At 59.0% G+C, this 49,096-nt stretch carries 43 protein-coding genes and 2 pseudogenes; 21 read left to right on the top strand and 24 right to left on the bottom strand.

The window, feature by feature from the left end:
- Positions 1–1,221: IS701 family transposase (locus JJB74_RS29570; protein ID WP_200598153.1), on the top strand; the 1,221-nt coding region annotated here is incomplete at its 5' end.
- Positions 1,222–1,543: 322 nt separating this feature from the next.
- Here the strand turns inward: JJB74_RS29570 and JJB74_RS29565 are convergent.
- The gene (locus JJB74_RS29565; RefSeq protein WP_200598152.1) at positions 1,544–2,557 is read right to left on the bottom strand and encodes an IS110 family RNA-guided transposase; all 1,014 of its coding nucleotides are present in this window, start codon (positions 2,555–2,557) and stop codon (positions 1,544–1,546) included.
- Positions 2,558–2,659: 102 nt separating this feature from the next.
- Between JJB74_RS29565 and JJB74_RS29560 the strand changes: the two genes are divergently transcribed.
- The gene (locus tag JJB74_RS29560; protein WP_200598151.1) at positions 2,660–2,866 is read left to right on the top strand and encodes a hypothetical protein; all 207 of its coding nucleotides are present in this window, start codon (positions 2,660–2,662) and stop codon (positions 2,864–2,866) included.
- Complete coding sequence (locus JJB74_RS29555; protein WP_200598150.1) at positions 2,867–2,974, top strand: cytochrome b/b6 domain-containing protein; 108 nt, start codon at positions 2,867–2,869, stop codon at positions 2,972–2,974.
- 301 nt (positions 2,975–3,275) lie between these two features.
- Here JJB74_RS29555 and JJB74_RS29550 read toward each other — a convergent pair whose 3' ends face one another.
- Positions 3,276–4,295, bottom strand: coding sequence for an IS110 family RNA-guided transposase (locus tag JJB74_RS29550; RefSeq protein WP_200598149.1), 1,020 nt, complete (start codon positions 4,293–4,295; stop codon positions 3,276–3,278).
- 185 nt (positions 4,296–4,480) lie between these two features.
- Between JJB74_RS29550 and JJB74_RS29545 the strand changes: the two are divergent.
- From JJB74_RS29545 to JJB74_RS29535, 3 genes and pseudogenes are all read left to right on the top strand, one after another.
- Positions 4,481–4,927: pseudogene (locus JJB74_RS29545) on the top strand (transposase); the annotation flags it as partial.
- A 724-nt stretch (positions 4,928–5,651) separates the two neighbouring features.
- Positions 5,652–7,319, top strand: a complete 1,668-nt coding sequence (gene ltrA / locus JJB74_RS29540) for a group II intron reverse transcriptase/maturase (RefSeq protein WP_325170197.1) — start codon at positions 5,652–5,654, stop codon at positions 7,317–7,319.
- A 22-nt stretch (positions 7,320–7,341) separates the two neighbouring features.
- Positions 7,342–7,770, top strand: a pseudogene (locus tag JJB74_RS29535) (IS982 family transposase); the annotation flags it as partial.
- 38 nt (positions 7,771–7,808) lie between these two features.
- On the opposite strand, the gene JJB74_RS29530 reads toward JJB74_RS29535, so the two are convergent.
- Positions 7,809–10,529 carry a PAS domain-containing hybrid sensor histidine kinase/response regulator gene (locus JJB74_RS29530; protein WP_200598146.1) on the bottom strand — a complete coding sequence of 907 codons (2,721 nt, stop codon included), beginning with the start codon at positions 10,527–10,529 and terminating at the stop codon, positions 7,809–7,811.
- A 546-nt stretch (positions 10,530–11,075) separates the two neighbouring features.
- On the opposite strand from JJB74_RS29530, the gene JJB74_RS29525 reads away from it, so the two are divergent.
- Positions 11,076–11,333 (top strand): DUF3562 domain-containing protein, encoded by a 258-nt coding sequence (locus JJB74_RS29525; RefSeq protein WP_200598145.1) that lies wholly within the window; start codon positions 11,076–11,078, stop codon positions 11,331–11,333.
- A gap of 10 nt (positions 11,334–11,343) precedes the next feature.
- On the opposite strand, the gene JJB74_RS29520 is transcribed toward JJB74_RS29525, so the two are convergent.
- The gene (locus JJB74_RS29520) at positions 11,344–12,009 is read right to left on the bottom strand and encodes a response regulator transcription factor (protein ID WP_200598144.1); all 666 of its coding nucleotides are present in this window, start codon (positions 12,007–12,009) and stop codon (positions 11,344–11,346) included.
- Positions 12,010–12,333: 324 nt separating this feature from the next.
- On the opposite strand from JJB74_RS29520, the gene JJB74_RS29515 reads away from it, so the two are divergent.
- Both JJB74_RS29515 and JJB74_RS29510 read left to right on the top strand, forming a co-directional pair.
- On the top strand, positions 12,334–12,654 hold the full coding sequence (locus JJB74_RS29515) for a hypothetical protein (RefSeq protein WP_200598143.1): 321 nt from the start codon (positions 12,334–12,336) through the stop codon (positions 12,652–12,654).
- 44 nt (positions 12,655–12,698) lie between these two features.
- Positions 12,699–14,675, top strand: coding sequence for a phage integrase family protein (locus JJB74_RS29510; protein ID WP_200598142.1), 1,977 nt, complete (start codon positions 12,699–12,701; stop codon positions 14,673–14,675).
- 38 nt (positions 14,676–14,713) lie between these two features.
- On the opposite strand, the gene JJB74_RS29505 is transcribed toward JJB74_RS29510, so the two are convergent.
- Both JJB74_RS29505 and JJB74_RS29500 read right to left on the bottom strand, forming a co-directional pair.
- A complete protein-coding gene (locus JJB74_RS29505) occupies positions 14,714–14,971 on the bottom strand; it encodes a hypothetical protein (RefSeq protein ID WP_200598141.1) in 258 nt (85 codons plus the stop codon).
- A 76-nt stretch (positions 14,972–15,047) separates the two neighbouring features.
- A complete protein-coding gene (locus tag JJB74_RS29500; RefSeq protein WP_200598140.1) occupies positions 15,048–15,317 on the bottom strand; it encodes a hypothetical protein in 270 nt (89 codons plus the stop codon).
- A 202-nt stretch (positions 15,318–15,519) separates the two neighbouring features.
- On the opposite strand from JJB74_RS29500, the gene JJB74_RS29495 reads away from it, so the two are divergent.
- Positions 15,520–15,936, top strand: coding sequence for a hypothetical protein (locus JJB74_RS29495; RefSeq protein ID WP_200598139.1), 417 nt, complete (start codon positions 15,520–15,522; stop codon positions 15,934–15,936).
- A gap of 1 nt (position 15,937) precedes the next feature.
- Here the strand turns inward: JJB74_RS29495 and JJB74_RS29490 are convergent, their stop codons facing one another.
- Both JJB74_RS29490 and JJB74_RS29485 read right to left on the bottom strand, forming a co-directional pair.
- Positions 15,938–16,735, bottom strand: coding sequence for an ATP-binding protein (locus JJB74_RS29490; protein WP_200598138.1), 798 nt, complete (start codon positions 16,733–16,735; stop codon positions 15,938–15,940).
- Positions 16,736–16,744: 9 nt separating this feature from the next.
- Positions 16,745–17,833 carry a protein-glutamate methylesterase/protein-glutamine glutaminase gene (locus JJB74_RS29485; RefSeq protein ID WP_200598137.1) on the bottom strand — a complete coding sequence of 363 codons (1,089 nt, stop codon included), beginning with the start codon at positions 17,831–17,833 and terminating at the stop codon, positions 16,745–16,747.
- 811 nt (positions 17,834–18,644) lie between these two features.
- Here JJB74_RS29485 and JJB74_RS29480 point away from each other — a divergent pair.
- From JJB74_RS29480 to JJB74_RS29465, 4 genes are all read left to right on the top strand, one after another.
- Positions 18,645–19,820, top strand: coding sequence for a ParA family protein (locus tag JJB74_RS29480; protein ID WP_200598136.1), 1,176 nt, complete (start codon positions 18,645–18,647; stop codon positions 19,818–19,820).
- Positions 19,817–20,764: a ParB/RepB/Spo0J family partition protein gene (locus JJB74_RS29475; protein WP_200598135.1), complete on the top strand. Its 948-nt coding sequence runs from the start codon at positions 19,817–19,819 to the stop codon at positions 20,762–20,764. The genes JJB74_RS29480 and JJB74_RS29475 overlap by 4 nt, the downstream gene beginning before the upstream one ends.
- Positions 20,761–21,144 (top strand): hypothetical protein, encoded by a 384-nt coding sequence (locus JJB74_RS29470; protein WP_200598134.1) that lies wholly within the window; start codon positions 20,761–20,763, stop codon positions 21,142–21,144. The genes JJB74_RS29475 and JJB74_RS29470 overlap by 4 nt, the downstream gene beginning before the upstream one ends.
- A gap of 495 nt (positions 21,145–21,639) precedes the next feature.
- Complete coding sequence (locus tag JJB74_RS29465; RefSeq protein WP_200598133.1) at positions 21,640–22,899, top strand: helix-turn-helix domain-containing protein; 1,260 nt, start codon at positions 21,640–21,642, stop codon at positions 22,897–22,899.
- 1,289 nt (positions 22,900–24,188) lie between these two features.
- On the opposite strand, the gene JJB74_RS29460 is transcribed toward JJB74_RS29465, so the two are convergent.
- The 16 genes from JJB74_RS29460 to JJB74_RS29385 form a co-directional block, all read right to left on the bottom strand.
- Complete coding sequence (locus JJB74_RS29460) at positions 24,189–26,429, bottom strand: GspE/PulE family protein (RefSeq protein WP_200598132.1); 2,241 nt, start codon at positions 26,427–26,429, stop codon at positions 24,189–24,191.
- Positions 26,430–26,765: 336 nt separating this feature from the next.
- The gene (locus tag JJB74_RS33550; protein WP_200598131.1) at positions 26,766–28,646 is read right to left on the bottom strand and encodes a hybrid sensor histidine kinase/response regulator; all 1,881 of its coding nucleotides are present in this window, start codon (positions 28,644–28,646) and stop codon (positions 26,766–26,768) included.
- 343 nt (positions 28,647–28,989) lie between these two features.
- Entirely contained in the window at positions 28,990–30,126 is a 1,137-nt protein-coding gene (locus JJB74_RS29450) for a DNA-binding transcriptional response regulator (protein ID WP_200598130.1), read from the bottom strand.
- A 73-nt stretch (positions 30,127–30,199) separates the two neighbouring features.
- Entirely contained in the window at positions 30,200–31,402 is a 1,203-nt protein-coding gene (locus JJB74_RS29445) for a sensor histidine kinase (RefSeq protein WP_200598129.1), read from the bottom strand.
- Between the two features lie 680 nt (positions 31,403–32,082).
- On the bottom strand, positions 32,083–32,607 hold the full coding sequence (locus JJB74_RS29440) for a hypothetical protein (RefSeq protein WP_200598128.1): 525 nt from the start codon (positions 32,605–32,607) through the stop codon (positions 32,083–32,085).
- A gap of 3 nt (positions 32,608–32,610) precedes the next feature.
- Positions 32,611–33,111, bottom strand: a complete 501-nt coding sequence (locus JJB74_RS29435; RefSeq protein WP_200598127.1) for a hypothetical protein — start codon at positions 33,109–33,111, stop codon at positions 32,611–32,613.
- The gene (locus JJB74_RS29430; RefSeq protein ID WP_200598126.1) at positions 33,108–34,391 is read right to left on the bottom strand and encodes a hypothetical protein; all 1,284 of its coding nucleotides are present in this window, start codon (positions 34,389–34,391) and stop codon (positions 33,108–33,110) included. The genes JJB74_RS29435 and JJB74_RS29430 overlap by 4 nt, the downstream gene beginning before the upstream one ends.
- A gap of 3 nt (positions 34,392–34,394) precedes the next feature.
- Positions 34,395–35,423, bottom strand: coding sequence for a type II secretion system F family protein (locus tag JJB74_RS29425; protein ID WP_200598125.1), 1,029 nt, complete (start codon positions 35,421–35,423; stop codon positions 34,395–34,397).
- Positions 35,424–35,439: 16 nt separating this feature from the next.
- Complete coding sequence (locus JJB74_RS29420; RefSeq protein WP_200598124.1) at positions 35,440–37,311, bottom strand: GspE/PulE family protein; 1,872 nt, start codon at positions 37,309–37,311, stop codon at positions 35,440–35,442.
- A complete protein-coding gene (locus JJB74_RS29415; RefSeq protein ID WP_200598123.1) occupies positions 37,311–38,114 on the bottom strand; it encodes a hypothetical protein in 804 nt (267 codons plus the stop codon). Before JJB74_RS29415 ends, JJB74_RS29420 begins: the two co-directional genes overlap by 1 nt.
- Before the next feature lie 16 nt (positions 38,115–38,130).
- Complete coding sequence (locus tag JJB74_RS29410) at positions 38,131–38,469, bottom strand: hypothetical protein (protein ID WP_200598122.1); 339 nt, start codon at positions 38,467–38,469, stop codon at positions 38,131–38,133.
- A gap of 11 nt (positions 38,470–38,480) precedes the next feature.
- Positions 38,481–38,840, bottom strand: a complete 360-nt coding sequence (locus JJB74_RS29405; RefSeq protein WP_200598121.1) for a type II secretion system protein — start codon at positions 38,838–38,840, stop codon at positions 38,481–38,483.
- A 61-nt stretch (positions 38,841–38,901) separates the two neighbouring features.
- Complete coding sequence (locus tag JJB74_RS29400; protein WP_200598120.1) at positions 38,902–39,504, bottom strand: prepilin-type N-terminal cleavage/methylation domain-containing protein; 603 nt, start codon at positions 39,502–39,504, stop codon at positions 38,902–38,904.
- Between the two features lie 14 nt (positions 39,505–39,518).
- Positions 39,519–40,505 carry a type II secretion system protein gene (locus JJB74_RS29395; RefSeq protein WP_200598119.1) on the bottom strand — a complete coding sequence of 329 codons (987 nt, stop codon included), beginning with the start codon at positions 40,503–40,505 and terminating at the stop codon, positions 39,519–39,521.
- The gene (locus JJB74_RS29390) at positions 40,502–42,463 is read right to left on the bottom strand and encodes a hypothetical protein (protein ID WP_200598118.1); all 1,962 of its coding nucleotides are present in this window, start codon (positions 42,461–42,463) and stop codon (positions 40,502–40,504) included. Before JJB74_RS29390 ends, JJB74_RS29395 begins: the two co-directional genes overlap by 4 nt.
- Positions 42,447–42,896, bottom strand: a complete 450-nt coding sequence (locus tag JJB74_RS29385; protein ID WP_200598117.1) for a hypothetical protein — start codon at positions 42,894–42,896, stop codon at positions 42,447–42,449. Before JJB74_RS29385 ends, JJB74_RS29390 begins: the two co-directional genes overlap by 17 nt.
- Positions 42,897–43,172: 276 nt before the next feature.
- Here JJB74_RS29385 and JJB74_RS29380 point away from each other — a divergent pair, with 276 nt between their 5' ends.
- The 7 genes from JJB74_RS29380 to JJB74_RS29350 all read left to right on the top strand — a co-directional run bounded on the left by JJB74_RS29380 (position 43,173) and on the right by JJB74_RS29350 (position 48,855).
- Positions 43,173–43,613 carry a hypothetical protein gene (locus JJB74_RS29380; RefSeq protein WP_200598116.1) on the top strand — a complete coding sequence of 147 codons (441 nt, stop codon included), beginning with the start codon at positions 43,173–43,175 and terminating at the stop codon, positions 43,611–43,613.
- Between the two features lie 665 nt (positions 43,614–44,278).
- Entirely contained in the window at positions 44,279–44,584 is a 306-nt protein-coding gene (locus tag JJB74_RS29375) for a hypothetical protein (protein WP_200598115.1), read from the top strand.
- Positions 44,585–44,662: 78 nt separating this feature from the next.
- Positions 44,663–45,943 carry a hypothetical protein gene (locus JJB74_RS29370; protein ID WP_200598114.1) on the top strand — a complete coding sequence of 427 codons (1,281 nt, stop codon included), beginning with the start codon at positions 44,663–44,665 and terminating at the stop codon, positions 45,941–45,943.
- A gap of 8 nt (positions 45,944–45,951) precedes the next feature.
- Complete coding sequence (locus JJB74_RS29365; protein ID WP_200598113.1) at positions 45,952–46,605, top strand: DUF6884 domain-containing protein; 654 nt, start codon at positions 45,952–45,954, stop codon at positions 46,603–46,605.
- A gap of 231 nt (positions 46,606–46,836) precedes the next feature.
- The gene (locus JJB74_RS29360; protein ID WP_234484965.1) at positions 46,837–47,622 is read left to right on the top strand and encodes a hypothetical protein; all 786 of its coding nucleotides are present in this window, start codon (positions 46,837–46,839) and stop codon (positions 47,620–47,622) included.
- 395 nt (positions 47,623–48,017) lie between these two features.
- Positions 48,018–48,230 (top strand): hypothetical protein, encoded by a 213-nt coding sequence (locus JJB74_RS29355; protein WP_200598111.1) that lies wholly within the window; start codon positions 48,018–48,020, stop codon positions 48,228–48,230.
- A 49-nt stretch (positions 48,231–48,279) separates the two neighbouring features.
- On the top strand, positions 48,280–48,855 hold the full coding sequence (locus JJB74_RS29350; protein WP_200598110.1) for a hypothetical protein: 576 nt from the start codon (positions 48,280–48,282) through the stop codon (positions 48,853–48,855).
- Positions 48,856–49,096: the final 241 nt, after the last annotated feature.

Raw genomic sequence — 49,096 nt, 5'->3', positions numbered from 1 at the left:
TATCTTGCCGGTCTTCTGGCGCCGCGTGACCGGCCCAAGACGCTCACGGCATTAGCCGGTGCGGAGCCGCTGGTCCAGGCGCAAACCGCGCCCGTGCAGCAACTGCAATTCTTCCTGTCCGAATCGGGCTGGGATGCCGATGCCGTGACCGCGCGCACGCTGCAATTGCTGGGTGGGGATCCACTGACGGCCAGCGATCCCGATGGCGTGCTCGTCGTTGATGACACGGGCGACCGCAAGGATGGCTGTGCCACCGAGCATGTGGCACGCCAGTACCTGGGCTCGGTGGGCAAGATCGACAACGGCATCGTGGCAGTAACGACCTTGTGGGCCAATGAACAACGGTATTACCCGTTGCATGTGGCGCCCTACACCCCGGAGAGCCGTCTGCCCGAAGGTAAGAAGGACCCGGCCTTCCATAGCAAACCGCAACTTGCCATGACGTTGATTGAACGGGCGCTGGCAGCCGGCATTGCGTTCAAGGCCATCGTGGCGGATTGCTTTTATGGCGATCATCGCGAATTGGTGGCGACGCTGCGTCGGCGCCATCTGCCCTTCGTGCTGTCGCATCGCGGCTCGGTCGGACGCGGCTGGACACCAGAGGACGTGGCGCACTCCTTCCACGAAGCGCTGGAAGAAGTACGGCCGCGTGACTGGCACAAGGTGACACGTCACTTCCGTGACGGGCATACCGAACGCTGGTGGGCAACCGAACTCACCTTCCTGAACTATGGTCCCGACAAACCCGTGCGGGCCATCTGCGCAACGACGGACCGGCAGACATTGCCGGAGTTGTCGACCTGGTACCTGACAACCAATCTGCCGCGGGAAGCGGCTTCTCTGGAAGAGGTGGTACGCCTGTACGGACTGCGACATTGGGTGGAGCAAGGCTACAAGCAGATGAAGGATGAATTGGGCTGGGCTGACTTCATGGTGCGTAGCGATCAGGCAATCCGCCGGCATTGGCAACTGGTGTGCTGTGCCTTCGCTTTTTGCTGGTGGCAGGAGGCACGACAGGCACGCCAACATGTTCCGGCCGATTCGCCGGCTCGAAAAAAAAAGTCAGCCAGTGCGTGGCCCGATGCGATGTCGCTGGCCGCGTCTGTTACGGTCCGTGCGGGCGTGGCTGACACCGCTGAACTGGCTCATGCGCTGTTGGCGTCTCTTGTCCCCCAAGCCCCCACCCACCGAATTCGCCACGCTCACCCGCTACCTTATTGAAGCGGCCGGGGGCGGAATCAACCTCTATCTCCGTTTATAACAAACTATTTATGAACTCCCTCCGTTTTGCAAGCCATGCTGTTTTGATGTTGAACTGAGGTTCGACTGCACAAATTTATCCGGCCTACTGTGGCACCCGTCGGTGCCGGCCCTGATGTCTTCCGCTCGCAGACTGCCTCTTTACCGCTACGGTCTCGTTTCGACCAAGTTTGTTATCAGGCTCTTGTCTGCGTGAGTCCGAACTCATTTCTCCATCAATCCATCTTGCTCGCAATCGTTGGCGGGATATTTCCTGTTGATCGTCAGTTCTCTTTGCTATCGCCTATGCAGCGCTTCTGTATTCCGTTCCACGAGCCAGCATGGCCCAAATGATCCTGGCGATCCTCGCTGCCAAAGCGACTGCTGCCACATTGTTGCAGGACCGCTTTTGTAACGCGACTACCCACTTACTCTTGCTATCAAACTTATCCGCCATTGAGCGCAGCGCGCTGCGGGTTCCATGAATGAGCAAGGTTCGCAATCTGGCGTCGCCACGTTTGGTAATACCGCCGAGCCGAGTCTTGCCGCCGCTCGAATACTGCCTTGGCGTGAGCCCCAACCATGCTGCAAATTCTCTTCCATTGCGAAATAGCTTGGCATCGCTTACGCTGGCCACTAACGCGGTGGCTGTAATCGGCCCAACCCCTTCAATCTTCATCAGGCGCTTGGCGGCCTCGCTTTGCCTGGCCAGCAAGGTAATCTTGCGTTCATATTCGGCCGCCTTGCCGTCGAGATTTAGCAAACGCTCGTACAACTCGGCGATCGTCTCTCTCGCCAGCAAGGGCAAGTTGGATGCGCCTGTTTGCACTTCCATCATGGCGCGGCGCAACCTTGCCATGCCAGTGGCGACCACAATACCGAACTCGCCCAGCAGACCACGAATCTGGTTGGACAATGCAGTGCGCTCCGATACCAGCAAGTCCCGTGCTCGGTGCAACGTCAGTATTGCTTGCGCTTCTTCCGTCTTGACCGGAACAAAGCGCATGTTGGGCCGCCCGACAGCCTCGCAGATCGCTTCGGCATCATTGGCGTCGTTCTTGCCACTCTTGCGGTATGGCGTCACAAATTGGGCAGCCATTAGCCGCACGTCATGGCCTTGGCGGCGCAGTTCCCTGGCCCAATAGTGGGCTCCGGCACAGGCCTCCAAACCAATCAGGCATACCGGCAGTTTGGCAAAGTAAGTCAGCATCTCCGAACGCGACAGCGTCTTCTTCAGCACCGCTTTGCCGTGCCCATCCACGCCATGTATTTGGAACACCGACTTTGCAATGTCCAGCCCGATTCTTACGATTGCCATGCCTGCCTCCCATTCTTGGATGCGACGCCCATGCCTCGCTTGCTTACACTTTAGCCCGCTTCGGAGGTGGAGGGAGTTCATGACATTACCACTAGGCCACCAGTGAACCGCATCCCATCCCCTTATAGCAATAGCGCCCGCCTCACGCACCGCCTGTTCTATTTCATTTTGCTGGTCGGCCCGTTTCCCGGTTGGGCGTCGGCATCCGCTCACTGGCTTCCCGTTTCCCTGTTCGGCATCATTCCCCTGCCCGCTCTCGCGGCGCCCCGCGCGCGTTGGGCGCTGCAGGCCGGCGATGTGCACGCCTGAATGATGTGGGCGCTGCTGGTGCTGATTGGCCTGCATGTGGCCGCAGCGTTGTATCACCATTTCATCCGGCATGACACTATCCTGCGCCGCATGCTGCCGGGCCGCTAAAGTAACCTCAGTTCGTACATGGACGCCCCGGTTTGCTCAAGCTCTTAATTCATGATGACGCGGTGGTAAAGATTGCATTCGTACATTCGGACTTGAGCTGTGGCGCTAGCCACTGTCCCTGATGGAATGTGCTGGTTGGGGCCTCATCGGGTTAACGCACTTTGCGTGCGACGAACTCATCAGGTTTGCCCAACCACGGTCTTACCAACGTTGCCATCACTTCATGATTGCCTGCGCAATCGGTGGAATCAACTGCCGGTCGTTACGCTGCCTTCCTTCTTGCTGTTATTAGCCGGTCTGATTACGCCGTGGCGTAATCAGACCGGAAATCCCGCTCGTGAGCGAGTAATGCCCAGACGATCCGCGCCGTCTTGTTTGCCAACGCAACGGCTGCGACATTCTTGTGGCGCCGCTCCAGTAAGCGAGCGAGCCAGCCTGTAGTGAGCTTGCGCTCGGCAGCCAGGATGACGGCCCTGGCGCCATGGATTAGCAACGTCCGCAAATAGGTATCGCCTCGCTTGCTGATGCCCAGCAAATTGGCTTTGCCGCCTGTGGAATGCTGCTTGGGAACCAAGCCCAGCCATGCCGCTAGCTGCCGGCCATTGGCAAACTGCTTGGCGTCGCCAATCGAGGCTACCAGCGCTGTGGCTGTGATCGGGCCAATCCCCGGTACCTTCTCCAGCTTGCACGACAACGCATTGGAACGGTGCCATAGCCGGATTTGTGTTTCCAGTTCCCCGACCTGCTGGTCCAGGTTCTTGAGGTGGTCCAGCATACGCTGCACCAGTTCATGGAATGCGCCAGGCACGTCGTCGCCAGCGTTATCGAGTAGCTCTGGGACCCGCTTGCTGATGTGAGCAATCCCTTGAGGGAGGATAAGCCCGAATTCACTTAACAGCCCGCGGATTTGGTTGGCTTGCGCCGTGCGTGCCTTGACCAGCGCTTGCCGCACTCGATGTACAGCCAGTACCGCCTGCTGCTCGACATGCTTAACAGGAACAAAACGCATGGTCGGCCGTGTGACTGCCTCACAGATTGCCTCGGCATCGGCGGCATCGTTCTTATTCGTCTTCACGTAAGGTTTGACAAATTGCGGCGCCATGAGACGTACCGTGTGCCCCAACGCCTGTAGCTTGCGCGCCCAGTAATGCGCGCTACCACATGCCTCCATGCCAATCAGGCAAGGCGATAGGTTGGCAAAGAATTCGACTACCTGCGGCCGTTTGAGCTGCTTCTTCAGGACCGTTTTTCCTTGCGCGTTCACACCATGAACCTGAAAGACAGCTTTTGCCAGATCGATGCCAATTGTCGTAATCTGCATGATGACGCTCCGCTCGGTTAAGTGGTCGGTGACACTTCCACTTTGGCACATTCGATGCCGTTACGGGTGGGGCGTCCATTCCATTGGGTTAAGGGAAGATACGCGTAGGTCAAAGGGAAGCGCCTCACAGCTTCGTACGATTGGGTTTCCGAACCAGTCAACCGATACGCAGCAGGAGGCGCCTGATGGACAGCCTAACGGAGCTGTTTTGCCTGATTGATGATTTTTGCCAAACGTTCGAGCCGGAATGGGAGCGGCGTCTACTCACGGAAGGCCAGAAGAAGCGGCGGCGTCCCGCCTCGCTGAGCCTGTCGGAACTGATTACGCTGGCCGTGTTGTTCCACCAGCTGCGTTACCGGCAGTTCAAGAGCTTTTATCTTTCCTGTGCGGTACGCTTTCTGCGCACCGAGTTTCCCGGGCTGCCAAGTTATCAGCGCTGTGTGGAGCTCATGCCGCGGTGTGTGGTGCCGCTGAGCGCTTTGTTCGCGCAGCTCAAAGGCCGTTGCACCGGCATCACCATTGTCGATTCCAGTCCGCTCGCTGTGTGCGACAACTTGCGCATTTCCCGGCATCGCGTTTTTGCCAAGGTCGCTGCACGCGGCAAGAGTTCGACAGGATGGTTTTATGGATTCGTGCGACGTGCAAAGTCGCACTTGTTATTGTCTCGACCGAAAGGAGTGTGAGACTTGTTGTTCCCTCAACGGTAGCCTACCGGTGCGGGCGAAGCTGGTAACGGCTTGGTTCGAAGCCACCGGGACAATGTAGCCCCTCGTTAGAGAAAGAAGTGCCGCGAGACACTTTCCAGTGCTGCCAGCATCGGCGCGGCACGGGCACTAGGCTAGGTAGTATGGCTAATGTAGATGAACTGCTGATAAACCTCGTCAAGAACGACCAGCCAAAGATGCTGACAGGCTGGAACCAAAATGGTACGTGACAGGCTGTCCGATGAAACCTGCGGACACAGGGACACAACGTCACCGGGGAATAGGCAGAGCCTAACCTACTTTGGTAACAAGTGTGAAACACGGTAAGCCCGTAGCGTTGCCCTCGTGGCAAGTGGACCGCAAGGAACACCGTTTACGCTGCGTGTAAAGGATGGCGGAGCAAGCGAAGGCCATCCCGTAATGGGATGGATAGGAGGTGCGTCAATGAGTGAACGACAACATCCCTCCACGCGAAAGCGGGCAGACTTCCGCCGCGTTTTTCTTGACGAGATAGCTTGAGTAACTTCCGCAGAAGGAAAAGCAGATGACGGCGCAAACAGCACGCGCTGGTGCATTCTTCAGCGATCCTGGTCATTGGCACGGCATTGTCTGGTCCAAGTGTCATCGGGAAGTCAGGAGGCTGTAGGCACGCATCGTCAAGGCGACGAAGGAAGGCCGCTGGGGCAAGGTGAAAGCCTTGCAATGGCTGCTGACCCACTCATTCTTCGGCAAGGCACTTGCCGTGAAGCGGGTGACGGAAAACCAAGGTAAGAAGACACCGGGGATCGACAACGTCACATGGTCAACCCCGGAAGTAAAGTATCAGGCGATCAAGACACTGAACCGACATGGCTATCAGCCACGACCATTGCGAAGAATATATATCCCTAAAAGCAATGGTAAGAAGCGGGCGTTAGGTATCCCCTGTATGGCAGACCGAGCCCAGCAAGCATTACATCTGCTGGCGCTGGAACCCATCGCGGAAACCAAAGCTGATCCACACTCATATGGGTTCAGAACTGGGCGCTCAACCGCCGATGCCATTAAACACTGTTTCTACGCACTCTCAGTCAAAGATGCCGCACAGTGGGTGCTCGAAGGCGACATCCAAAGCTGTTTCGATGAAATCGCGCACGAGTGGTTGATAAGCCATATTCCCATGGACAAAGGGATCTTGCGGAAATGGTTGAAGGCGGGGTATTTGGAAAATCGATGCTACTTCCCAACCGAAACGGGGGTTCCCCAAGGGGGAATTGCCTCACCGGTTTTAGCTAACCTGGCGTTGGACGGCTTGCAACAACAACTAGAGGAGGCCTTTGGACGTCCAAAACAAGTGAAGGGCAAACGGCTCAACGTTAAGGTCAACTACATAAGGTACGCTGATGACTGGCTGATTACCGGATACACGCAAGAATTTCTGGAAAACGAAGTCAAACCGCTAGTGGCAGCATTCCTACAGGAGCGTGGTCTTCAGCTTTCGCCGGAGAAAACGCGAGTCACGCATATTGCGGAAGGGTTCGACTTTCTGGGACAGAACATTCGCTCCTATAAAGGCAAAGTACTGATCAAGCCGGCGAAAAAGAATGTGCAGCGGTTTCTGACAAAGGTCCGTGCCATCATCAAGGATAACAAAACGGCGACACAATATTTCTTGATCAAGAAGCTCAATCCCGTCATCAAAGGGTGGGCAGACTACCATCGGCATGTTGTCTCGAAACAGACGTACCGAAAAGTCGATCAGGGCATCTGGAAAGCCCTGTGGCAATGGTGTTGCCGTCGGCATCCGAATAAAGGAAAAAGCTGGATCAAGGCCCGCTACTTCCAACACATTGGAACACGGGACTGGATCTTCGCAACAGCCACGGATGAACGGTGGCCAGACGGCACCTGCAAGTACACGACACTGCGCACCGCCTCGGACACCCCGATCCGAAGGCATATAAAAATCCGGGCTGAGGCTAACCCTTTTGATCCGGAATGGGAAAGCTATTTCGAAACCCGATGTGGCTTTACAATGCTATCCACCCTGAAGGGGCGCAAGAAGCTAATTCGACTATGGGTGGATCAGCGAGGTCTTTGCCCCATCTGCGATCAGCGGATAACGCAGGAAAGCGGATGGCATGTGCATCACATCCTCCGACGCGTCGACGGCGGGAGTAATACACCGGGTAACCTGATACTGGTTCATCCGAATTGCCACAGCCAGATTCATCATCTTGGTTTGAACGTAACGAAGCCGGCTCCTTCACGGGGCTTGGAAAGACGTGAGCCGTGTGCGTCGAAAGGACGCCTGCACGGTTCTTGGGGGGCGGCGATGTAGCAATACATCGCTGCTACCCGACAAGCTCCATGTGGCCATCAATCACCAGGGCGAGCTACTGAGCATCAAAGTCACGCCAGGCAACGTCGATGACCGCAAGCCAGTCGCATTTCTGTGCCGCGGGCTATTTGGCCGGGTCTATGCCGACAAAGGTTATGTCGCCCGGTGGCTGGTGGACTTGCTACGTGCGCGGCAGTTGGAGCTGATTACCAAAGTTCGAAAGAACATGAAACCGGTCCAGCACACGCCCTTCGACCAAGCCCTGCTCAAGCGCAGATCCCTGATTGAAACCGTCTTCGATGAGCTGAAAAACCTTTGCCAGGTCGAGCATACGCGGCATCGCTCGCATGCCAACTTCATGGTCAATTTGATGAGCGGTATCGTCGCTTATTGCCTCATGCCGAATAAGCCGCGCCTTCCTCTCATGTCCTCTGCTCCGGCTTGCCAGTAATCGCTTATCCCGAACTGAGGTTAAAGTAGCCCCTTTTCTCAGGTCGCCTTTTTGCGCGCGAACTCGGACAGCAGCTTTTCGATCATCGGCAGGGGCGCCGGCTTGACTAGATGGTGGTCGAAACCGGCTTCCGTCGTTTTAATCCGGTCGACCTTCGCGCCCCACCCCGTCAGCGCTGCGACAGGCAGCTTTTTGCCGTACGGTAGCTGCCGGATTTTGCCGACCACCGCATAGCCGTCCATATCCGGCAAGCCAATATCGAGGAAAACGATATCGGGCCGGAATTCTTCCACCATCTCCATTCCCTGCTGGCCGGTATGCGCGAGCCGGACTTCATGCCCGCCGAGTTCAATCAGCGCACCCAGGCTTGTCGCGCCATCCTCGTTGTCATCCACGATAAGCACTCGCAGACGCGTGTTAAAGGGCGCAGCGGTCTCAGGTTGCGATTCGCTACCTACGTGTCTTGTACTCTCCACCGTCTTGTTCAGCGGCAGACGGATGGTGAACGTGCTTCCCTGCCCGCTTCCTGCGCTCGATACCGCAACTCTCCCACCATGCATATAGACCAGGCTCTGCACCAGCGCCAGCCCGATGCCAAGACCGCCGTGGGCATAGTTCATGTTCGCCTTTACCTGCGCGAACATATCGAACACCGTGGACTGCGCTTCGGCCGGAATACCGATGCCGTTGTCGGTAACCTGCAGCACTGCGCCGTCTCCCTCCCGATGCAGCGTCAACTCGATACGCCCCCCTTCGGGGGTATATTTCGCCGCGTTGCTCAGCAGGTTGCCGATGACTTGGGCGATGCGGGTTGGGTCAGCGGACAACGGGAATGGTTCTTCCGGCACCACGACGTTCAAGTCATGGTGTCTGAACTGGATCGCCGGCAGGCTCGCCTCGATCGCCGTTGCCACGATGTTCTTCAGGTCGACGTCGGTCTTCTTCAGTTCGACCTTGCCGCTGCTAATGCGGGCAATGTCGAGCAGATCGTTCACCAGGTGGACCATTTGCGTGACCTGCCGCTCCATCATCTCGCGCACGCGCGCCACAGTCTCCTGGTCATTACCCGCCAAGCGGAGCAGCTGCAGACCATTGCGTATCGGCGCAAGCGGATTACGCAACTCATGGGCCAGCGTGGCAAGAAACTCCGTCTTGCGCTGATCGGTTTCAGCCAGGCTGAAGGCAAGCCGGCGCAGATCGTTTTCGTTCTGTCGCCGCTCGGTGATATCGGAGAAGAGCACGGCAACGAGACTGCTGCCAGTTCCACCGACGCGTACCGCATGAATATCAAACCAGCGGTTCAGCGCCGTCACCTGGTCCTGCGTCCTTACCGGGCGCCCGGTGCGGGCGACTTCCGCGTACAGATGAATCCAGCGCCGCTCAAGGTCCGGGAAGATTTCCAGAACCGTCTTCTCCGGTGTAGCTTCGTATCCGCCTTGAATCAGAAATGCCGAGTTGCTCTCCTTGAAGCGATAGTCCGCAGGCTGGCCGTCGGCGTCGTACAGGATCTCGATGATGCAAAAGCCTTCATCGATGGACTCGAACAAGGCCCGGTAGCGCTCTTCGCTGGCGTGCAGCTTTTCTTCGGCCTCCTTCTGCAGCGTGACATCGAGCACGACACCGGGTAGCTGAAGCGGCACACCCATTTCATCGTACTCGACGCGGCCGCGCGCAGTGACCCAGTGGTACTTGCCGTCTCTCGCCAGGACACGGTAGGTCTCCTGATAGAAGGCGCGATCGCTGATCGCCTGCTGGATGCGTGCCGACACACGCTCAATATCATCGGGATGGATCGCCTTGAGGAATGTCTCGATGGGTGTGTTCGCTGCCACCTCTTCCGGAAGTGAAAACAGATAGGCGATGTTACGGTCGCCGCTGAGGTGATTCGCTTGTATATCCCACGTCCATGTCGCCACCTCGCCGGCATCCAGCGTCGCAGCGAGACGAACCTGTGCGTTATGCAGATTCTCTTCGACGGTCTTCCGGTCGGTGACGTCCGCAACGGTGCCGAGCAGGTATAGCGGCGAGTCATCGGCCGGACGATGCACGCGGCCAAACATCTCCATCCAGCGAACCGTGCTGTCCGGCAGGCGTATGCGCCCCTGGAACCGCATTTGCCCGCTCTCGGCGCAAGCAGCGTGCAAGGCGGCTTGCAAGCGTTCTTGGTCTTCCGGGTGGATGTGCTCGTGCAGCGTCTGCTGCGCTGTCAGCGTCGTGCAGGACGGCGCCAGTCCGAAGATGTCGAGCGCCAGGTTATTCTGAAAGTCGAATTGGGCAAGATGCGGGGTATAGCGCCACAGGCCCAGTCCCGCTGCCTGCGTGGCGAGGCGCATGATTTCCTTTTCCGCCTGCAGCTCGGTGTGCGCCTGCTGCAGGTCGGTGATGTCGCGCGAGACAACGAGGAAGTGATCCACGCTGCCGTCTGCCGCTTTCACCGGGTGGACTTTCACGTCCCACCATTTGGCTGTGCCCTTGGCCGTCGGACAGGCTGCGCGAAAACAGGCAATCGTCCCTGTCGCCGCTTCGCGCAGGGCCGCGAGGACCGCCGAACGGCTTGCTTCCGGCCAGAGTCTGCTCCACTGGCTTCCCAGGACACTTCCCGCACTGTCGACCTCCAGCGCTCTCAACCCGGGCGTGTTCATGTGAACGATATTGCCGCCGAGGTCGATGACTTTGATGCAGTCCGAGCTGTTTTCAGAAAACCATTCGGGCAGGTTCAGGCCTACAACAGGCGCCTGGGCGTATTCAAGAGAAGTCATTGGAAAGCACGACGGCGCTTCGCGCTGCTCGCGAAGACCCGACCGTCAATAGGGGAAAAGCTTGATTATCAAGCAAAATCCCGGCGCAGGCAGGCATACAGACAAGCATTCTGCTCGTCAAGAACAAGTATCAGAAGCGCCTGCCCACTAGACTTGACCGTGCCACGTCTGCCCAAGCGGATGCCCATCGGTACGCGGAATTCTTTTCCGAAACACTGTTGGCGCAAACTGCGCGCTCGATTGCCAGCGTGAACCTGAACATGGCCACCTGCCGGCGTCGATAAATGGTGCGACGCATCCTGTCCTCACGTTGGATTGACGAAGCAAAAATGATAACAAAGCGCCGACCTCACCCTGCATCGGTATGCCAACACCTTCCCGGCGGTTCGCTCCAATTTTTGGCCCACCCGGGTTCCCTGCTGAACTCATGCAATTTTGCCCAGTCCTAAGCGAACTGCTGCGTTATCCCGCGTGGACCGCTGTTGTCACATACCCAACGTTTCCAAATCATTGTTCTAAATTTCTATTTTGTCAACGGAGCGAGGAATGGAAATCGAGGTTGTTAACGACGTGCGTAAGTTGACTGTTCACCACGCGGATGCCTTTCGGGACGATGCCGATCGCAAAAGACATTTGGTCGCAATCGCGGAATTGGCTGAAGAAATGCGTCTACCAGTTGAACAAGTATGTTCCTGCTACGAAGCGGTCCTAACCGAGATGCGGAAGGAGGCCCGCATCGAGGATTTTCTGGATATTTTCGTGGCGCGACGGGTTCGGGAACAGCTTCGCATACGCGCGCACTGACGGCTTGCCCTCAGGTACCTGCATCCAACATGTAGCCGAAACCGCGTACGGTGCGAATTGCCACGCCGGCGTCAGCGAGCTTGCTGCGGATGCGGGAAAGGTAGACCTCGACCGCGTTGACCGTCACCTCCTCTCCCCACGGAAGAATCGCATCAATAATCTGCTGCTTCGACACCACCCGGCCAGTATTGCGAAGCAAATATTCGAGAATGGCACATTCCCGCGCCGATAGATCAATCGGCATTCCATGGACGGTTGCGCGGCGCGCAGTGGCATCCAGCTTCAGGGCGCCGATCTCAATCGACGCGTCGCGCCCACTGCCGCGGCGCACGAGCGCCTTCACCCGGGCGACAAGTTCAGCCGTAGCGAACGGCTTGACCACGTAATCATCCGCGCCGATCCCCAGGCCAAACACGCGATCCGCCACCGCGTCTCGCGCGGTCAGCAATAGCACCGGCGTGTGGTTGCCCCGCGCGCGCATACGGCGCACGACCTCGAATCCATCGAGGCCCGGGATACCGATATCCATCACGACCGCAGAAATTTCCCGGCGCTGCAACAGCGCATCCGCATCGCTGCCGTTGCGCACGACATCAACCTCGTAGCCTTGGGCACTGAGATTGCGGGCGATACCGTCCGCCAGCACCGCGTCATCTTCTACCAGCAGCAACTGCATCTAATCTTCGTTGGATCGGGCCACTTAACCGGCGACAGGATACAGGAGCGCCCTCCTCTCCTATAAACAGTGCGGCAGTAGATGAAACGCAGCGCTGCGTAACAACTTTACTTTCCCTGGCAAGGAAAACGATGCGGCACGGGCAACGTCACAAATCATACACAGATAACACGCATTATCCTTGCATAAACTTTATTCGTGTAAAATGGCCTTCCGGAATTGTAGCTCGCGGATAATTGTACATAGTTTCCTTTTGGCATTTTTTGGGGTACGTGCTGGTTCCATGGTTTAGACTGAGCGCCTTCTGTTTTTGAAGGACTTTTCATGGAGCACCAAGGATCGGCATGTCTGCAGTGCGGCGCCGACGATCATCGTTGGGATGCGCACAGCGGCAACTGCACCGAATGCGGTTTCGATGAGGTTCAAGGGTTCTCTCCCGTGCCGGAGATTTATGAGCACTTCCTGCACCGCGTGCTCAGCGCCAGCCCGCAGAGAATCGAACCATCGACGCCGAAGCGCCTGATGGCGGAATTTCGCCGGGTCTTCCCGACGCCCGAAGAACTGGCCGACGGCTGGAACTTCCTCAGGGAACACCCGGAACTCACCATCGATGTGCTGCGCAGCGCCGAAAATCACCTCCACTGACTCTTCATGCCATAGGAATGTCGCCCTCTGTTCTTATTGCATAAATGCCATCTGCCTGGACTGAACGCGGCACCGTACTGATTCAACTCGGACGCCATCACTTCGCGTACTACCGCGGCTATCTTGACGGTCTGGACTTACGAACACTGTCCAGGCGCTATCTGGAAACCACCGAAGATCCTGATTCGGAAGGCACCGAGCTGGATCTGCGCGTGGCGAGGTCCATGCTCAGATGGGTGCGCGACCAGCTGATGGTTGCCGCACGCCGCACGGGCAATGCGTCCGGCAGCAGGCTGATTCGCCTTCCTCCCGAGGCGCTGCGCGTCACGTATGGCGCCCATGTGCCGACGCTGGAAGAATTCCGGGAAGAGCGCGACCCCTACGAGACCTACACCGAGCAGGAACTGATCGAGCTGTTCCAGGAGGAATACGGGACCAGCACGCCGGGCCTGGACCGCAAAACAGAACGCAACAACCGGCTCCGCAGCAAGCAGCTCGCGATTCTGCGCACCATCGAGGAATTGACCGGCGCGGATCCGCGCCTGTCCGATGGCGTGGGCGGCTGGATTGATCCGGTCATCGCCAAGCGCCTGACTGCCGCCGGCCTGCACACGATCGAGCAGCTCATTGTGGCGATCAATTCGCGCGGCTACCGCTGGTACACCAAGGTGCCGCGGGTTGGGGAAAAGGCGGCGCGGCAGATCATGGACTGGCTGATGCTGCCCGAAACAGAACAAGCCCTCGTCGTGAAGCTCGCCGCGCGCGGCATCGTGCCCCGGGCCGAATGGACCGGAAAAATGCTCGCGCCGCAGCCGGCGCGCACCGACATCGCACCGCTGGAGAGCTTCCTCGTGCCGCACGAGCTCGACGGCGCCTTCGGCAGCAACCGCGGCGACCGTCCCGGCATTTCGGCTCGCAACGATCTCGAAGCAATCTACACCTGGCTGGCGCGGCATCCCGCCGGCAGCCACACTCAGCGCGCGTATCGCAAGGAAGCCGAACGCTTCCTGCTGTGGTCAGTTCTCGAGGCGGGCAAGCCGCTCAGCTCGCTAACCGTGGAGGACTGCATTTCGTACCGCAACTTCCTGTGGTATCTGGGTCGCCAAAGCGACGAAGTCTGGGCACAGTATTACCGTATTCCCCAGGGGCGCTGGCTTGGGCCACGTGGCATCGAGCGTCTGTCGCCACTGTGGCGCCCTTTTGAGGGTCCGCTTTCGGAACGGTCACAGAAACATGCGCTCGGGATCGTGCAGAACCTGATGCAGTGGCTGGTCGACCAGCGCTACCTGTCGCACAATCCACTGCGCGCCCTGCCGCACCTCGCCAAACCGCAAACCCAGGGCATTGAAGTGTCGCGTTCGCTGTCGATCGCGGAGTGGAAGATGGTCAAGGACTATCTGTCGCAGATGCCGCAGGACGTTCGCTATCATCGCCTGCGCTTCATTCTCGCGCTGGCGTACAGCAGCGGGTGCCGAATTTCCGAACTGGTGGCGCTCAGGCGCGAAAATCTGAAAAGCTTCACCCGCAAGGGCGAAGACACGCTGCGATGGGAGATCGGCGTGAACGGCAAAGGCGGCAAGTACCGCACGGTGCAGTTGAATGGCCATGTCGTGAACGAGATCCGGGCCTATTTCCGCCACCGCGGATTTGAGTCGCTGGGCGAGGTGCCGCCGGAAACGCCATTGATCGCCGCCATCCCGTCGCCGAACCTGCCGAAAATCAAGCCGAACGATCCGCTTTCCGCGGTGCGCCTTTACCTCGTGTTGAAGTCATTTTTCCAGGAAGTCGCAAAGGCCGTCCTTGCGGAGGATCTGGATACGGCGGTGAAGCTGCGGCGCGCTTCGACGCACTGGCTGCGCCATACCTTTGCAACCCACGGCATTCACAACGGCATGGCGCTCGAAACCATGCGCGACCTGCTCGGGCACAGCTCGCTCAGTACCACGTCGGTGTATGTAACCACCGAGAAGGACAACCGGAGCCGCGAGGTCGAAAAGTTGGGCGACCTCGCGGCGTTCTAGGGCCGGCTCATCGTAATGATCGCCGTTTCCGTTTTCTGTTAGTGGCTCGCACTTGCGGCCGGTGCAGAGTTCGGTTGTGCCTGCGATTGTGCCTGATCGGCCTGCTTCGCGTCCTTCGACGCTTTGTGGTGTCCGACGACGCACCCGGCAGCGGCACCAGCCTTGCCGTGTTTGCCTGCGACGTGGCCCGCCGCACCACCCACGGCTGCACCCTTCAGGCATCCGGCGGCGCTTGCCATGCCAGACGACAGGGCCAGGATGGAAGCGACGGCGGCTGTTCCGATTACGGTTTTCATGCATGTCTCCTTGGAGAAAAAGCCTAAAGATGCCGCCATAGCTCAACCGTGTCGGTACGGCAGACCACGTTCCTAATTAGCGCGCCGGAGTGGTTGCTGGCGCGTAGGTCTGCTGGGCAGTTGGAGCAGGTTGCTGCGCCGGGTGAGCGACTTGCTTGGCCTGTTTGGATGCGCGATGGTGTCCGATCGCGCATCCGGCCGCCGCGCCCAGCAACCCGTGGTGGCCTGCCACGTGCCCTGCTACGCCACCTACTGCGGCTCCCTTCAGGCAGCCTGCTGCGCTGGCAGCACCGGAGGACAGCGCAAGTACCGATACAATAACAATTGTTGCAATTTTCGTTTTCATCGAAGCCTCTCCTTTTGTACCCAAAACCTAATCATTCACTCCTTGTCGTAGGGGGTCGGTTCGCCAGTTCACCTAAGGCGCCGTGGGGGCCAGTCTGCGAATCCTCACGAAATCAGTGCATTCCTTGCTACAACTTTACATGGATGTTTCCCTATCCTTTCGCAACGCCTGAACTTTCAGCGCGCCCGACCAGGATGGGGTTATGCCTTGCGACCCAGGCGATGACGGCCGTGACTTCCTCTCCCGCCTGCGCGAGGATGCGGTAATGCGTTTCCGGGACAAGATCACCCGTGGCGAACTTCTGAGTGCGCCGGAGCTGCGGGCTCGGCTCGGCTTCAGTTTTGCCAGATTTTCGGTCGCGCTGGCCACCGGCCGCATCTTTGCTGTGATCAGCCCGTCAGGCGCTCTCGGTTTTCCGGCATTTCTTGCCGATCCTCGCTATGACGCGAACAAGCTCCACGCGGTGGTCGAGACATTAGCGCCGTTGTCCGGTGCAGAAAAATATGCCTTCTTGACCGAGCCGGCACATTCGCTTAATGGCAGAACGCCGCTCGAGGCGCTTGAAGCGGGCGAAAGTGACCTGGTGCTGCGCGCGGCAGCGGCCTGCGCCCATCGCTAGATCAGGCACCGCTGCGATATGGCGTTGCCCTTGCAGCCTCGTGCCGGATCGTTATGGTGAGCGCCGCCTCCACGTCTCCGTCGTTGCGCGCCATATAGCAGGCGACGAAATGTCCGAATGCCCCTGGTCTGGCGTGAAGGTGGGTGAAGGCATGCAGCGCGGACTCCAGCGGTAGCGGATGGCTGCCCGACCGCTTGAACGACGACACGACAAACTCGACAAATTCGGGGCCCAGCACGGGAAACTGCTCGGCATACGCCCACTGGAAGAACGGATCGCCGGCCAGCCCGAACCGCCGTGGTTGCGCCTTGTCGGCGGTGCCGGCAAAGAGAGCCTTGACCTCGTTCCTCCGCACATCAAGCAGCGCGCGCAGCGCGTATGCAAGGTTCTCGTGCGCCGGCAGCGATAGCGTCTGCGCTTCGTCGACAAGCAAAAGGATCGGGCAGCTCTGGCGGTTCGCCATGAGCAGCGCATCGGTAAGCGCGATCTTGCCGTCGTGCCGCCACGCCGCCGGCACCGGAAGCCGGTTGGTCAGCCATGCCATGCGTGATCTTTTGACTGCCCCTCGTATGGCTTCGGCCAGGGCATGACCCGGATCGGGAGACTGAGACACGTCGACATAGGCAACGCGGTAACCGGCCTCCTGCGCCGCCGGCGCCAGGTCCTGCAACAGATAGGTCGTTTTCCCCATCTGCCGGCGAGCGAACATGACGCGGGACGAGATAAGGCCGCGGCGAAACGTCGCTATGTGTTGCGCTGCGATCGCGGGCCGTGGGAAATGCCTCTGTCCAGATTCCATGGCGCGCGCTCAGACGCGAAGTGCCCTGCCGGCGTTTGCCGCCAGGTGATCGAGCACCAGCCCCGGCAGGCTGCGCAGCGAGCCCACAGCGTGCGTTGCGCCCGTTGCGATGGCTTCCTTGGGCATGCCAAAGACAACGCATGTTGCTTCGTCCTGCGCGACGTTCCATGCCCCTGCATTACGCATTTCCAGCATCCCGGCCGCCCCATCCTTGCCCATGCCAGTCATGATCACGCCCACGGCGTTCCTGCCCGCGTGTTCGGCGGCCGAGCGGAACAGGACATCGACCGAAGGTCTGTGGCGGTTCACCGGCTCGCCCTGGTCCAGGCGGACGATGTAGTTCGCGCCGCTGCGCCCCAGACGTAAATGCGCGTTTCCCGGCGCGATGTAGGCGTGTCCTGGCAGCACGCGCTGGCCGTCAACTGCCTCTGCCACCGTGATGGCGCACAGGCCATTCAGGCGCTGCGCAAAGGACCGGGTGAAGCCTTCTGGCATATGCTGCACGATCAGAATGCCGGGACAGTCCGATGGCATCTGCATCAGGAACTCCTTAATCGCCTCGGTCCCGCCAGTCGACGCGCCGACGATGATGAGCTTTTCACTGCTCAGGAGGCGGTTTGCCAGTGGTGCCATCGGCCGCAGCGCTCTATCCGCTGCCGCCTCCGACAACGTGCGCTGACGAATGCGCGCCAAAGAGGCGGTGCGGATCTTGTCACCGATCAGATCGGCATATTCTTGCATGCCTTGCTCTATCGAGATTTTCGGCTTGGCGACAAAGTCGACGGCGCCCAGCTCGAGCGCACGCAGCGTAATTTCCGATCCGCGCTCCGTCATGCTGGATACCATCACTACCGGCATCGGCCACAAGCGCATGAGGCGTTCAAGAAAGTCGAGGCCGTCCATCTTTGGCATTTCGACGTCCAGCGTGAGAACGTCAGGCCGGAGACTGCGGATCAATTCCCGCGCGGCGATCGGATCCGGTGCCACACCGACGACTTCCATATCGGGCTGCTGCCCGATGATCTCGCGCATGACCTTTCGAATCAGGGCAGAGTCATCAAGGATAAATACGCCGATTTTCTTCCCGGGCTTCGGCATTTTGGTGCTTCCTTTTCGGTCGGGGACGCAATTTGCGCAAATGATCTGCAGTCGCAAGCCCAGCTTCAGTCCCGAAGCGGTAGCTTACTTTAGAGCAAGAATACGCGGATTTTTTTCCCTTGACCATGCCGACTATGGGCACAATTGTCGCCTGGATTTTCCCCATAGATTCAAATGGGCCGCTCCTGTTATATACCAGCGGACGCTCTAATGCACATTTAGGAACTCATCAAAGCCGCGCCACGTCGTGTTTTCTGGCTATGTTCACTCAGCGGGGATGTGTGAACACACTCGCCCACGAGCGCGATAATTTTTCCCGTGCATATTCGGTCCGATGCGTCCAGAACTTCCTTTTTTCATCCTTTGCAAACCGCATGATAGAGACGGACAAGGCACTCTTCGCGCAACTTTTCATCCAATTTCGGATTGTGGCGACGGTTACGAGCATGCTAGTATTTCGGGCGTCTAAAGATATAACGGCAGCTTTGGTAGGTAAAATATGGAGAATACAGTGGTTTGGTGGGCAACAGTGATCGCATGTGTTGCACCCCTACAAACCCTTATCTCGCGTACGTTACGTACTGGCGGCTAAATAGGTGTGGAGACTTTGATGCGCCGCGACACAGGTGTATTTACACTAGAGTGGGTACGACGGTCTTATGCCCCCTCTTAGTCGTCGGCAGCGGGATAAAAATGACTGGTAGGTTAAATCCTTATTTTTGCACTGTTATCCTACCAATTCGATTGACAAATCGATTTCCCGGCGGCAGACTTCCATCTATTATCAGTATTGTCAGGTTAGGAAACCCTTATGCGTAGCACATTTGCTTTGCTGGATGACTGTCAGTACCGCCTGAAGGCGGCGGCAGCACTTCTTAGCGTTAGTGAGAACACGCTACGCACCTATGTCAAAGACAGCGGCATCGAGATTAAGCGAGCCACTGCAGACAATCCTAATTCCCCGGCCGTGCGGATTTTCACGCTAGACAATATTTTCCAGCTTGCTGCCTGGCGTCGCAAGCAAGGCCTCATCAAACCCCTTTCTGCCACGCCGATATGCATCGCTGTTGAGCTAATCAAAGGCGGGACCGGCAAAAGCACGACAACTGCGGAGATCGGCATTCAGCTGCAGCTTTCGGGCTACCGTGTACTGATGATCGATTTGGACGTCCAGGCGAACCTGACGCAGCTAATGGGCTATGAATCGGACTTGGAAGACGGTGAGGCTGCGACTAACGATTTGAATTCGGATGCAATCGTCCACGGTACGTTCGCAGAAGTGGTGAAGCCGTATCTGGAAAATTCCCGCCCCGGTGCGAACAAGATGGACGATATTTCGCACTACATTAAATGGCCGTTTGGTGCGGATGGCCCTGCGTTAATCCCAAGCGACACGTTCCTTGGCGATCTTGAGCATGCGATCGTCGCGACTCGGGATACGCGCGAGCTGGTCTTCAGATCTTTCTTCCGTGCGTCAACTGAGGGCAAAATCCCAGGCCTGAACGTGAAGGATTTCGACTTCGTCTTGTTTGACTGCCCGCCCTCGATCAGCTTTGTCGCATCCAACGCGATTGCGGTTTCTGACTACATCATCGCGCCGGTGAAGATGGACTCGTTTGGGGTTAAGGGCGTGTCGCGGTTAGTGGGTGAAATTAACTATATCCAAAGCAAGTCGGGGCAGCAGCCAGAACTGATCATCCTGCCTACCCACTACAGCAGCAACGTGTCGCGGGTAGCACGCATGTCGCAGAAGCTTCAAACCTATAAAGATAATCTTCCTGATATGTCGATCAGTTCCAGCGAGCTATTCCCGAAGTCTCAGGAATATTACATGCCGTTGACGCTACAGCAGCCCACTTCGGCTCCTGTGAAGGAATACCGAAAATTCACGGATTTCCTGCTTCAGAAAATAGGAGCGAAGGAATATGCGGCAGCTAAAGAAGCGGCGGCGAAAGAGGCGGCAGCGGCTAGGAGCGTAGCAGCATGAAAAGTCGGCTCGCTCCTCGCGCTCCGCTGGCGGAGCTTCGCAAGCCCGAAGTCGTGCACCTGACAGATCAGGCTCCGTCTACACCCTTCCCTGGCCCGCAAGCGCCGTCCGAGCAGGTAGATAACGGCGTGCGTGAGACGCTGTGCAAAATCCCGCTTGATCAGCTCCTCGACAGTCCGTATCAGCCTCGCCTCAAATACAACCCGGAAGAAATCGATGAGCTTGCAGCCGGGATGAAGGCTAACGGCCAGCAGGAACCAGTCATGGTAAGACGTCTAGGGACGGCGAGTTACCAGCTCATCAGCGGGCACCGCCGCCGGCGCGCGGCGCAGTCAATTGGCTGGACGGAACTGGAAGCCCGCATCGTAGAAGCAGATAACGATGCTGCGGAATTGCGGACGATGATCCAGAACGAAGGCCGTAAGGATCTCTGCGACTATGAAAAGGGGCGCATGTATCAGCACGCGTTTGCTCGCAACTTTGTGAAGAACCAGGCCGAATGTGCCAGTGTATTCGCTACATCGCAGGCGAACGTCTCCAAACGGATGAATCTCCTGAATCTTCCCTCGCCGATCACGGCACTTTTAGATCAGCAGCCAGATCTGCTGTCTGTGCGCAAGGCGGAAGTTATTTGGGAACTGCTCAAGGCGTACCCGGATGAGCAGGATCTTGTCGTTCGCGCGGTGCAGCGACTGGCGGATGGCGCCGATATCTCGACTCTGCGCGGATGGGTCGCACAAATGTCTGTGAAAAAGGTGCCTGAAAATACTGGCAAAGGCCCAGCGTATATCACGAACGATGAGGGAACTACGCTGTACGAGACGAAGATCAAGAAATCCACGCGCCAGATCCTTCTTACCGTGAAGGATACGGACGAAGACCTCGAATCGCTCGACAAGTCGCTTATAACCTTTCTTCGTCAGCGCAAAGAGGAAAAGCGGTGAACACGGCGTTTCCCATCATTCGAAAGTCATCTGGCGATGGGACAGCGCCGATCATGAAAGCCATCGGTTCTAAGCCGTCGGCTTTCATGATCGATGTGTTTGAGAAGCACGGATGGTCGGGCGGCTCACTTAGCGCCCTCCCCTTCGAATTCGATCAAGGTAAAGATGTTGATGGTTCTTACCGCGGCGTTGTAGATATTGCGTTTTTGGCAACATCGTTGGCAGTCGGCACCCGTACAGACAGTCACGCCGCTGGAACGGCGCGACATTTGTCCGCGGTGCCGATGTTTTACAGGCAGCACCCGGTGTTCATGCCGCTGGAACGGCATGAATTCCTGCAGTGCGAGTTCGCGCCTGGTTCAACTATTCACGGTGAATAATTGGCCGCGTCGGTTCTCCGCTGGAACGGATGGATCGAAACACCAGGAGCGCAATAGTCGCAACGCTAAATATTCACAGTGAATATTTAGTAGTGCAGCCAATAGGCGGGACAGCAAAAGATTGAAATCGAAGACGGCCGAGGCAGCGTATTTGCAGATGATGATTCCTCGGAGCGCCTGAGATACGGAGCAGGAAGTACGGATACACGGAATTATTTATTCACTGTGAATAAATAATCCTCCAAGCAAACCGGTATCGGATGAATAAAGGAAGACGGTAACGAAACGCTGAAAAACGAACATTTTTAACTAGCCTTACAAATGAAAAGAGGCCCGACAGCTGGAACTGTCGGGCCTCTCGTTCAATGTGGCTACCATTCACCCAAAAGCGGTTGTTGTGGGACAACCAGGTACTGGCAAGGTACTGCTAACACGGGTGAATGGTAGTTCGGATTGACTTCGTCTGTCAAGGCTCCCTGCTACACGGAGCTCGAAATGACCATTCGAACTGCGGCGGACGTGCTCGCCCGTCGCTTGCCGCGGCCTATCCAGGCCGCTCAATACCGGCTGTCTATGCATCACTCTTCCTGGGACCTCCCAATTAGGGTGCTTCGGCTCGGCCAAATTTTTATTTCCCATACACCGCTCGACAAACTCGACCAGCCGGTGATCTGTAGCCGTCAAAAGGCCGCGGAAATGCTCGGCACGAGCGAACGCTCCATTACCCGTTACGCGACACAGTTGGAGCGACGCGGCTTGATCCGACGAATCAAGCAAACGTACAAGCATGAGAGTGGTACATGGGACTGCATGCGGTTTGTGTGGACTGAAGGCGCGAAAACGCTTTTTGACGCAAAGCGAAAAGGACAGGCTGCGTTGGATATGGATGCGCAGCAGGCAGCGTCCCCTGCCCCGCTATCGGCGCCACAAGCCACGTTTGAGACCGCACGAGAATCGTTCACGTCGCCGGATACATCCACGACGCTTACCGTCGAAAGCCAGCCTGAAAAAATCCCGGTTCCAATGGCTGACCGTGGGACAAATTTGGCGCACAAATCAGGGGCGTTCTGTAAACAGAAACTCTCTATCGAGAATAAGCCCGAACGGGAATCCCTTCAAAACTCGCCGAAGCGTTCAAGCCGCATGCCTGACGACCTGGTCGAGCCTGCAAAAACGCTCCAACTACAGCGTTCGCAGATCTGCTACCTCTTCAAGATTTGCAAGGATGTAGGCCAACGCCTCCAGGACGCATTGCGGTTCTGCCTGCCCGGAATGGTCAAGCGGGGGATCAAGGGCCGCGACGCAGTTGCATGGCTTAAAACGGCGCTGCAATCCGGTAGAGATTTCCGATGGGCTGTTCGCCAAGAGGAACATCTCGAAATAGCGCAGCAGGCAAACGCCGAACGCCAAGCGAAGGTGAATTCGATTACTGTTGCCTTGCGACGGCCCCATGTTCGTCTGCCTTCCGGCCTCGTAATCAAGGAAGTTACCGGAAATGTCGTGAGCTTTATCGATCCCTCTACCGGCAGGAGCGCTGGGACGCACTCGCTATCTCATCTCGCCGTTTCGTTACTGGACAATGCACCCGACTGGGTATCGCGCCTCCTGAGTGGCGTAAACGACTTGCAGGAAGCTCATACGCCGGCAGGACGTGCGGTTACTCCGCCCGTACCGCCGGCGGCCGTTAGCGATGTTGCGAGAGACGCTCTCGCCGGGTTACGCGAAATGATGAAGCGCAATAGAGTTTTTGCTTAGCGTAGCGTCACGCAATTCCTCGCGAGCGATCGACGCAACGCACTGTCTTGCGCCTTCGCGTGCATGCTGGGCCGACTTCGCCGTCGAGTGCGAGGTTCGCGGTTGCCGGCTATTACGGCGGTAATCGCCAGGGAGTTGATCGTGAAGTTCAGTGAGGGAGATCATGCTGGCATTACGCGAGCAGACGCAATCACGTGTGCTGACCGCGTTTCGCTCTTGCTTTATGCGTCTGCGCCACGGGAATGGGCGGGGCACAACATGAAACCGTGAAGACAGAGGGTGAAACCAATTGTCAAATTTGACCGTTGCGGCGGAATAACATTCGCCGTGCGATAGAGCAGGAGCCCTGCCCTGCCCTACCCTTCTGGTTGTGAATTGGTTCAGCAACTGGATGCGGCATTTACAAGCTCGAACGATGTACGACTTCGTACCATAATTCGCGCTGGGACCGTTGCTCGTTCTCACCTTGCCGGTGTCTAACTCGACTGCCAATCGAGGATGGTGCGCGGAATACCGTGAATATTCACTGTGAATATTTACCCCCTTTCCTCGAACCCACGCATAGAGAGATGACATCTCACAGGTTTTCTCGCTAGACGGGGTTCCTACCGGCCACTGCTCCGCCCGAAATCGCGCCCAGATTATTCACTGCGAATAATGGGCCAGGTGCATGGGCGTCACCTGTGCTATCGCGGAGTATCCCGCAAGCTCAAGCCATTGCTATCGGTTTAGTCGATAACCCCGGCCCCGTGAGACCTTCTCCAAATATTCACAGTGAATAATCGTCGCCGCGTTCTCACACAGCCTTCACGGCAAAGCCGGAGACCGATCATGCAAAGTATCGCGTAGACGGTAGACCGTGGCGACCATAAACACGGCTTCGCCGAGACAAGTCACTGTGAATAGTTTCGGCCTCGCCAGCTTTCAAGTGCGAATGCGGAATTTTCGGGCGGTGAGATGTAACCGATGTACCCTAATGAAGTGGATTGCCGACGCTAGATCACTGCAATTATTCACTGTGAATAATGGACCTCTACCCGCCGAGCTAGGTGCTGTGTCGAAATGACCTGTGTTATTCACTGTGAATAAAGGGGCGTGAGGCAGCAAATCAGCGCTGCTTTTGCAAGATAAAAGCCCGAAATTTGCAAACGACAAGGGCCGAGTGCTTCGCACAGTAGCGTTCGTGCCAGAAAACTTCATCATCGGCAACGTGGAGCCTAACAAAAAGCTAGTCCAGGACACGCCGCCTGGATTATTCACAGTGAATAATCCAGGCTGCTTCGCGATAGTTATATGGTCCGGATCTGCTCCCAGTCTGTGAGCCCTTGCAGAATCTTGCTAATTCCGTCCTGACGTAATGTCGCCATCCCTTCGCCGATCGCGGATCTGGTCAGTTCGGACACATTCGCTTTTCCGAGGATCATACGCTTCAGCTCTGGCGTATTGATGAGCAACTCATGGATGCCGAGGCGTCCTTTATAGCCGGTGCCGTTGCAGTGGGGGCAGCCCTTTGCGCGGTAGAGGATGATCTTACCCACCGCCCCACCGTATTTCGGCCGCCAAGCGGCTACGACCTCGCTCGGGTCAAGGGGCGAGTCGTGACAGTACTCGTGCGAGAGCATCGCGAGGTCCTCGGTGGACGCCGCATACGGTTGCCGACAGGCCGTGCATAGCCGCCTCGCCAGGCGTTGACCAACGACACCGAGCAACGCGTCCGCAAAATTGAAGGGATCCAAACCAAGGTCCAGCAGGCGCACGACGCTCTCAGCCGCGCTGTTGGTATGCATCGTAGAGAAAACGAGGTGACCGGTCAGGGAAGCTTCAATCACGGTGCGAGCCGTCTCCGGGTCGCGGGTTTCGCCCACCATAATGACATCCGGATCGGCGCGTAGAAAACTGCGCAGGATCGCAGCGAATGTCAATTCAATCTTGCTCTGCACCTGAACCTGACGCAGCCCACGCTGGGTGATCTCTATCGGATCTTCTACCGTCCAGATCTTCCTGTCGGGGGTATTGATATGCGAGAGGACAGAATGCAAAGTAGTCGTCTTGCCCGAGCCAGTGGGGCCGCAGACAAACAACAGTCCATGGGGCCGCTCTGCAATTCGTTTGAGGCCAGCCATTGCATAGTCGGACAGGCCCAGCGTCTCCATGGATACCGCCTTAGGGGCCGCCAGGATACGCATGACGACGTCCTCAAGGCCGTCTGTGGTGGGCATGGTGAGTACCCGTAGCTCGATCTTCTGCCCCCCGAATTGCGAGAAATCGATCTTGCCATCCTGCGGCCGGCGACGCTCCGAAATATCGAGGCGGCACATAATTTTCAGCCGGGATACCAGGGCACTCTTCAGCTCCGGCGGGACCTCCGAGTAATCGAACATCACACCGTCCTTGCGAAAGCGGATACGGGTCGGAAGGTTGTCCCGCATGTTTTCGATGTGAATGTCCGATGCACCCTGTTCAAATGCATCTGTAATGATCGTGTTCACCAGCTTTACAAGGACATGGTCGGCATTTCCCGACTCCTCGACCGCGGCTGCGGCGGCGACAGCTGCACCGGCACCTGTTTCGTTGTTGCCAATCTCGAGTACCAGGTCCTGGAGCGTTTGCCGCCCGGTGCCGCCGCCGTAGTACTTCTTGATCGCCGACTCGATATCGTTGGACGAGGCTACAACGATCTCGACCTTTAGCTTGGTGAAGAAGCCAAGCGCATGCTGCGCCTCGCCAGCGGCAGGATTGGCAGTGGCGGCGATTACCTTTCCATCCGCTCGGTACAGCGGCACGATGTTGTGCTGTCGTACCAGCTCCGAAGGCACGCTCTTGATGAGGTCCAGGTCGACGTCAAACTCTTCAAGCTCGACATAGGGGATACCAAGCTTCTGCACTAACACGCGGCGTATGGTGTCCCTCTTGACTGCCCCCATGGACACCAGAACCTCACCGAGCGGCACGTTAGGTTGCTGTTGCTTGAGCTTCAGTGCCTCATCCAGCTGAGCCTGGGTAATGAGTCGTTCGAGGAGGAGCGTCTCGCCGATGCGTAGCGTGGATGCGGCCGGACGGGAATGGAGCGCCGTCTCGACGCCTTGCCGGCTTTTGATCGGCACGAAGGAGGGCAGGGGAGCGTCGGCCGGTGCCGTAGTGGCAGCCGCTTCGCCAACCGATGCGAACTGGCATTTCTGCAGCGCGCAAGCTGGAACGAAACTGCACATGATGTCTTGCCCGAAACTCGACGCATACAGGAACAGGCCAGCGTGATGCTCAACGACGCCCACCACTTCCATCTGCATCTGCTCCCCATCGACGAAGTGCAGCGTAAGCTTCTGGCGTTTCCCGGATTCCATCGCTCCGGCCGTGTTCTGGTGGCCTGCTTTCACCAGGGGCATGCCCCGGGTAAAGCGCACCACCTTGAATGAGGCGAAGTCAATGCGCAGCGGCGCACCGCTCCCGGACTGAAGGCTTAAAGTCTTCGCTGTGGCGTCGAAGTCGACCAGCGTTCCCATCTGCCGCGAGCTGTCCACCATGACGAGCATTACAGACTTTGCGACGTCTCGGCCGCCATCGGCGATGGTGTAGTTGGGAGGGACAGGCCAATGGAAGGAAGGAAACATCGGGATCGATTGAGCCGGTGAGGAAAGCCGAGTATAGCTATGCGTAAACATCATTCCTTATGGAAAGCTGGCGTTAAATCAGCCTATTTCCATGAAGAATAAATGTTAACTATGCTATTCGGGTCGCGTCACATTGGTGTCGAGGTTTGCGAGGGCGACATTCGACCTTACATTTCGCCAGTGCCGCGCAAAAGCCGGCGACGGCTCGGGAGGTCGACAGAACGGAGAGGGCGGTGCCGGGTGCTGAGGGCTGGCGCCTTAAACGGACTGCGCCGCTTCGATGTGCGTGTGCAGTGTGTCACACAGGGTTTTGCGATCGATTGGCTTGCGCAGGAACGCGGTGAACAGATTCTTCTGGGCGGGCGTGGACTGGTTCTCCAGGTTCCCGGTTACCACGATGATCGGGATCTTTTGGTTCGGGCTGATGCGCGAGCGGATCGCTTCCGCAACGTGGTATCCATCGATGTCCGGCATATTGATATCGAGGAGAACGGCCGAGTACGCCTCGTTGTGTATCTTCATCAGCCCCGCATGGCCACCGGCAGCGTCATCGCAGCTATAGCCGCAGGATTGGACCAGATTGCGCAAGGAGTCCAAGATCGCGATATTGTCGTCGATGAGCAGTACGCGGTGGTGCTTCTCGGTTGCTTCCGGTAACACGGCAGGGTGCGTGCGCAATTCGGGACGCCGAATTTCGACCGGCAGACGAATGCGAAAACGTGTTCCCGAATCGAGGGCTGACTCGATACCGAACTCGCCCCCTTGCCAGTCCACGATGTCCTTGACGATCGCCAGCCCCATGCCGATACCGCCGGCCGGAACCGGCGCATGGTCTTCTTGGATGAACGGCTCAAAAATCCGACCAACAGCAGAGCTGTCGACGCCAGTTCCGGTGTCGTGAATTTTCAGGAGCAGCGACGGCGGGTCCGTCAGTTCCAGGTCGAGCCAGCAGCGGATCTGTCCTGACGATGTGTACTTGATTGCGTTCGACAGCAGATTGTTCACCACCTGCTGAAACCTGTATGGATCTGCATTGACCATCAGGTCGCGATTGGTCTGATCGATCTGCAGGATGATTTCTAGGTTCTTTTCCTTGGCAGCGGCCGCATGTTCGGCGGCGATGTCTTCGAGCAGGTTGCTTGGATTGAAGTCTTCCTTGCGAAGCTCGAGCTTGCCCGCCTTGAGGCGGGCGAAGTCCTTCATGTCCTTCACGTAGTTCTGCATGGTCCGACAGGCGAGGGCCATACGGGCTACCAAACGCTTGTCCGCATCGCTCACCAAGTTGCGCGAGTCCTCGAGCATTTCTATCGAGGCAGACATCGTCTGCAACGGCGTAGCAAGCTCGTGACTGATCTGGCCGATGAACTCGTTCCTTGCGTTTAGAACTTCCTGAGTCGCCGTTTCGACGCGACTGGTGTCGATGACGGAAATCGGCTCTGCGCGGCCGCTTCCGGCCAGCCGCACAATCCAATACAAGCTGCACAGTGCGATCAAGACCGCGATGCCACCGATGAGGAGGAGTTCTTTACGAGAAGCGTTGATCTCGCCCTCAAGGGAGGACAACTGGGCTTCCTGATCGCGCCGGGTATCCGCCACCAGATCCGCCAGCGGCTTGTTCATCAAGTCGATCAGGTTAGCGACATCTTTGGCGATATCAGGGTTCTCGCTGAAGTTCGTGATGAGGGTATTGATGCGCGTATCGTATTCCATCAGCCAGGCCTGATTCGACCTCAGCGATCGCTTGTCGACACTGCCTTCGCCGTAGTTCGCCTCTTTCAGATAGGCGAGATAGCGCTGCTGAAAAAGTAAAAAGGCTTCCCTCATTCCTGCAGTATCAGGATTAGGGCTCAAGGCCAGCAGGCGGGCCTGCTGATCAAGGCGGGCCAGCGCCATGCGCATGTCTGTCAACGCTTCAAGACGCGTGGTTTCCGTCTGTGCGAAATGATGCGTGGCCTGCGCACTCTCCAATGCGTTGTACCCGAGATGGCCAACAACGGTCGAGGATGCGACCATCAACACGCCCAGTACCGTAATCGCCACTCTTCTGGAATTGCGCTCGCCGCCCGGTGACGGTGACACGACGCTATCGCTGTCAGAAAGGTCGGCCGCAGTGTCGCCGCGCAAGGCTTGAGCAACCACGGATGCCATCCTCTTGATGGCTCCCACAGGACGGAGAGAACGGTGTCGTTGTAGCATCATTTGTCTAAATCTCAAGCAGACGTGGGCTCGCCATTACGCATCGGAGTTGTCGGGAACGGGAAGCCGCATTCCTTATCGAAACATCATTGTGACAGCCCATTGTGTCAAAAATTCGCCGATTCAACGCAGGTAAATTTTAACAGTTCATTTTTTGGCGAAAGATGTTCATCCTAAAGGGCAAGCTCCGATGCTGGCCACATGCGACCTCCACCACGCAGGGCCATACCGAAAGGCCAATCCTCGTATGCTACGCCAGCGGGCGAGCGAAGCATGTGGCCTCATTCTAAGAGCCGGACTGACGAAGGCGATCGTCAGTGAGAGGGAGATCCTGGTCTTGCGGCGAGAATTCAAGGGAGATTTGCGAGGTGTGCAGCGGGTAACTTGCCAGCAGCACCGTGCCGCCCATGAAGCGCATGATGGATAGGCAGGTTCTCAGTACCTGAGCCAGCGGTGTAAGTGGCTCCGTGCGCAGCGTATCGGTCACTTCCTTCTTCACTGCATCGGGCACGCCGTCGCCACTGTCAGCGACAACAATCTCTGGCGCCCCCTGGACCTGAACCGTGACGTTGACCCACGGCTTGCCCGAGGAGCGCGCGGCCGAGCTGAGCGCATGCCGAAGGACATTCGAAAGCGCCAAGTCCATCAGTGATGCGGTGCGTGGAATGAGAAAGTCCTGTTTGACTACGATGTTGATCATGTCGCGCTCGCTGCGCGTCAGGGCCATTTTCCCCAACGTATCCCTGACCATGCGCCCGGCAGTGATGTTGGTCTCTGTCGTATGGGCATAGCCGATTTCGTTCAATGCGTGGTGCATCGACGGCATGAGCTTGCCGCTCAGGCGGGACATGCTTTCAGCGATTGCAGCCGCCTGTTCGCGGATCTGGCCGATGTTGATTCTGCTATCGTCGCTGCTTGCGTTGAGCAGCTCGTTGAGGCGATGTAGGGAGGCGTTATGCACTGCGATCTGCTCGCCGAAAAACTGCATGGTGTCGTTGATCGCCTCGAAGCGCTGGCAGCGCATTTGCTGACGCAGAGAGCGCGAAACGGCTTCCTCAATCGACGTGCTGAGTTTATCGAGCTCGACCGGCTTCTCGAACACACGCCAGCCACGCGACTGTCCCATTTGCGCGGCAACGGCATCGGGAAGCTGGTCGGCGGTCAAAAGAATGCACTGGATATAGGGATGCATTTCGATGGCCTGCCGCAGCACCGCAGACGAAGAGCGGTCCGGCAATTTGTCGTCGGTTACCACGACATCGATGTGCAGCGAGCGGTCGCACAGGTAGGTTAGCGCCTCGGTGGCCGAGTGGGCGATAACGAGATGGTAAGCGCCGTCGAACCGTTCGCGGATATATCTGCTCGCGGTCTCCTCCTGGTCAACGAACAGCACCGTGCCGCAGGTATCTTTATGACTGTTCATGAAAATCCTTTCGGCATCGTTAGCAGGTTGGTTGATAGCATTTTCCGGACTCCGTACGACATCTATCCGGGGATCATGCTTTCACGAAGTCGCGGGTTGCATGCGGCAGGCGGATGGTAAACGTCGTTTTCGCGTCTGGGATGCTGGAAACCGTGATGGTTCCACCGTGACGGGTGATCTCGGTATAGGCCGTGGATAGCCCGAGTCCGAGCCGCTTGCCGCTGGCATCAGTCGAGAAAAACGGCAGGAATATTTCCGCCTGCAATTGCGGGGGAATGCCCGCGCCATTGTCCATTATTTCGATGTTGACCGCGCCGTCCACATGCGACGCTGAAATCCAGATGCGCTGGTCGTGGCTGTCGCTGCGCCGTACTGCGTCAATCGCATTCTCGATGATGTACTGCAGCACATTGACCAGCGCAGCCTGGTCGCACCTGACATAGCTGTCCGGTTCGATATGCATGTCCACGGCAATGCCACTACTTTTATCGGCGAGCAGCTGCAGCGCCATCCATACGAGTCGGCCGACGTCTTCAACCTTCGTCATCTCCTCCAGATTCGCATCGCGCTGCGGCGTCAGGCGGCGCCAAGTCGACGAAACCGTGTTGATCTTTGTGAGCGCGGCATGCACATCCATCAGCGGTTGAACGAGGTCTGGCGCGTGCGTCTGCGCCTTGCGCATAGCGCTGTCCAGCGCCAGAAGCGCAGTGCTGGCAGGATGGTTGATCTGATGGAGGATGCTGGACACGACGCTGCTCAGCGACTGCATCTTCTCTTCATGGAATGCCAGTGCCTTGTGGTGCGCGAGGTCATTGTGCTGCCGCTCAAATTCGTCGAGCTTGTCGCTCAAATCGTGCTCGTAATTGACCAATTCCTTGAATGAACTGTCGAGCAGCACACGGGCAAAGCCGCAGACCACAATCATCGTGACGACATGCATCCAGGAAGTCACTGGCGGATGATAGGCGGAAGGCGGGAAGTACATCTTGCCAAGGAAAAGCGATGCGATGTAAATGGCCAGCGTATAGCAGACGAGAATCAGGCTTTGGCGGAAAGAAAGCAGCGGGAACAGCGTGACAATGACGATGCAAAAAATCAGGCCTTGGGAATAGGGCGACGCGGCGCCGCCGGTGCAGATGATCATATAGGCGAGCATCGTCTGCGGAACAGGCGTCCACCCGAACAGCAGCCAGTTGACGTACCTCGTCCCCCGTTGCGTGTACATCAGGGCGAGGATTACTGCCGCGAGGCCGGCGACTGCGAACCGTAGCAGCATGAACTGATGCGCCCATTGTGGTGCCGTTTTCGCGTCGTGGAGAATGCCTACGAGCGTAAGCACCAACCCAAGGGCCAGCGACATGCGAGACGCCTTTACAGCGCTTGCCGTCAGCCCGCGCCGGCGCGCGTCCATAATGAATTGTTCCATGTGCCTTTAAGAAAATCGCAGAAATTTATGTTGTAGGTGGAAAAGTTTCGCCAAAAAAGAGAAACGAGTTTTCTTGTAGCACTGGAATTATGAGTCGCTCTCATTCAAACTATACTGCAATAATTAGTAACAATTGACGAATTAGCGACTAAAAGACACAACGTTCTTAACTAATCGTTGATTGCAGTCAATCTTTATTTCTTAGGGGAACGATTAGGCGAAAAAATGTAAAGGATGCGGAATTCGTTTTGTTTATTCCGTCTGCAAATGTACGCGCCATCGCGCATATTAAAAGAATTTCGCGCTAATGCCTTATCGCCTGTTCCGCGTGTGCTTAGGCGTGGACGTCGAAATTTGGCGAAGGCAAAAAGACGCGTGGAAATGCGATCTGCAACACCAACGTTACCACTATGCTCCTCTTAACGGCTCAAGCCGGCCTCGATCGAGCGGCCGAGGGGCATGGCGCCGAAACGGTAGATGTACTCGTGCAGGTGTGCCCATGATGGGCGGCGGTGCGAGGCACGTGACGTTCAGCGCCCGATAGGAAGCTCGCAGGTTTCGCGTCCTGCCCTGAGCTTTGCGCCTTTCGGACCTACTGCAATCAACGTTGGCCGCAAGCCGGATCCGTCGCGCTGAGGGACTTCGACGTCGAGCTTTGAGCCCACTCTATAAAACACGCCGTTGATGAAGGCGCCTCCGGCAGCCGTCGCCGTCACCTTCAGGTTGGCAAGATAATCGGCAAGCGCCACCTCGGGCACGTCCGCCTGCGCTTCCTTTCCCGGCGGCGCGATCGCCTCTTCCGGCGGCGCAGGCTGGCTGAATAGGCCGTTCACATCGCCGCCTTCGCCGCCATCCTTGCCCGGCTTGGCCGGGATATATACCGTGGGCAGTGTTTTCGATCCCAGTGGCGTCGGCTTGGGCTGCGGCCGGATGTTCTGCACCGGGATGTCGACGATACGATCCGTCAGCACCACGCCAACGCGGTAGATCAGCAGCGCGGCCACGAGCGGCACGGCAATTTGAAAGCCGGGGTGATGGAATAGCTGGCTTGCCATGGCTTACCCTCGCATCAGAAGACAGAACCTGTTGAAGCGTATTGTCGCCCCGGCCTTGTCCTGCGCCAGCGCGATACCGTCGAACAGCACGTCTTTGCGCTCGCTCATCGCCGTAATGGCAGCGAACGCCTGGCCTGCGCCGTCGGCATGGAAGGCGACGCCGCCGCCGCCGTCGCTCAAGCAGGCCTTGTAGGCATACATGCCCTCGATGACATCGAGCTTTTCGATGGTGATTTTCTCGATCTGCGGCCACGTCAGCGGCGCGACGTCCGTGCGAACGATCAGGCTGGCCAGGTCGGCGTAATCCGCCGCGGCCGGCACGCTGTCGATCCATTTCCTGTCGAATTCGCCGAGCGCCATGTAGCTTTTGTCCCAGCGCAGGATGGCGTCGGTGGCGCGTTCCTGCAAAAACGCCTTTTCGGCGATCGCGTCAGACAGCCGCATCGCCGAAAACACCAGCGTGGCGGCCGCGGCCAGGATCGCAAGCAGCATGGCTTTCGTCATCGCGCGGCCTCCGTCTCGTAAGGCACCTCGATACGCCAGCGCCGCACGCCGGTCCTCGGGTCAGCGGAAAGGATGCCGCCTTGATCAATCCGCATCGGAAAACCGCTCGACGTGGACAACTTGACCGCCAGGTCGCGCCCCTGCGCCACCATATCGGCGCCGTCGGGCGGACAGGCCACTTCAAGGGTGATCATCGGCGTGCCGCGCGCTGTCGGCTTCGGCTGCGCAGTCGCGGCGGCCGGTGCTGGCGTGCCGGCATGCGGGGGCACTGCCGGCAGCGCCGTCGGCTCCTTCTGCATGTCAGGCAAAATCGCAATCGAGCGGATGGTCAGGTGCGGCACCGCTGCTGCAGCGTGCGCCAAGCGCAGCATCATCCTTGCCTCGACGACCTGTGCCCCAGGCGTGGTCAGGTAATTGCGGTGGTTCTCCATACGGGCGAGCAGATCCGGGCTGATGCCGCCGGAATGCTGGATGGAGGGCAGGGCGGCCGCGCGCGCGAACCGCAACCTTGCGGCCTCCAGCTTGCCCCATGATTGATGAATCATGAACGCGCTGATCAACATGCTTACCGCGGTTGCCGACAGCGTCACGCTCCACAATGCCGTGCGGTTGATTTTTACCCGTGCACGGTCGACCTTGAGTTTCCCCTTCAAGAATGTGCGCAGCGGAAAGCTCATCGAGCCGACGAATGGACGCAGCCCGATCGGCTCGGCAAATTCAATGTCGGGAAGCTGCGCGCACAGCGGATCGGCGATCACGGTGCGCGTAAGCGCGTAGCGCGCACCGAATTCCTGCACCGTGGCGCGCAGGATGTCGACGAACTGCTTGCTGCCGAGTTCGGGAAGTTCGCGCTCGGTGATTTCGCGTACCGAACCCTTTTCGAACACCAGAAGCTCGACATGAGTGCCATGTTCCTTCGCGATGCCACCGATGAGCAGCGTCACCTGGTCGCGGTTGCGGCGGCCCCAGCCGATATAGGCGTCCACCGCAAAAGATGTCGGCGTATCGATCAGGACCTGCGCGATGCGCCTGTCCACAAAGCGCGTGATCTTCTTTGCTTCGCCGTAGGCAAACAGCGGAGACGCGGCGATGAAGTCGGGCGGCACATCCTTGGCCGCTTCCTTGGTCACATACACCGCGTCGCCAAGCAGAACGACCTTGTTTTTCGTGCCGACCGCAGCTTCAGCCTGTGCGATGTCGCTGACGAAGCGCTTCGCGGTGCCGCCGGATATCCGCAGAAGAAGGCGAGACAGACCGTCTGCGCGCGTCGGGCCGGACATGACCTACACCCTCCCGATCATCGAGAACAGCTCCGTATAGTAGGCACCCATCGGTACGACCAACAGTGCGCCGGCAATGGACATCGACAGCAGCATGCACACGCTAGAGATTTTCTTGATCCGCCGGGTCGCATCCCGAATCATGATCGGGGAGACGCGGATCAGCTCGCGGTCGAGAAGGCCGGTCTGCTCGGCAACCTTGAACGCGTTGACGATATAGAACGGCAGGCGGGCGCGTTCATCGGAAGCACCGGTCGACTGGACCGCCACCCCGAGTGGCGTCGACATATCGAGGCTCTGGTAGACGGCCTGCACCGATGCGCGCAGCGGCGGCGGCAGGCTCGGCACCGACAGCGGAATGGCCTGCATGACCGGGATGCCGGCACTGGTCATCGTGGCCAGCGTCTTGGCCCACAACGCGTAAAAGATGCCCGCTGCCTGCGGCGCGATTCCGGGAACGCGCAGCAGCGCCATCTGAACGTGCGTGATCGCTCGCCCGGTCGTGATCCAGTAACCTACGCCGGAGACGATGCAGGACGCGAGCAGTGACGCCAGCGTGACATTGCCGGTGATTATTTCGTTGAGCCACATGCCAATGCGAAGAATCATCGACGGCTGCTGCTGGCTGCCGCCCATGAGCGAGCGCATCAGGATCGGGATAACGAAGGCCATGAAAAACAGCGATGAGCATAGCCCGGCGACCATCACGCCGACGGGGTAGAGCAGCTGCGCGAGCACACCGAACGCGGTGCGACTGACCTCGATCGATTCCTCGATCTGGCTGCACACCGCCGAGAGCTGGCCGGACTCTTCACCGGCGCGTATGGTGGCAATCAGGCTTTCCGGCCATACCGACGAGAGCAAGGTCGACAATTCGCCGCCGCGCGCGATTTCCGCGCCGATGCCCTTCCACATTTCGGCATGCCGCGGTTGCAGTTGCGCCAGAAGCGTTACCGCCTCGGCCAGCGGAATGCCGGCACCGGTCTGGTTGGCAAGCGCCGCGCATACGTCGGCGATTTCAGAGGTTCTCATGTCGGTTCCTGTTGGGCTACACCAGCACCTGCGCGATATCGGTTTGCAGCATCCTCACGCGCTGCAATGCCGCCTGCAGCAGCGTTACCGATCGTGCGCGGTAAATGACCTGGCGCGAGGCGCTGTCGCTGCGCTCGAGCAGTACCAGCCACGCATCCTTGACGTCACGCGTGACAGGAAGCGTTTCGTTGATCGGCAGGATGCTCACGTACCCGCCGGTGCATTCGTCGCATCCAACCGGGTAGGCGCCGACCTCGGGAATTTCGTAGTCTTCCGCGCCGATGCTCTTTGCGTACTTCACGACAAGGCGCTTTTCTTCTTCCGTGATGTCCTGCACCTTCTTGCAGTGCGGGCAGAGCTGCTTGACCAGGCGCTGCGACACCACCAGCAGCATCGATTCGGCCAGCTGGAAGCGTTGGTCTGGCTTGACCATCTTCGCCAACACGTCGAGCGCCACCAGGCAATCCGTCGCGTGCAGCGTCGACAGCACGATGTGGCCGGAGGAGGCGTAATGCACGCAGGCCTCGGCGGTCTCGCGATCGCGCACCTCGCCAAGCCAGATCAGGTCCGGGTCGTGTCGCTTGACGGCGCGGGTGATGGTGTTGAAGCGGTCGCCCTCGCTGTCGTGGTCCTGATGCGGCACCTGGATCTGTGTCAAGCCGCGTACCCAGCGCTCGATCGGATCTTCGACCGACAGGCGCTTTTGCTTGCTGCCGAACATCGATACATGCTTGCCCACGGCGCCGGCGATTGTCGTCGACTTGCCTGTGTTCGTCGGACCGGCCACGATGATGAGGCCTTGTGTAAGCCGCAGTGCGTAGGTCAAATCGTCGACGACCTTTTCCTCGAGTTGCAACTTGCCCAGCTCGATGGAGGACTGTTCCTGGCGCATGATGCGAATCGACGTCGACATCTGCTGCACCGTCTCGCCCGGGTGGTTTAGCGGAATGAACGACAGGCGCAACTGCACATCAACGTTCGAGCCGCGATAGTGCAGGTGGCCGTCGTTGGGCTCGCGCATGCGCGTACCGGATGGGTTCGCGCCCGAGCGGCGCATCAGAAACGACAGCGCGCGCGGGCCGATCTCCGCGGAAATCGAGGTCGGGCCGATAGCCCGCAGGTCGCCGAACTGGCGCATCAGCACCGACAGGCTGCCGTCCGGCTGCGTACGCATGTCGATGTCGGTCGCATTGTTCTGGATCGCCGTGTCGAGTATGCGCGCCAGCTCGCGCGATTCCGGGCGGGACTGGGTGTCGATCGAGCTGCCGATCCACACCGCGCTTTCGTCATAGACACCGGCGCCGCCATCGCTTTGCCGATTGCGCGCCAGGTTCAGGAACGCTGCGACCTGATCGCGGCGGGATACCGCGTACAGCAGGGCGTCGACCTGTTCGAGATTGCGCAAATGGCTCAGTACTGCGCTCTTGGCGCGGTCGGTTCTGCCCAAGCTCTTGCGCAGGTAATAGGCCTGAATCGACCCGGCCACGAGCACGGGCACGTTGCGGTCGGTTGCCAGCACGACGAAATCTCCGCGCTCGCATTCGTTCAGCACCGCCTTTTCCTTCATGCACTCGTGCGGCGTGAACCCCTGCAGCGTGTCGTAATACGCAATGCCGTCGGCGTAGGCTAGGAAACGGTCGTAGTACGGCGTGGCCGTGTCGTGGTGCTGCACGATCCATTCCAGCGTCTGGATATGGTCCGGCTTGGTGCTGAGCATGCGCTCAAGCTCATCGCGGGTGATGACGTTGCATTCGACGAGGTAGTCGCCCGAGCGCTTGCTGCGCGCGCTCAGGAAACTGCGCGCCTCCGTCATTACCTTGGCCGGCGGGTCTTCCCATCCCCACGACGCGCATAGTTCCACATCCGACAGTTCGGCAGGCATATCCATCACGGCACCGTCAGGTCAGTGGTTGGCTGGTACGGCGTGCCGGGTGCCGGCGACTGCTGCATGCTCTTTGGGGAACTGGCATACAGCTGCAGGTGCGTGCCGGACACCATCTGCACATACACCGGCGCGCCCCATATGGAGAACAGGTCCGCGCAATCGAGTTGCACTTTGCCCCACAGCACGAACGTGCCGCCACAGTTTTTCGCTGTGCCGCCGTAGCCGACCAAGTGCGCGAGACTGTCGGGATTGGTCGACATGGCCGGAAAGCTCGGGTTGGCGTGGAAGTAGCGGGCGATCTTCTTGGTCGCGCGCGCCTGGCGCGCGTACTGCATGGCATCTTCCCCGTTGATGTAATTGCGCCCTTCCAGGCGCGACCAGGGCGCAATCGCAGCCGTGCCGCACCACGCTTCCGCGACGGCGAAAGATGTGCCGCAGGCAGTGTTGGCGGCAACGTATTGGGCGGGGGTCTGTCCGATCCTCGTATCAAGAGCGAACACCGCGGCCCGGTCGAAGACGTTCTTGCCATCGTCCACGCCCGCAGCCAGTTGGTAGCCGTAGCGGCTCGTATCCTGCGCGAAGGCGTTGGTGTATTCAAACCCGGGAGTGGACGCTAGCGCGGATAGCGACGCCGGGAACGCGGCGTTCTGCTTGAAATATCCGTCCAGCGCCTGCCCGACAATGGCGACGTCGTCGGCCTGCACTTCGGACGCCATGTCGTCGCGCTCGCCGGCGAGCTGGACCGCCATGCCGCCCAAAACGCTCAGAAGGACGTTGGCGAAGAGGGCGAGCAGGACGATAAACATGGATGCGCGCGGTCAGCTATAGCGGCTTGGAGATGACGAGCTTGGAACAGGTGCCGGATGAGCCGCAGTTATAGGTCATCTGGCCGACAGTCACGTCCGCGCCGCTGGTGTCGGCCACCGCGTTCTCGCGCATCTTCTGTAGCAGCGACGTGACAATCTCGACGGTGACGTTGGTAAAGACGATCTGCAGGGGGTTGGGGCCGCCGCCGGTGACAGTCACGCCGATGTTTGTGCCGGCAACCATGTAGCTCTTATGCGTCGCCGCCGATGCCGCCTCGGCACTGGCCAGCGCCAGCGCGAAGACGGCGACGGCACCGCGCTGCATGGCTCGCCGGAATCGGCGTAGATCGGTCATGGCGAAATCCTTCAGTAAGAAACGTGATTGCTGAGCGGCTTGATCCCGGACTGGAGGTACGCATCGGCGAACGGCGGCGAAACCGCACCCACTCCCTGAAACAGCACGTCGTCGACCGTCAGTCCAACAGCAGGAATCTGGCTTGTCGCCACGTCCGTTGACACGCCCAGAACGCTGGTCAGCACTACATAATTTGCCGCTGCCGCGTCGGCCAGACGGGTGATCGCCAGCGCCTGCGCCGATGTGCGGCTTCCCATCAGCGTTGGCGCGATGATGGCAAGCAGGATGCCTACGATAATCACCGTGATGGAGACCTCGATCAGGCTGAAGCCGCGCGCCTTGCGCGGCATGGAAAGGGTGTTGGCAATCACCGGAAATGTCTCCGTGTAGCGTGTGCCGCCAGCATCGGCAATGCGGCGGCCTTTGTCGCCATCAGACCGGACGGTAGAAGACGACGCTCGTGCAAAGGCCGCTCGACGGGCATTGGTATGTCATCTGTCCCACCGTCTGCGTCGACCCGTCCGTGGTCAGGCTCAGCGACGGCTGTATGCGCTGGATCAGATTGGTCACGATTTCCGGCGGCACATTGGCGAACGTGATCGACATCGGCGCGGAGCCGCCGCCAGCCAGCGTAATCGTCATCGCACCGGTGCCGGAGACGACGTAGTCGCCATTGCTGTTCTTCGCCACGAGCTGGTTCATCGCCTTGATGCCGGTGGAGGTATAGGCGGGCAGGTAGGCCGACGCGACGTAAGAGGAGCCGTCGTACAGGACTTGGGCCACGCCCGTTGCGCTCGGCGTGGCGGCAATCGTGTTGCTGGCCACCGTGGTGCCCACGCCCGCCTGGCTTGCCAGAAGCGACCAGTTGTTGGCCGTGGTATCCGTGATGCGCAGGATCAGTGTGGCCTTGCTGCCCGTCTGGCTGCCGATGATGGACGGCGCGATCACCACCAGCAAAATGCCGATGATGATTACAACCACAGCGAGTTCAATCAGGGTAAAGCCCCGTTGAAGTTGCTTGCGAAGCGATTTCATAGTGCCTTCCCTTATCAAAAGCTCAGAATTACGTTGTTTGAAGCGATCGAAGCGTCCGGCGCTGATCCCGCCGATACGTTGTTGTTGAAGCGGATTGCTGCATAGTGCGGCGCGGCGTCAGGCGAACTGGAGCCGGTAGCATCGAAGTCGCGGCAGTATTCGATGTTGCCGCCCCAGGCGGTAACGCCCATCGTGCGGTTCAGGCCAACCGTGTCGAGCAGCGACGAGTTGTTCAGGCTCATCCACGAGTACCAGCACCCCTGGTTGGATGACGCAGAGGCGACCGTGCTTGCGCCGTTATTCGGATAGAAGTTCGCAGTCGATCCCGGATTTGCCGCCTGCTGCGCATCGAAATAGCGGGAGAACGCATCCTGCAGCGCCTGCGCCAACTTGTCGGTGTCGGCGAGCATGGCCATTTGCACCGGCCACGACGACACATATGAAGCGCCGAAGTCCGGCGGCGTGGGCTGCCAGGTGCCGTAGTTCGAGCTGGTCATCAGCGCGCTGACGTCCGGAGCGTTCTTGTCGCAGGAAGCGCCCTTGGAACAGGTGGTGTTGTAGACCGCGCCGTATTCGAAAGTGATCGTCACCTGAGGGCCGGAGCGGCGCGACAGCGGCACGGTTTGCGTCAACCCGCCGATGCGCTGAAAAATGCGCAGCAAATGCGCGGCGCGGTTGTCGTCGTTCGCTTCCTCGAGCGGCACGCCATTCATCTGGTACACGTTGGACTGCGCGTTGTCGGACGGATTGAGCGGCGCGGCAAACAGGTCGCTGTTATTGGAATAAAACATCGGCAGCGAGCCGGTCGGGCTCACGCGCTTGGCATATTCAATCATCGCCTTGGCGATTTTGCGGTTCAGCGTGATCTGCCGCGTGCGGTAGGCGGTGTTCTGGCTCGACGCCAATTCTCCGAGGAGCGGCGCGACGATGATCGTGACCACGCCAATCAGGATGATGGCGATCGTCATTTCGATCATGGTGAAGCCGCGTTGGGTTTTCATTTGCGCTTTGTGATGTGGACCTGCAATGCAAAGTAGTAGGTTTGGCTGCTCACATTGTTGTTGCGCGAGCCTGTCAGCCCGCCCAGGATAGTCGGGCCGTTCTGCCCCGGCAGCCCGTTGTCGGCAAGGTTCGACGAGTCTTCCTGCTGGCCGCCAACGATGATCAGGTCACCGTCGCGCATGAGCGTCTCGCCCGCGTACTTGAGCCGGGTGACGATCGGGATATTTGCGATGTAGGTCTGCGTCGTGTTGCCGCTCGTGATCGACTGCGGTATGGCCTGGTTGCCGGTTTGCGTGACCTGGGTGAGCAGCAGCTGGGTGCGCACCATGCCCGTGGACATGTCCACGCGCGGGTTGACCTGCAGCACCGTGCCAAGCTCGATGGCATTGAGGACGTTCTTCGTCGCCACCGCCGCCGTCGTGGTCGATGCCGCCGTGTCCTGCGACACAGTGTTGTAGTACCGGGTCGTTGTCTTCCGAAATTCGGCCGGCACGCCCGAAGTCGTCGCCAGCGCAGGGCGCTGGATCACCGAGTATTTCGATCGTTCTTCCAGATAGTCGTTGAACAGCCGAAGGCCATCGGCGCGGCTGATGCCCAAGAGCGGGCCGTTGATGGTCGGCGCATTCGCTGTGGCGCCGACGACGCCGCCGGCGGAAGTCGGAAACGACAGCGTCACGCCGCCAAGCGGGTTGCTCGAGGCGACCATGTTGTACTTGCCGCCGACCCATCGCGCGAACCCCTGAAGATCCAGGCCCTCGGAGGTGCTATCGTTGTTCGTGATCAGTATCAGCTGGCCTTCAAACGAGATCTGGGCGTTGTACATCGCCTGGATGCGCGTGAAGTAGGTGTCCAATGACTGGAGCAGCCATGTCGGCGCCTGCACCGTTACAGCCCCGGTATCGGGGTTCAACGAGTACGTGCCGAGCCTGCGCGGCACGTAGCTGATCACACCGCTCTCCGGGCTGCTTGGCGGCAGCGCCGGCGTGGCGCGAAACTGGCCGATTGCCGACGACGACTGAAGCGCCAGCATCGCCGGCGGTAAAGGTGGCCGCGCTCCCGAAGCGTCGGGCGCTACCATACCGGGCAACAGCGATCCGGCCGAGACCGACGCTGCCGGTGCAGCCGGCACCAGCATCGTCATGCGCGAATTGATTTCCGCTTCCAGCGTTTGCCAGAAGCTGTCGATGCTTTGCACGGACATGCTGCCGTCGGATTGCTGGGCGCTGCTAGATCCGGCACCCATGGCATTTATGCCGCCGGCGCCGGAACCCATGGCCGCGGAAGTCGCCGCCGGTGCCGCGCCCAAGCCCGCGCCGGAGGAGGCAAGCGCGTTGCCGGGCTGGGACATGCCTCCACCGGGAGACTGCTGCGCGCCTCCAGTGGCGGCCGATCCGGCCGAATATGATGTGGAGCGGCGTCCGACGTTGAAATACCAGGTACGCGAACGCAGCGGCTGGATCACAACGATGCGGCGGTCATCGTCCACGACGAAGTCGAGGCCGACGGTGCCGAGTACGATTTTCAGGAAGCTTTGCGCATCGGTCGCATTGACGACCCCCGAATAGGTGTAGCTGTACAGCGGAAGTTCGGACGTGATGTTGACGCCGCGCGCGGCGAGCATGGCGACAACCTGCGAGACGGGCACGCCACGCGACGATGCGCTCAGGCTGACGTTTGCAATGTCACGTAGCCACGCGCCGCTTTCCGCCGCCGCCACCGGCTGGGTCGGGATGTACTTGCCGGCCAGAAGGCGCACGCGGCCGTTTTCGATTTCGCCGGACTTCTTGCCGGATGCCGTGGCAGTGCCGACGACCTGGCGCGAGCGCGTCTGGGCGCCTTCGAAGGCGTCACTGGCACGGCGACTGCCCTGCGTAAGTTCAGCGCAGCCACACAGCAGCATACAGGCCAACGCAATGGCCGCTGGTGCGCGCGGCACAACCCTAGCGGACATAGACATGGACCACCTCATTGCCCTGCCACAGGTCTACGCCTAACGGACTGCGCGGCGGGAGGGCGGCCATCAGCCCCGAGACCGCGTCAAACAGCGTGCCGGTAAAACTGTCGCTGCCGACGCCCTGCAGCTCGACCCGTTCGTCGACCACTTCTGGGTCGACGGCGATGCGCCACTGCGCCAGCGCAGACCATGCCTTCAAGGTATCGCCAATCGTCGCGTTCTTTGCCACGGGCCATGCGGCGCGGTAGGGAAGAGACCCTTGCATCGGCGATTCCACGGGCGCAGCAGCCTCCACCGGCACCACCGGCGCAGGCATCGCACCGCCAAGCGACCAGCTGAGCTTGAGACTCGCCGGCTCCTCGGCCCATGCCGTATTGGCTGCGGCAAGGCAGCTTGCGCAAAGCATTACGGCAAGGATGGATCGTCGTGTGTTCATCGGGTTGGCTTCGGACAGCGTGTCTTGCTGTGATCCGCCGTCTGCGGCCACAGGCGCTTTGGTGCCATGGTGCTGAGTCCGAAGTATTGGTGAACTTTCCTTAGAGCAAATGGGGAATGGTCCGGCTTTTCGGAGAGGATTTCGTGCCGACGTAGAGGCGAGAAGAGAAATGGGCCGGCGAATGTGGCCGCATTTCAGTAGGAATCAGCCAAAAAACAACAACGCACCGGCATTGCTTCGGAGCAAAATTAGAGCTTCTATCGAATAGCGAGGCACATGGTGGAACTGTCGGAGCAGACGCGCTTGGCTGAGAAAGTTACGGCCGAACTGGTGGCACGGGTCGCGTTACCTTTGCCCGAGCCGATCTCTTGCATCGATGTGCTGGCTGATATGGTGGCCGGGAGCGCGACCGTCCACTTGACCAGCGATTTTGCTAAGACCCTGCTGGACGACCTGCTGCGCGCGCAGCGCATTGCCGACGATGCAGCCCGCAGTACTGTCGAACTGGAATGCCAGATGTGCGACGTGGATGGATTGCCCGCCGGCGCTAAGACTCCTTCAGACGGCCCTTGGTACGATACGCGAAAGGTCGCCTGCCGTTTTTCCATGCCTTTGCTCATTGATGCGCTTATCTATCTCGACAAACGCGGCATCCTTCACCGCGACGCGTGCCAACGTTATCTCGTGACTTTTCGAAAGTCGGGACCGCGCGCATGACGCTTTTTGCGAGCACCCTAACGGCGCAAAATTGCAAAAAAACACCAATGCTTGTTATGGAAAACGTGGAAAAATACATCGCGTTTTCCCCGCATCCATATTCAGCGCCAATAAAATCAATGATTTAGCGAAGCGGAGTTGCGACAGTCTGTCCAGGAAAATATCCACATAATGCCAACGTGTCAGGCATCCCGCTGTACCGACGTTTCCCACGTTCGCCCTTCTATTTGGCGTGCCGAATTTTCTCTCGGCCGACAAAAAAAGATTTTGCGTGACCGGTGCGCGCCGCACGGTTTGCCTATTTTTTGGCGCAAGTAATAAACGTGCTGGCAGCAAAGCACGTTTGTGATTCGGGGACCCGTTTTTTCGCCAGTTATCCACATAAATTGTGCATATCTTTGCCAGTCTTTGACGACTGTTTTCGATGCACTAGGAGGTCCGGCTTGGCACGAGCATCTTGTTGGCGCTATGATCGAAGCGCCGCCACGCGGCAGCGTCACCTCTTTCCCCGCAATCTCCGCATCGTTCATTGCTGCCTTCGGCATCTGTGAGCGAAAAACGCTCTGCATTCCATTGGCCGCGCCGCGGCAACAATGTGAATATCAACCCATACAGGGAGCCGTCCCTCATGGGCCTGCTCCTTCTTCTTTTGGAGCAGGGAAAAAATGAATACCCAACAAGCCAGTAGTGTCCCGATGTTCTATGCGCCTGACCTCGCCCTGCAGCAGCTCGCGGCGATGGAAGCCGAAGTGCAATCGGACATGAGCGAAAACCAGATCGCGCAGCGCCTACAGGAACTGAGCCAGCAGGCTTTTCTGATGCGCTCCTCCGGCCGCGAGATCTTGTCCGGCATCGTCGACGACCATACGCGTGCCGTGGCTGCCAATGCAGTGCTCACGCATCGCCTGCAGTGCAAGCTCAACGCCATCAAGTTCTACCAACGCCATCCGAAAGCGGCCCTGCCGCACTAAATTCAATTGCCATCCTCCCTTGCGGACGCCACGCTCCGCAAGGGGCTGGCTCCGTGGGATCTCTACCAAGGAGCCATCATGCTGGACCTGTTTGGCGAGGTGCCGGTGCTGCAAACGCAGCGCGAGCCACGCCGTAACTCCACTCCGAAACGCCCCGAGCAAGTCGATATCGGTGGCCTTTTTCCTCTCACCGATTCCCTGTCCCCGGAACGCTTCACCGCAGTCTTCCACTCCGGCGCGACCGCCTATTACGACGCGCTTGCCCCCATGGCCCTGCACAAGGATATCGGCATCGTCGCCGACCGCCTGGTGCCGCGGGTCGAATGTCTGGTGCGCGACTACGTGCTCAAGGGCGGTGCCGTCTTTGTCGATTCCGGCGCCTATTCGGCGTACAAGAAATGGCAGGAAGGCAAAGCGACCAGCCCACTTGCCGACTTCGATACGGTTCTGAACACCTACGATCGCCTGATCGCGGACCTGCCGCCGGGTTTCGCCAGCGGCTTTGCGTTTGTGATGCCGGACGTGCTGAAGCAGCCAGAGCGCAGCCTTGCACTTCTTGAGAAATACCGCGAGCGCATCCTTCATCTCATCGATGCCGGCGTCAATGCGATCGTGCCGCTGCAACGCGGCGCGCAAAGCGCCGGGCAAACCGCGCAGCAGGTATTTTCGATCCTCGGCACGCGCAACATCACGCTCGGCATCCCGAGCGCGGCCGCGGCAATGTCCTGCGCCGACGCGGCCACCATCCGTGGGCATGACCGCTTCCACATCTTGGGCCGCGCCAGCTTCGGTGCGAAGCTCTATCAGCGCTGCTACGCGGTGCTCGAGCATAACCCAGGGAGCACCATCAGCTGTGACGCGAACCTGCTTCGCAAGCGCACCGACGAACTCACCGAACTGCACCATGGCCTGATCGACCTTGTCGGCGACCATGTGTGGCAGGGCGCGTTCGAGGAAACCGAGCTTATCTACCAGGTCATCAATGAACCGGGTTGGATGAGCAGGCCGCAGATCAAGGCGCTTGCCCACTTTTACGGAATTCGCGACGCGGCCGTGGTCAATAGCTGGATTCGCGCCCATGACGAGCGCGACGACGGCCTTTGCAGCGTGCTCAACACAGTCGACCCTGAAGCGAATTTGCTCTGGACATTCGGACTGCATGACGTCTTCTTCAGCTATGCGAAAGAAGAGATGTCGGCGCTGCTGCGCGCACATGCCGTGGCCGAACTTCTGAGCACCGACGCATCCGGCGATGACAGCCAGAACCCCTTCACTCTCCCTCTCGATTGCGACAGCGACGACGAGGCACAGAACGAAGCGGACTTCACATCAGAAACCGAACTTGCCGAAGCGGCGTAGGAGAAGTCTTGAAAATCACCATCATCACGTCCTGCACCGGGACGAAAGCAATCCGTCTGCCGTCGCAGCTCACGCAGGACGATTTCACGAAGGGTTACGGGCATCTCGCACAGCGCGAGAAAAGCCTTGACTGCGAGCCGGTCAGCGCCGAAGCGTTCTACCGCGGCGAGCAGCACCTGCGCCTGCTGCGCGGTGTGCATGCGGCGCGCAAACGCGGAATCGACGTGCGGTTGTGGATCGTCTCGGCAGGATATGGCCTTGTTCCCGGCCACCGGCCTTTGTATCCGTACGACGTGACGTTCAACGACATGACGCCAAGCGTCGCGCGCTGGTGGGCGGAGGAAATCGGTCTGCCGCACCAGATGCAATCCGCATTGGCCGAACCTGCCGATTACGGGCTCATCCTGTTGGGCGACCGCTACCTCGACGTGTGCCAGTTGCACGCGGTCGAACGTGCGCCGGCGAGCACGTGGGCGCTGTGTGGCACGGCATCGGCGAAGCGGCTGCCGAAAGCCATTCGGCCGCTGCCGCTGCGGCAGAGCGACACCAGCCAGTTCAATGCCGGAAACATTGGCCTGAAAGGGGAGGTGGCCGCACGGATGCTCGAGGCGACCGATTCCCGTTTCGAAGATGCGGTGGCGCGGATCGCGCCGCGTCACTGATCAACCTTTCGCCCGGCGCCGTACCGGCTGGGCGAATTTTCTTCCGACAGCATCGCGCTGTCCAATGCCCGCGCGCATTGGCAAGCGTCACCCATGCATTCCTTGCCGCCCTCGCGGCAGAAAGACGCACCGCCAGGCTCAATCGCTGGCGTGTCCCCGAACAAACCCACCCCGCAATCGATCGTGCCACGCCTAGAGGGCAACGGTGCGATCTTCAACAGGAGAATCATCATGCAATACGAAACCACCGCCCTTGCTTGCGTGTCCGAGGCCAAGCACGACGCTGGCAACGACACCCCCGTGATACGTGTGCCGATGAGCCGCGATCAGGTCGACGCGTATGTCCGTGCATGCCATGCCGAGATGACGAGGCGTCTGCGCAGCTACGTGCCGGTGCCGGCCGGCCACGTCTGGAATATCGCCCACGACGCGCTGGCGTGGTTCCTTGGCGACGCGATCCAGTCCACGGTGAGCGGCACGCCGTTTTTCATCAACCGCGCACAAGGCGATGAGCACGACGACAAGCAGTTTTCTATCGAAGTGCGGTATTTCTGGCAGCAGCGAACCCTGAAGAAAAACGGCAAGACGGAGATGGTCGGCTCTAACGACCGGCACAAGGTCATTCTGTGGGTCAGAAAGGGCAAGCTGTTCGCCGGCCAGAACCATAGCTTGCTTGAATGCGACGCAGCGTTCCTGTATGCCGACTCCGTCGCGGATATCGCCACGCAAGTCGCAGTCGCCATTGCTCGTGCGCTGGATCGCGGCTATGAGCCGACACAGGAGGCGCAGGCCGCGTTGTGCGATGCGCTGGAAAAGAAAGCCATGCGCGAGTACCGCGAACTGTCAGCGGCCGACAAGCCGATGTATGAAATCGCGTTTCTGAAAGGCTTCGACGGCATGTATATCCCGCCGGCTGCCATCCAGAGCACGGTGGCGTTAAACGCCTGGATGCTTGGGCACCGTTTCGGCCACGCGCAGGGCGCCGGCGTCTTTGCGTACCGCCGCAAACCATCGTAGCGGCGCGGTGGCACGTTCCCTCAGGTTCTCACCATCGCGATAGCCTGCCTTGTTCCCCTAAAGGCTCACCATGCGCAGCGATGAACCGTAAGGAAAGGCGCTGCGCCGCTTCCTGTAAATCCTCACCTTGGGCCGGACTGCGCGCGCCATGTCATGCCGCCCGCCTCAAGACTCCCCGTAAAGTCTCACCAATCCGCCGGAACTCCTCTGAAAGCTTCAGATCGATGCTTGCATGCCGCTTCGTGTGTGCGACTCTGCTTCAACAGCCGTAACGACGGCCTTGTGCCGCGAACCGTTACGACCTTCTACTGCAAAAACTGGATTCGTGTGCTGCGCGTTGTGCGCGTCCAGCATCCGGACGAACTGGCGAAAGCCTGAACAAGGAAAACCCGAACATGCCTGACCGAGACCATACCAACACGACCGACGCCATGCGCGCGGACCTCGTGCGCCAATTTATCGACGAGAGCGCCGGCGACCTGTGCGAGAGCCAGGCCATTACCGACCTGATGCGCGACTCGGTCGACCTCGACGGCAGGCCGCTGCTGCTGCCGTACCAGCAGGCGCATTACCACAATGGCGAAATCACTATCGTCACTGTCCACTAAAACATCCCTGCCGTTGCCCATGCGGCGGCGGCAGTTCCAAGGAATTCCGATGAATGAACCAAATGGGCAAGATGCCCAAGACGGCATAGCTGGCATGGAAATCACGCGCAGCGTGGCCGGTACCGACGTCACGCTCAAGGTGACGTCGCAAACGCGCTCCTACCTGGGGACCGGCTTGCATGTACACGCGTCGATGGCGGGAGGCAATTCCGTCACGCTGGTCGACCCCGCCACTACGCCGGCAAACGCGAGCCGGCAGCAAGTAGAAGCGCTTTTCGAGCGCGTGCATCTATGCGCGTGCAGGACCTGCGGCCAGCCGGCATTCGATCCGAACTATCACGACACCAATCGCGCCGGCCAGTGCGAGCGCTGCTTTCTTCGCGATTTGCGGGCGCAGCTCGATGCCGGCCAGCAGGCAGAGAAGGAGCGCTTCGCAAAGCTGGACGCCGAACATAAGGCGAAGGGCTTTACCCACCGGGTTGACGCCCATATCCACCCGGTCGGCGGCGGCAGCGACCGGGCCGTAAGCTTCTATGTGCAAAACGCCTCGGATGCCGAAATACGCAGGGAGTTGAAGCGGCAGGGCAGCGCCTCGCCCGACGATTTCAAGACCGTAGCCCTATAGTCGACCTGCATGGCCAGTCCTCGCCCGCGTCCGGATTTCCGGCGCGGGCTTTTTCTTTGATAACATTGCTTATATGAAAACAAAGCTCGCGTCCGGAATGCGGAGCGCGCAGCACTTAGAGCCTATTCCAGTAGGGATAAGAATTGAAGTAATGCTTGTCCAAGCCAGTGTTTTTGATGGAGGACATCATGGGCATGGTCAAGCAGGACGACGGATGGCGCTTGCCGGATGAATTATGGGA

The sequence above is a fragment of the Noviherbaspirillum pedocola genome, assembly GCF_016632335.1.
Lineage (GTDB): Bacteria > Pseudomonadota > Gammaproteobacteria > Burkholderiales > Burkholderiaceae_D > Noviherbaspirillum_A > Noviherbaspirillum_A pedocola.
This window is presented reverse-complemented; position numbering and strand designations above follow the sequence as displayed.

What these genes read in the sequence shown, in the direction of transcription:
- JJB74_RS29435 (WP_200598127.1), bottom strand. Translation starts at nt 33,111, where the DNA reads ATGACGAAAGCCATGCTGCTTGCGATCCTGGCCGCGGCCGCCACGCTG.
- JJB74_RS29370 (WP_200598114.1), top strand. Translation starts at nt 44,663, where the DNA reads ATGCTGGACCTGTTTGGCGAGGTGCCGGTGCTGCAAACGCAGCGCGAG.
- JJB74_RS29525 (WP_200598145.1), top strand. Translation starts at nt 11,076, where the DNA reads ATGGAAATCGAGGTTGTTAACGACGTGCGTAAGTTGACTGTTCACCAC.
- JJB74_RS29505 (WP_200598141.1), bottom strand. Translation starts at nt 14,971, where the DNA reads ATGAAAACCGTAATCGGAACAGCCGCCGTCGCTTCCATCCTGGCCCTG.
- JJB74_RS29485 (WP_200598137.1), bottom strand. Translation starts at nt 17,833, where the DNA reads ATGCCGAAGCCCGGGAAGAAAATCGGCGTATTTATCCTTGATGACTCT.
- JJB74_RS29395 (WP_200598119.1), bottom strand. Translation starts at nt 40,505, where the DNA reads ATGAAAACCCAACGCGGCTTCACCATGATCGAAATGACGATCGCCATC.
- JJB74_RS29530 (WP_200598146.1), bottom strand. Translation starts at nt 10,529, where the DNA reads ATGACTTCTCTTGAATACGCCCAGGCGCCTGTTGTAGGCCTGAACCTG.
- JJB74_RS29445 (WP_200598129.1), bottom strand. Translation starts at nt 31,402, where the DNA reads ATGCTGCTACGGTTCGCAGTCGCCGGCCTCGCGGCAGTAATCCTCGCC.
- JJB74_RS29520 (WP_200598144.1), bottom strand. Translation starts at nt 12,009, where the DNA reads ATGCAGTTGCTGCTGGTAGAAGATGACGCGGTGCTGGCGGACGGTATC.
- JJB74_RS29350 (WP_200598110.1), top strand. Translation starts at nt 48,280, where the DNA reads ATGAATGAACCAAATGGGCAAGATGCCCAAGACGGCATAGCTGGCATG.
- JJB74_RS29480 (WP_200598136.1), top strand. Translation starts at nt 18,645, where the DNA reads ATGCGTAGCACATTTGCTTTGCTGGATGACTGTCAGTACCGCCTGAAG.
- JJB74_RS29390 (WP_200598118.1), bottom strand. Translation starts at nt 42,463, where the DNA reads ATGTCTATGTCCGCTAGGGTTGTGCCGCGCGCACCAGCGGCCATTGCG.
- JJB74_RS29410 (WP_200598122.1), bottom strand. Translation starts at nt 38,469, where the DNA reads ATGACCGATCTACGCCGATTCCGGCGAGCCATGCAGCGCGGTGCCGTC.
- JJB74_RS29385 (WP_200598117.1), bottom strand. Translation starts at nt 42,896, where the DNA reads ATGAACACACGACGATCCATCCTTGCCGTAATGCTTTGCGCAAGCTGC.
- JJB74_RS29375 (WP_200598115.1), top strand. Translation starts at nt 44,279, where the DNA reads ATGAATACCCAACAAGCCAGTAGTGTCCCGATGTTCTATGCGCCTGAC.
- JJB74_RS29490 (WP_200598138.1), bottom strand. Translation starts at nt 16,735, where the DNA reads ATGGAATCTGGACAGAGGCATTTCCCACGGCCCGCGATCGCAGCGCAA.
- JJB74_RS29465 (WP_200598133.1), top strand. Translation starts at nt 21,640, where the DNA reads ATGACCATTCGAACTGCGGCGGACGTGCTCGCCCGTCGCTTGCCGCGG.
- JJB74_RS29380 (WP_200598116.1), top strand. Translation starts at nt 43,173, where the DNA reads ATGGTGGAACTGTCGGAGCAGACGCGCTTGGCTGAGAAAGTTACGGCC.
- JJB74_RS29430 (WP_200598126.1), bottom strand. Translation starts at nt 34,391, where the DNA reads ATGTCCGGCCCGACGCGCGCAGACGGTCTGTCTCGCCTTCTTCTGCGG.
- JJB74_RS29565 (WP_200598152.1), bottom strand. Translation starts at nt 2,557, where the DNA reads ATGGCAATCGTAAGAATCGGGCTGGACATTGCAAAGTCGGTGTTCCAA.
- JJB74_RS29555 (WP_200598150.1), top strand. Translation starts at nt 2,867, where the DNA reads ATGATGTGGGCGCTGCTGGTGCTGATTGGCCTGCATGTGGCCGCAGCG.
- JJB74_RS29460 (WP_200598132.1), bottom strand. Translation starts at nt 26,429, where the DNA reads ATGCTCGTCATGGTGGACAGCTCGCGGCAGATGGGAACGCTGGTCGAC.
- JJB74_RS29400 (WP_200598120.1), bottom strand. Translation starts at nt 39,504, where the DNA reads ATGAAATCGCTTCGCAAGCAACTTCAACGGGGCTTTACCCTGATTGAA.
- JJB74_RS29360 (WP_234484965.1), top strand. Translation starts at nt 46,837, where the DNA reads ATGCAATACGAAACCACCGCCCTTGCTTGCGTGTCCGAGGCCAAGCAC.
- JJB74_RS29450 (WP_200598130.1), bottom strand. Translation starts at nt 30,126, where the DNA reads ATGAACAGTCATAAAGATACCTGCGGCACGGTGCTGTTCGTTGACCAG.
- JJB74_RS29415 (WP_200598123.1), bottom strand. Translation starts at nt 38,114, where the DNA reads ATGTTTATCGTCCTGCTCGCCCTCTTCGCCAACGTCCTTCTGAGCGTT.
- JJB74_RS29355 (WP_200598111.1), top strand. Translation starts at nt 48,018, where the DNA reads ATGCCTGACCGAGACCATACCAACACGACCGACGCCATGCGCGCGGAC.
- JJB74_RS29495 (WP_200598139.1), top strand. Translation starts at nt 15,520, where the DNA reads ATGCCTTGCGACCCAGGCGATGACGGCCGTGACTTCCTCTCCCGCCTG.
- JJB74_RS29475 (WP_200598135.1), top strand. Translation starts at nt 19,817, where the DNA reads ATGAAAAGTCGGCTCGCTCCTCGCGCTCCGCTGGCGGAGCTTCGCAAG.
- JJB74_RS29550 (WP_200598149.1), bottom strand. Translation starts at nt 4,295, where the DNA reads ATGCAGATTACGACAATTGGCATCGATCTGGCAAAAGCTGTCTTTCAG.
- JJB74_RS29510 (WP_200598142.1), top strand. Translation starts at nt 12,699, where the DNA reads ATGCCATCTGCCTGGACTGAACGCGGCACCGTACTGATTCAACTCGGA.
- JJB74_RS29500 (WP_200598140.1), bottom strand. Translation starts at nt 15,317, where the DNA reads ATGAAAACGAAAATTGCAACAATTGTTATTGTATCGGTACTTGCGCTG.
- JJB74_RS29425 (WP_200598125.1), bottom strand. Translation starts at nt 35,423, where the DNA reads ATGAGAACCTCTGAAATCGCCGACGTATGCGCGGCGCTTGCCAACCAG.
- JJB74_RS29515 (WP_200598143.1), top strand. Translation starts at nt 12,334, where the DNA reads ATGGAGCACCAAGGATCGGCATGTCTGCAGTGCGGCGCCGACGATCAT.
- JJB74_RS29440 (WP_200598128.1), bottom strand. Translation starts at nt 32,607, where the DNA reads ATGGCAAGCCAGCTATTCCATCACCCCGGCTTTCAAATTGCCGTGCCG.
- JJB74_RS29420 (WP_200598124.1), bottom strand. Translation starts at nt 37,311, where the DNA reads ATGGATATGCCTGCCGAACTGTCGGATGTGGAACTATGCGCGTCGTGG.